At 40.5% G+C, this 57,671-nt stretch carries 37 protein-coding genes, 1 rRNA gene, 2 pseudogenes and 3 riboswitches (1 of these 43 running past the window's edge); of the genes and pseudogenes, 33 read left to right on the top strand and 7 right to left on the bottom strand.

Annotated features, from left to right (window positions below; all coding sequences use genetic code 11):
* Positions 1-84: the 5' end (the start) of a hypothetical protein gene (locus Q8G36_RS19715; RefSeq protein ID WP_305161460.1), read on the bottom strand. It extends 267 nt beyond the left edge of the window; the window shows 84 of its 351 coding nt (coding positions 1-84); the start codon lies at positions 82-84; its stop codon lies off the left edge, out of view.
* A 337-nt stretch (positions 85-421) separates the two neighbouring features.
* Here Q8G36_RS19715 and Q8G36_RS19710 point away from each other — a divergent pair, with 337 nt between their 5' ends.
* The 5 genes and pseudogenes from Q8G36_RS19710 (at position 422) to Q8G36_RS19690 (ending at position 5,844) form a co-directional block, all read left to right on the top strand.
* Positions 422-616: a hypothetical protein gene (locus Q8G36_RS19710; RefSeq protein ID WP_305161461.1), complete on the top strand. Its 195-nt coding sequence runs from the start codon at positions 422-424 to the stop codon at positions 614-616.
* A gap of 607 nt (positions 617-1,223) precedes the next feature.
* Positions 1,224-1,541, top strand: coding sequence for a hypothetical protein (locus tag Q8G36_RS19705; RefSeq protein ID WP_305161462.1), 318 nt, complete (start codon positions 1,224-1,226; stop codon positions 1,539-1,541).
* Positions 1,542-1,615: 74 nt separating this feature from the next.
* Positions 1,616-1,843: pseudogene (locus tag Q8G36_RS19700) on the top strand (IS3 family transposase); the annotation flags it as partial.
* An 84-nt stretch (positions 1,844-1,927) separates the two neighbouring features.
* Positions 1,928-2,620, top strand: coding sequence for a hypothetical protein (locus Q8G36_RS19695; protein WP_305161463.1), 693 nt, complete (start codon positions 1,928-1,930; stop codon positions 2,618-2,620).
* 38 nt (positions 2,621-2,658) lie between these two features.
* Positions 2,659-5,844, top strand: coding sequence for a biotin/lipoyl-containing protein (locus Q8G36_RS19690; RefSeq protein WP_305161464.1), 3,186 nt, complete (start codon positions 2,659-2,661; stop codon positions 5,842-5,844).
* Between the two features lie 390 nt (positions 5,845-6,234).
* Here Q8G36_RS19690 and Q8G36_RS19685 read toward each other — a convergent pair whose 3' ends face one another.
* Genes Q8G36_RS19685 through Q8G36_RS19675 form a run of 3 tightly spaced genes read right to left on the bottom strand, consistent with a single transcriptional unit; the run spans position 6,235 to position 10,137 of the window.
* A complete protein-coding gene (locus tag Q8G36_RS19685) occupies positions 6,235-7,449 on the bottom strand; it encodes a Ger(x)C family spore germination protein (protein ID WP_305161465.1) in 1,215 nt (404 codons plus the stop codon).
* Complete coding sequence (locus Q8G36_RS19680; protein ID WP_305161466.1) at positions 7,433-8,536, bottom strand: spore germination protein; 1,104 nt, start codon at positions 8,534-8,536, stop codon at positions 7,433-7,435. Before Q8G36_RS19680 ends, Q8G36_RS19685 begins: the two co-directional genes overlap by 17 nt.
* Before the next feature lie 26 nt (positions 8,537-8,562).
* Positions 8,563-10,137, bottom strand: a complete 1,575-nt coding sequence (locus tag Q8G36_RS19675) for a spore germination protein (RefSeq protein ID WP_305161467.1) — start codon at positions 10,135-10,137, stop codon at positions 8,563-8,565.
* Positions 10,138-10,907: 770 nt separating this feature from the next.
* On the opposite strand from Q8G36_RS19675, the gene pbp4b reads away from it, so the two are divergent.
* Positions 10,908-12,281, top strand: a complete 1,374-nt coding sequence (gene pbp4b, locus Q8G36_RS19670) for a penicillin binding protein PBP4B (RefSeq protein WP_305161468.1) — start codon at positions 10,908-10,910, stop codon at positions 12,279-12,281.
* 123 nt (positions 12,282-12,404) lie between these two features.
* Here the strand turns inward: pbp4b and Q8G36_RS19665 are convergent.
* Positions 12,405-13,174, bottom strand: a pseudogene (locus Q8G36_RS19665) (ABC transporter ATP-binding protein); the annotation flags it as partial.
* Between the two features lie 320 nt (positions 13,175-13,494).
* Between Q8G36_RS19665 and hutP the strand changes: the two are divergent.
* From hutP to Q8G36_RS19605, 12 genes are all read left to right on the top strand, one after another.
* Complete coding sequence (gene hutP / locus Q8G36_RS19660; protein WP_305161469.1) at positions 13,495-13,944, top strand: hut operon transcriptional regulator HutP; 450 nt, start codon at positions 13,495-13,497, stop codon at positions 13,942-13,944.
* Positions 13,945-14,058: 114 nt separating this feature from the next.
* On the top strand, positions 14,059-15,576 hold the full coding sequence (gene hutH, locus Q8G36_RS19655; protein ID WP_305161470.1) for a histidine ammonia-lyase: 1,518 nt from the start codon (positions 14,059-14,061) through the stop codon (positions 15,574-15,576).
* A 354-nt stretch (positions 15,577-15,930) separates the two neighbouring features.
* A complete protein-coding gene (locus Q8G36_RS19650; protein WP_305161489.1) occupies positions 15,931-17,328 on the top strand; it encodes an amino acid permease in 1,398 nt (465 codons plus the stop codon).
* Positions 17,329-18,355: 1,027 nt separating this feature from the next.
* Entirely contained in the window at positions 18,356-19,561 is a 1,206-nt protein-coding gene (locus tag Q8G36_RS19645) for a quaternary amine ABC transporter ATP-binding protein (protein WP_305161471.1), read from the top strand.
* A 4-nt stretch (positions 19,562-19,565) separates the two neighbouring features.
* Positions 19,566-21,293: a glycine betaine ABC transporter substrate-binding protein gene (locus tag Q8G36_RS19640; RefSeq protein WP_305161472.1), complete on the top strand. Its 1,728-nt coding sequence runs from the start codon at positions 19,566-19,568 to the stop codon at positions 21,291-21,293.
* A gap of 924 nt (positions 21,294-22,217) precedes the next feature.
* Positions 22,218-23,417, top strand: coding sequence for an FAD/NAD(P)-binding oxidoreductase (locus tag Q8G36_RS19635; RefSeq protein WP_305161490.1), 1,200 nt, complete (start codon positions 22,218-22,220; stop codon positions 23,415-23,417).
* Between the two features lie 62 nt (positions 23,418-23,479).
* Positions 23,480-24,913, top strand: coding sequence for an MBL fold metallo-hydrolase (locus tag Q8G36_RS19630; protein ID WP_305161473.1), 1,434 nt, complete (start codon positions 23,480-23,482; stop codon positions 24,911-24,913).
* 220 nt (positions 24,914-25,133) lie between these two features.
* On the top strand, positions 25,134-26,315 hold the full coding sequence (locus Q8G36_RS19625) for a MalY/PatB family protein (RefSeq protein WP_305161474.1): 1,182 nt from the start codon (positions 25,134-25,136) through the stop codon (positions 26,313-26,315).
* A 63-nt stretch (positions 26,316-26,378) separates the two neighbouring features.
* Complete coding sequence (locus tag Q8G36_RS19620) at positions 26,379-27,824, top strand: sigma-54 interaction domain-containing protein (protein WP_305161475.1); 1,446 nt, start codon at positions 26,379-26,381, stop codon at positions 27,822-27,824.
* Positions 27,825-28,057: 233 nt separating this feature from the next.
* Positions 28,058-29,536 (top strand): amino acid permease, encoded by a 1,479-nt coding sequence (locus tag Q8G36_RS19615; protein WP_137020904.1) that lies wholly within the window; start codon positions 28,058-28,060, stop codon positions 29,534-29,536.
* A gap of 99 nt (positions 29,537-29,635) precedes the next feature.
* Entirely contained in the window at positions 29,636-30,016 is a 381-nt protein-coding gene (locus tag Q8G36_RS19610) for a RidA family protein (RefSeq protein WP_137020905.1), read from the top strand.
* A 92-nt stretch (positions 30,017-30,108) separates the two neighbouring features.
* A complete protein-coding gene (locus Q8G36_RS19605; protein ID WP_305161476.1) occupies positions 30,109-31,104 on the top strand; it encodes a D-cysteine desulfhydrase in 996 nt (331 codons plus the stop codon).
* Positions 31,105-32,129: 1,025 nt separating this feature from the next.
* Here Q8G36_RS19605 and Q8G36_RS19600 read toward each other — a convergent pair.
* Entirely contained in the window at positions 32,130-32,312 is a 183-nt protein-coding gene (locus Q8G36_RS19600; RefSeq protein WP_289318811.1) for a hypothetical protein, read from the bottom strand.
* 383 nt (positions 32,313-32,695) lie between these two features.
* On the opposite strand from Q8G36_RS19600, the gene Q8G36_RS19595 reads away from it, so the two are divergent.
* The 7 genes from Q8G36_RS19595 to essA all read left to right on the top strand — a co-directional run bounded on the left by Q8G36_RS19595 (position 32,696) and on the right by essA (position 44,150).
* The gene (locus Q8G36_RS19595) at positions 32,696-33,610 is read left to right on the top strand and encodes a nucleoside hydrolase (protein ID WP_305161477.1); all 915 of its coding nucleotides are present in this window, start codon (positions 32,696-32,698) and stop codon (positions 33,608-33,610) included.
* Between the two features lie 592 nt (positions 33,611-34,202).
* Positions 34,203-34,493, top strand: coding sequence for a WXG100 family type VII secretion target (locus Q8G36_RS19590; RefSeq protein WP_305161478.1), 291 nt, complete (start codon positions 34,203-34,205; stop codon positions 34,491-34,493).
* Positions 34,494-34,589: 96 nt separating this feature from the next.
* Positions 34,590-34,829, top strand: a complete 240-nt coding sequence (locus Q8G36_RS19585) for an EsaB/YukD family protein (protein WP_053537134.1) — start codon at positions 34,590-34,592, stop codon at positions 34,827-34,829.
* A gap of 70 nt (positions 34,830-34,899) precedes the next feature.
* Entirely contained in the window at positions 34,900-36,249 is a 1,350-nt protein-coding gene (gene essB / locus Q8G36_RS19580) for a type VII secretion protein EssB (RefSeq protein WP_305161479.1), read from the top strand.
* Positions 36,250-36,279: 30 nt separating this feature from the next.
* Positions 36,280-40,761 (top strand): type VII secretion protein EssC, encoded by a 4,482-nt coding sequence (gene essC / locus Q8G36_RS19575; RefSeq protein ID WP_305161480.1) that lies wholly within the window; start codon positions 36,280-36,282, stop codon positions 40,759-40,761.
* The gene (gene esaA / locus Q8G36_RS19570) at positions 40,754-43,681 is read left to right on the top strand and encodes a type VII secretion protein EsaA (protein ID WP_305161481.1); all 2,928 of its coding nucleotides are present in this window, start codon (positions 40,754-40,756) and stop codon (positions 43,679-43,681) included. Before essC ends, esaA begins: the two co-directional genes overlap by 8 nt.
* Positions 43,668-44,150, top strand: a complete 483-nt coding sequence (gene essA, locus Q8G36_RS19565; protein ID WP_305161482.1) for a type VII secretion protein EssA — start codon at positions 43,668-43,670, stop codon at positions 44,148-44,150. Before esaA ends, essA begins: the two co-directional genes overlap by 14 nt.
* 295 nt (positions 44,151-44,445) lie before the next feature.
* On the opposite strand, the gene Q8G36_RS19560 is transcribed toward essA, so the two are convergent.
* On the bottom strand, positions 44,446-45,396 hold the full coding sequence (locus Q8G36_RS19560; protein ID WP_305161483.1) for an ABC transporter substrate-binding protein: 951 nt from the start codon (positions 45,394-45,396) through the stop codon (positions 44,446-44,448).
* Positions 45,397-45,553: 157 nt separating this feature from the next.
* Positions 45,554-45,772: riboswitch (cobalamin riboswitch) on the bottom strand.
* 190 nt (positions 45,773-45,962) lie between these two features.
* On the opposite strand from Q8G36_RS19560, the gene Q8G36_RS19555 reads away from it, so the two are divergent.
* The 8 genes from Q8G36_RS19555 to Q8G36_RS19520 all read left to right on the top strand — a co-directional run.
* On the top strand, positions 45,963-46,919 hold the full coding sequence (locus Q8G36_RS19555) for an AAA family ATPase (protein ID WP_305161484.1): 957 nt from the start codon (positions 45,963-45,965) through the stop codon (positions 46,917-46,919).
* Positions 46,919-48,112: a DUF58 domain-containing protein gene (locus tag Q8G36_RS19550; protein ID WP_305275184.1), complete on the top strand. Its 1,194-nt coding sequence runs from the start codon at positions 46,919-46,921 to the stop codon at positions 48,110-48,112. Before Q8G36_RS19555 ends, Q8G36_RS19550 begins: the two co-directional genes overlap by 1 nt.
* Entirely contained in the window at positions 48,109-50,313 is a 2,205-nt protein-coding gene (locus Q8G36_RS19545; protein ID WP_305161486.1) for a DUF4129 domain-containing transglutaminase family protein, read from the top strand. The genes Q8G36_RS19550 and Q8G36_RS19545 overlap by 4 nt, the downstream gene beginning before the upstream one ends.
* A 36-nt stretch (positions 50,314-50,349) precedes the next feature.
* A riboswitch (purine riboswitch) is annotated at positions 50,350-50,451 on the top strand.
* Positions 50,452-50,629: 178 nt separating this feature from the next.
* Complete coding sequence (gene guaA, locus Q8G36_RS19540; protein ID WP_305161491.1) at positions 50,630-52,150, top strand: glutamine-hydrolyzing GMP synthase; 1,521 nt, start codon at positions 50,630-50,632, stop codon at positions 52,148-52,150.
* A gap of 225 nt (positions 52,151-52,375) precedes the next feature.
* A riboswitch (purine riboswitch) is annotated at positions 52,376-52,477 on the top strand.
* 100 nt (positions 52,478-52,577) lie between these two features.
* On the top strand, positions 52,578-53,909 hold the full coding sequence (locus Q8G36_RS19535) for an NCS2 family permease (protein ID WP_063235528.1): 1,332 nt from the start codon (positions 52,578-52,580) through the stop codon (positions 53,907-53,909).
* Between the two features lie 153 nt (positions 53,910-54,062).
* Positions 54,063-54,905, top strand: a complete 843-nt coding sequence (glcT, locus tag Q8G36_RS19530; RefSeq protein ID WP_305161487.1) for a glucose PTS transporter transcription antiterminator GlcT — start codon at positions 54,063-54,065, stop codon at positions 54,903-54,905.
* Positions 54,906-55,119: 214 nt separating this feature from the next.
* A complete protein-coding gene (gene ptsG / locus Q8G36_RS19525; RefSeq protein WP_305161488.1) occupies positions 55,120-57,189 on the top strand; it encodes a glucose-specific PTS transporter subunit IIBC in 2,070 nt (689 codons plus the stop codon).
* Between the two features lie 383 nt (positions 57,190-57,572).
* Positions 57,573-57,671 (top strand): 16S ribosomal RNA (locus tag Q8G36_RS19520); the annotation flags it as partial.

Here is a 57,671-nt window from a genome sequence, read left to right as displayed (position 1 = left end):
AAATAATGTTTCCTTAATATTAGTCTTTACTTTATTCAAAGTAGCTTTTGCTTTATGTTTGATTTTTTTGGAATGTCTTGTCATAAATATCACTCCTACTCTGATTATAGTTAAAAGATTTATTATGTTATTTCCAATCAGCAAACGGAGTAAACACAAATTTGAACCCTGGGGGAACTTCTAAATCTTGTTGAAAAAAATTCACGGGAAACGAATAATGTTTTTTGGGGAGGTTTAATACTCAGGTTAAGTGGTATATAAATGGTATCGGTTTATAGCAGTTTCCCCTGCTTCCTTAATTTTTTTGGTGGTAGAGGTTCTTTACGAAAGAATATCGTTTCATGAATAATGTCGACAGGTGGCACATATTCTTCTTTTGATTATTACTATTTATTTTTGGATAAAAAAGGAGTGATATATCATGAGGCAAATGTGTATTTACTGCTTTAAATGGGCTGACATAGATACGATGACACCACTTTTTGAACAAGGTAGAGAGTTCGTCAATTATTATTGCGAAGATTGTGTTACTGCTGTTACGGATAATTTGTTTAAGCTCCCATACAAACATGGTCGTTCCTATACCGATGTATGCGAACAATCAAAAACCCACTAGCATCAAGCAATGCGTTTTAAAAATTACGCGATTGCTCATAAAATGTATCGCTAAAATCATATTTTTTTCAATTATTACTATCGAAGTGAATTAAGCTGAACAGCATAACAGAGGCCATCTCAAACGAGAAGGGCTTTTTTTGTTCGCGTTTGTCCTCTTCTTAATCATATCGCATTTAAATTAATCCAGTCGAACTCTTGCGGAATATTGATATATAGTCCTTTTTTATCTTATTACTTTCTTTTTTATTTAAAGATGAATGGGCGACATGATGTAATCATCGTTTAAATCCCTTAATATAAGGGGTTAACAGGGATTCATAAATGAGTGCTCACCTGACATGTGAATATCTTTAAAGTTGAAGGCCTCCCACAGTTTACTGATGAGAGGCCTTTTCAGGGGGGGGTAACCCTAGTTATTTCAACCCACTTAAACAATATGATCATACCGAATATTATTAAGTAGTACTTATGAGATGGTATATCGGAGTAAGGAAAAATTAAATAGGATGTACATGATTCAATACTGCTAATTATTGAATTTGGATTAGATATAAACAAATATTTTTGTATACAACAGATGGGTAACTAAATAAAGTTATAGTAATTTGTCTTTAGCTTTAACAATATTGCTCTTTATTTCTTGTGTTCATATTTTTATCAAGATAAAAGCAGTTAAAGAAACTAGAGCATTTAAGGGGAAGATTAACCTGTTAAAGGAATTCTATGTTTGTTATACTCTTGACGCTGATGTTAAGTGGGAGAAAATAAAAAAAGGATTGAGTAGTAAAAAAGAGGATGTTTTACAAGAGGTATTAAAAAAGATGGAACACTGTGAGTATTTTATTGTAAAAAGTGATAGTAAGCATCATATTATCAATACATCTTTAATACGTTATATACGTATTTTTGATGGAAATAAGTAATCTCACTACTGCTTTCTTAGAATATAAGTTATGGTTGTATTCTCCTAACAGTCTATCTGGGAGGGGATTTTTCTATGGCAAAAAAGGGGCAATCCTTTCATACATATACAGAAGAATTAACGCGGAAAGTGCTAAAAGTGAGGCGTAAATAGTGAATTGGGTAAAGAAAGTCCAAAATAATGAGCATTAGAAGACCAGCGTGGTATATGGACCCAAAGGAATTTACTAGTGTTGAAGAAGAAAATGTTTATCTGAAAGCACAGGTGGACTATTTTAAAAAATCTATCATGTGCAGAGAGGGTAGGTATATTTGGTACGCCCAAAAACAGCAGAGCAAGCTTATGTAGCTATTCAGGGTTGGTTCACACTTAGAAGGGAGTGTAAAGATGAATAAAGAATTAGATGATGGTTTTATTGGGGCATTAATGGTTTCCCTTCAAGACGAAAGGGTCATTGAAAAGATAAAGGAAATAGCAGAAGCGGGCTCGTTTAGTCAAATGGGGGAACCTAAGGAGCTGCTGAGAGAAAAAGAAAAAGAAATTGCAGAGCTCCAACAAGAGATTGAGTCGAAAAAAGAGGAAATTAGCGAGTACCAAATAATGATCCACCATCTAAATGAGAAATTGGAATCCCAGTTTAATGAATTGCAAAAGAGAAGAGCAGACTATCGGGAAGCAGAAGAACTTTACGAAGCTGTTCAACAATTATCCGAAACCACCAAAAGTTCCTTAAAAGGAATCTTCAAGGGCGGTTCGGTGCAGGAATTTATCGTCTGTGGTGTGCAATATGAAAACATTTCATCTTTGTGGGATTTTATTAAAAACGAGATTATGGAAGGACGGGAGCAGGAAAGAGAGATTTTGCTCGCCCTTTTTCTGTATTTCTTTCAAGAATACAGTAAAACATACGATACCCCTTTATATAAAATACAGGAAGTGAAAATGAATGAGGTCTTCAGAGAAGACTTGTACATAAGAGCCCTCAATAGCAAAATATCCGGGAACATTACGGACATCCTCCTGCCAGGATATATAAGCATTAATGGTAAAACCATTAAAAAATCCGTTGTGAGAATCTAGCAGGCGAAAAAGAGAATGATAATAAAGGAGAAATAACAATGACATCGATTATTATCCCAGAGATTGAAGAAGGGATTGAAAAAATCCTTCTTGTGCAATGGTATAAACAGCCAGGCGATTATATTACGGTGGGCGAAAGCTTAGCCAAATTCAGCTGTGAGGGCATCGAATTTGACCTCTTTTCAGAAAAAGAAGGTACCCTTAAAGAATTGAATGTAGCGGAGGACACTATAGTCAAGATTGGTGATCTGATATGTTATTTGGATTCTGGTGAAGTTCTTTCAGAAGAATTATTAAAAGTAGTTGAAAAACAAGAAACGGTAGAAGATATAGAGCCCCTTGAGAACGCAATAAGTTTAGCTGAAAAGAATAACATAGACAGTTCCATTTACTTAATGAATAAGAATGAAGAGCAGGTTCCATTTTCACCTGATTCCCAAACTGTTCCAGTCTCTGCCGTTTCAATGACTTATAAAGAAGTGAGATCTTTAATCAGCCATTTATATCAGAGTGCAGAAGAAACCTTTTTTAAGGAAGAAGCGAGCTTTTTTCAAGACATTAAAAAGATGCTCCGTTCCAGATGGGTTTACATGAATGACGGAAATGTTATATATGATCACAACATTGCAGCTTTATTTCCTTATAGAAAATACTATGAATTAGTGGACGAAGATTTTGACTACAAAAAGCATCTGGACGTTTCCGGTTTTGTAGGTGATGCCATGACACGGGAGGAAGCTGCCAAAAGTTTCAATACAACCGATCACCCTGTATATAAGAAAATAATAGCTTTAGATGATTACTCCACGAGTAAAAATCCTTCCATTTCAAGGATATTTGCCAATCAAACGGCTAACCCTTCTAAATCAATTGCTTTTAAATTTAACGGGTACGACATTCAAAGTTTTGATGTGGTAAATCAAAAAAACAATTTGCTGGGAAAAGGATTTTTCGTTCCTGTTTTCCGTTTAAATGGGGAAAATGCCTTTGAAATCAATGATCAAATGGCTCTCCATCTCTGGCTGGAAAACCGATTAGTACCAAGTGGATTAAGCGCAGAACGCCAGAAGGAGTATGATTATTTGCTGGCATTGTATCAATTGAAGGGTTTAGATCATGAAAGTTTTCTAAAAGAATTGCCATCAATCGCTATCGATTCCAAGACGTTTTATGAGAAGCTTTTAAACTCTGAAAAAGTAAGAGCTGATATTGATACATATGATGAAAAGATGTTAATAGATCCAAACCGGGGACATTGGGATTTATGGACTGTCCACTCTGATGAAAAACCTTTAACGATAAAACTGAACGAAGAAATAATGGCCAGAAACCCTAAAATGGATATTAGGGAGGACGGCATAGTTGGCATTGATTTTGGAACGAAAAGTACAGTGGTCGTTCATCAAGAAGAAAGTGATTTTACTCTTCCCATGCGTATTGGGGTTGGCTACCTTAACACGGAAGTACAAGACTGGCATTATGAAAATCCAACCGTGATTGAATTTATTGATTTAGAACATTTCCTGGAGCTTTATCAAGAAAAAGAAGGAAGACCAGATACAAGGTGGCAGGATGTGACAGTTTCCCATAATGCTCTTAATAACTTGATGAATGGAAAAAGTGACCATTATTATTCCATATTGAATAATCTAAAGCAGTGGGCTGGAGAAAAGAAAAACGAACTCAGATTAAAAGACAAGAGGGGATATGCCGTTGTACTGCGTTCCTTTCTGGACTTAACCGATCAGGAAATCAACCCAATCGAGTTATACGCCTACTACCTCGGTTTGTATATCAATAACCAGAACAATGGAATTTACCTGGACTACACCTTATCTTTCCCGGTGACGTATGAAAAAGAGGTAAGAGAAAAAATTCTAAAGTGTTTTGAGCGTGGGTTAAAAAAGACGCTTCCTATGCCGATTCAGCAGGATGAAGAAATAATGAAAAAGTTTCGTGTCACCGCTGGGGCGAGTGAACCTGCTGCCTATGCCGTTTGTGCCTTACAGGAATACGGGTTTGAACCGGAAGAGGACGAAAAAACATACTACGGTGTGTTTGATTTTGGTGGAGGAACGACCGATTTTGATTTTGGCATTTGGCGTGAAGCGGGCTTGAAAGAAAGCAGATATGATTATGTCATTGAGCATTTTGCAGCGGGCGGGGACCGTTATTTAGGCGGAGAGAACATGCTGGAGCTTTTGGCGTTCCAAGTGTTTAAAAACAATCAAAGAACAATGCGTGAGCTAAATATTCCTTTTACTCTCCCAGCAGAATGTGTGAAATTTCCCGGAAGTGAAACGCTGATTAATGAGTCACAAGAATCCTATTTAAATACGAAACAATTGGTAGAAAAATTAAGGCCGCTTTGGGAAAGACATGAACGGTATGAAGAACAGTTTGGAAAAGGCATGATTCGGGCAGACTTGTTTGACAAAGCCGGCCACCCAAAACTCAATGTGGAACTTTTGATCGATCAAGATGAAATGGAACAACTGATTGAGGAAAGGATTGAAAAAGGCATTAAAAATTTCTTTGAGTCATTAAGGCGCGCTTTTGCCCGGTCAGAACCAAGCAAAATTAATAAAGTAAACATACTGCTTGCGGGTAATTCAAGTAAATCCCCGGTCGTTATGGATCTATTTAATAAATGGATTGAAAGGGAAGTACAGAACTCTCAAAATTGGGGAGAAGTGTCTGATAATCTTTTTGAGATTCTCCCACCACTGGGGACAGAAGGCGCTTATTTAAAGCAAGAAGAGAGAAACAGAGTGGTTAACCGAGATATTTTAACAGCTCCTACGGGAAAAACAGGCGTTGCCTTTGGACTTGTGCAAAGCAGAAAAGGCGGAAGTATAAAAGTTATTGACCGTGATATGGTGAATGGCGAATCAAAGTTCAAGTATTTTCTTGGCATCGGGAGAAAAGGGAAATTAAAAACAGTGATTGATCAGGAAGAAGAATATAACATATGGCATCTTTTCATTGATGCGTCAGAAGAAGATTTTGAAATTTATTACACAAGCCTGCCGGAAGCTAGTACCAACCAGCTTGATATTAAGCAGGCACAGAGGAAAAAGCTTCGAATTGAGCATGTAGATGATTCAGCTTTTGTTTATATTCGAACCATAAGCCCGACTGTCATTGAATATGTTGTTGCAGACGAAGACTCGATTTTAAATGGGGTCCATTTAAGTGAAATTACTAAAGTGGAATTAAGTTAATCTTTCCCTTGGGGAATTCAGGTAGATTTGTTAAAAAAACATTTTCGTGAACACGCAATAGATTATTCAATTGTATGAACATTTGTGGGTTTGATTAATTCAATTGAATATATCAAGATTAAAGAAGCTATGTTTTATTTGAGTGGTATATAAATAGAAGATGTCTTCACCTGGTGCATCGGTTGAGGTTTTATGAAAAAAGCGCCTTGAGTGGAAAATAACTCACTTTTAAGTTAAAGGCCTCCCACAGTTTACTGTGGGAGGTCTTTTCATGCTCGTCGATATTGTATTTCCAAGGTCACCGTTTAATCGCTTCCCGTGGTGCTTGCAATGAAGAAGTTTTCTTTTTCAACATTTAATGCTAGATCCTCTAGGTGTTATCCTGAGGGTTTACCTCTTTGATCCTCCTGATGTTCCATAATCATTAATGGTTAATTTTACATCGTAGTTGATCGGGGTTTCACTAAATGTTTGGTCCCAATCCTTTTTGACCTTCTTCCATACTTTGGGGTGCTCAATTCTCAATCGATTTCCGAAGCCAGCAACGTCCACTTGGTATTCCTTTTGCATTTTTTCTAATACATTCCCCACCAGGCGTTTCACTTCTTTTTCAGATGATTTTTCTGCTTTTTTGAGAAATTCATTTTTAAAAGTATCTCCTGAAATCACCCAGTTTTCAGACAGTCTTCCCACTGATTCAATGTTTACATCAAAAGAGATGTTGTTTCCTTTAACTCGAGGTGTGATATTGCTTTTCATGGACTCTATCTCATACACAATCAGCTGACCGGTTTCTTTGTCAAAGCTTTTCACTACACCGCCTTTTCCCTTGCCTGTTATCCATGTTACGCCCTCCAGATCTTCTTCATTCAAAGTACCAGTCATTTTGTGTGTCTTTCCATCAATAACGGCAGCTCCGGCAAATTTGACTTGCCCATTCACTGATAGTACTTTTTGCAACAGAAAACTAGATTCTGATTGGATCTTGCTCTCTACTTTAATATGCGACATGGGAGGAAAGATCCTCGTTGTCCGATATGCATTTTCTACAATGCCAGCCAGACGGAAAGCTGGAATTTCTCCTGCTTTCTTTGATTCCAGTGTCTTGCTTGCTCTTCCTTTACTGATGAGCACAAGACAGCTTGGCCTAATCTCACTTTCTCGAAGATTTTGATCAAGTAATTGTTCCATCTTATACGATCTTGCAAGACTTTCACCGATAACAAGCACTTTCATATGGTGACCCGTTACTGGTTGTTCACTTCTCAATGATAATTCACGAACCATTTGATGGACGGAATCTCCCGTTTCAGAAACATTAACATAAGATTTTTGTTGGGGTCCGGATTGTTTCGTTGTTGAACTCGCTACTTGTGGAGTGATAAATTGATAGGTTGCAGTAATCAGGTCCTTTTTTGAATAACTCCCCCCTTGTTCGTTTACCTCTTTCTCGATGGAGGACTTCTTGCCTTTATCAAATGCCAAACCTATACCTAAACTTTGCTCTTCAATTTCATGACTGCTCCAACATCCTGTAAGGGATAAGAACAAAAGAATGGAGAGGGAAATGAAGAGGGGACGGATATTGCTATGTGTTTGTTTCATATTTTCCTCCCTTTACTCTTGAGATGATAAGCAGGAGAAGCGGAAGTAAACCAAATAAAAACAGTGCGAAATTGCCGATGAAATCTCCAAGTTTAAAGAGGTCATTGATATTCTTCGGAACCATTGCAATGATGTAGAGAATTGGAAGCAACCCAAACATAAATGGGTGAATGCTCTTTTTTGAAAGTTGGGCAAGCCCTAAAGCAGCTGCATAGAATGTTATGGTAAATGTCGCAAATATTTGCATGATCCATACCACCAGCAATAAAGATTCAAACCGTTCAAAGATCAAACCGGCGACTTCAAAACTCCGTATAAGATCAAGTGTCGGCCATGTTCTCGTGACCACTCCATCAACAGATAATGCTCCGATAACCATTACGACCGTTATCACGTAAAAAATCAATGGAATGGAAATTCCAACAAGAACGGCTTTTATTGCTTTTTTGGGCTCATTCATAAACGGAATGAGCAGTAACATGATTTCAGGCCCCGTAAAAGCGAGAGCCGTTGTCTTTACTCCTTTTAGTACAGGGGAGATTCCTTCTCCTAATACTGGACGCAGATTATCGATCTCAAATATTTTAATGCTCATAAAGGTAACGACCAAAAAAAGGATAAGCGTCAAAGGTAATATAATTTCAAAAAGACGGGCGATGGGGTTAATGCCGCCGATGATCAGATAGAGACCCACCCACATGAAAATCATCATAACTGCCCATGTAGGGGTACCTTCCAGAAGCAAAAACCTTAATACTTCCGCCATTGAACGGAGCTGAAACCCGGAAGTTGTAAGAAAATAACAGATTATAACTAAACTAAGTAAACTCCCCACCCATTTTCCTAAAATATCATTGATATATTGATAAAAGGTTTTTTCGGGAAACTGTTGGCTTAACTTTACCATGATCACCCCCGCGATTATCGCGATAACGCCGCCTAAAATAACGCTTATCCATACATCTGGTGTATGCACCTTCTCCGTAGATGATCTGGGTAGGGTGAGTAATCCTGTGCCGAGTATGAAGTTGATGACAATGACAGCTGTTTGAGGAGTTGTAATTTTGTCTTTCGGACTGAGAATCATTCTTTAACCACCCTTTCACCGATAGGTTATCCTTTACGTATGGGGTTTTTTGTATGCATGATCTTTGGACGTCGTTTCATCATCATAAGTGGCATGCGAACCATCAGGTCTTTCCACTCACTTAAGCGATAAGGAACGGCTGGGCTCAAATAAGGCACACCAAAGCTTTTTAATTTCACTAAGTGGCTGGTCATTAAAAGGAAAAAGAGAATGACCCCGTATAATCCAAATGTGGCAGCACAAATCATGGCGGGAAAACGAAGAATACGTAATGTAATCCCAATACTATAGTGCGGAATGGAAAATGATGAAATAGCAGTTAACGCTACTACAATCACCAAAACGGGGCTAACGATCCCTGCCTGTACAGCAGCTTCCCCAATGATTAATCCGCCGACGATACCCATTGCCGGACCAATTGGCTTAGGTAAGCGCAGTCCTGCTTCCCTCAGAATTTCGATGGATATTTCCATGAATAATGCTTCGATAAGTGCCGGAAACGGAACCCCGGACCTGGTTCCGATAATGGAGATGGCCAGTTTGGTCGGAATCAACCCTGAATGAAATGAGATGAAAGCTATATATAAAGACGGTGTAAAAAGAGCCAGAACAACCGTGAGATAACGGAGTAAACGTATGAATGTGCCAGGAATCCACCTTTCATAATAATCTTCTGGTGATTGTAACATCATGCTTAATGTAACTGGAACGATCAAAGCGAATGGCGTCCCATCCAATAAGATGGCCACCCGGCCTTCCATCAAAGCAGCAATCACGCGATCAGGACGCTCAGTATTCTGTACCTGCGGAAAAGGACTAAGGTAATTGTCTTCGATGAGTTGCTCTACATAACCTGATTCCGGAACACTATCAATATCAATTTTCTTAATTCGATTTTCTACCTCTTGAACTAATTCGGGATCAACAATATCTTTAATGTAAGCGACAACTAAGTCTTTTTTTGACTGCTTACCTACTTGGAATTGTACTAACGATAAATTTTCAATTTCACCACTACTCCTTAAAAAAGATGTATTATCAACTAAAGATTCAGTGAAACCGATCCGTGGACCTCTGACTAATGCCTCTGATACCGGCTCTTCAACCGTCCTTGTTTTTATTTTTGTTGTACCAAGGATTAGGGCATCCACTGATCCATCAATTAAAAGCGCGGTAGAACCTGTTAGTACTTTTGATGCTAACTCTTTAATGGAACCAACTTCTTCTACCTCACTAATGGTTAACACTTCATTTTTTATGAAATCTTTTGAAATGCTTCCTTTGATGTAAGGAAGGTCCTGTTTATATTCTGCTGAAAAATCAACCATCAATGATGTCATAATATGTTTATCAATGATGTCTTTATCTGATAATCCATCGGCAAAAATGATAACTGACCGTATACCGGTACGTCCTAGATTAAATTCCCGAAAATGGACATCCCAATTATGTCCAATTTCTTGCCTAACCATTTCCAGATTTAAATTAAAATTATCTGTAAACTGATATTTTGTATCTTGGGGGGTATTTGCTTCTTGTTTGTCTTTATTGGTACCTTTTCCATTTTTACCGATCTTTGATATCCACTTTTTCATTTTCATCACTCATCCTTTGAGTTGCGAAGCCGATTAAACAATTTGGAGATTAAATACGGAATAACAAACACAATAAAAGCTTGTATAAAAACCTGCCATTCTGGAAGGTAGGAAACAATCGTTTTCCACATTTTCATCACCCTATACTTGTCTCTGATAGCCGCTAAAATTCCTTTATTTCTCAAATAGTATTAATATCTTCTACGTTTCTTATGCAATGAAGTTAAAACAATTAGCCATTTTACATACTTTATACTTCGTAATTACTATGTGGAAAAATTGATTTTGAATATAATTGAGGAGAGAAAGAGGCGAAATCGATGTCTGGGACTTATCCTAATAACTCTTTGATTTTAATAAACATAAATCGTGAACAATTGATTGAGATGTAGTGAAGTTTTAGAAAAAGGGTGTTTTGTTTTTAATTAACGATGGAATGATTTTTATTATTAATATTTGGCTTTTCTCTTTGAAATAGAGAAGACTTATGCTAAAGATTCGAAATATAATTTTAAAAATATAAATATCAAATTGAAATGATGTTCGAAATAATATATACTGAAAATTGAGAATAATTGGTAAATATTATCCACTTTTGGGAAATATCTGCATTTATTCAATCGCAACCCGGAACGGAAAAGGATACACCATTAGCGCTTTATAGAATTGTGAATTCTGGTTAAAAAAGAACGGAATGAATGAGAATATTGTCTTTCGGTATGGGTCAAAAGGAAAAGTTGTATTTTCTAAAGTGCAATTTCAAAGGGGTGGAAATGATGAATATATGGACAAGCTGCACACTAAGTTCAATTCTGGCACTTTCCTTACTAGCACCATCCGTGTCTTTTGCTAATGAAAGTCCAAATCGGGGAGCAGCTGTGAGTAAGGAAACTGCCAGCCAATATCCAATATTAAAGAAAGCAAAAAAACCGGAAGAAGCCGGCTTTTCATCTGAAAAGCTGGAAAAGGTGGATCAGCTTATTGAAATGGAAGTGGCTGCCGGTTTTCCTGGTGCTGCCCTGATTGTCATAAAGGACGGAAAGATCGTTAAAAATGAAAGCTACGGGTACAAACAGAAATATCATGAACATACACCTCTTAAGAAGTTCCGGAAAATGGAAAATGACACGTTATTCGACCTTGCTTCAAACACGAAGATGTATGCAACCAATTTTGCCATTCAGAAATTAGTCAGCGAAGGCAAGCTGAATATCCAGGCAAGAGTCCAGCAATACATACCTGAATTCAAAGACAAGGAGGAGGATTTGATCAAAGGAAAGGACAATCTGAGGATTATTGATGTTCTTCATCATACTGCAGGGTTTAGACCTGATCCGCAATACCATAATCCAAAGGTTTCGAAAGAACTTTATTCCCAGGAACGGGATAAGACCATCGAGTTCATTTCCAAAACACCGCTCACATATGTACCTGGAACACAGAATGTATACAGTGATGTCGATTATATGCTGCTTGGCGCCATTGTTGAAGAAATAACGGGTCAGCAGCTTGACACCTATGTTGAAAATGAATTGTACAAGCCGCTTGATTTGAAACATACAAAGTTCAATCCTCTTCGTAAGGGCTTTAAGCCAAAGGATTTTGCCGCAACTGAATTGCTAGGTAACACCCGGGATGGCGTGATAGATTTCCCTAATATTCGCACATACACACTTCAAGGGGAAGTACATGATGAAAAAGCCTTTTATTCGATGGGAGGCGTTTCAGGGCATGCCGGTCTTTTCTCCAATACGAGAGATATGGCTGTCCTTCTGCAGGTGATGCTGAATGGCGGGGGATACGGTAAACATACGTTGTTTGATCAAGGAACAATCGATGAATTCGTCGCACCTTCCGAAATGAATCCTACATATGGACTTGGGTGGAGACGAAATGGCGATGCTAGCATGGAGTGGATGTTCAGTCCTTATGCGAGCGACAGTGCTTACGGTCATACTGGATGGACTGGGACAGTCACGATCATTGATCCTGAAAAGGATTTAGGGATTGTTTTACTTACAAATAAAAAGCACTCTCCGCTCGTTAACCCTGTAGCCAATTCCAATCAGTTTTTTGGCGACCTCTTCAAAACAGGAAGCTATGGAAGTGTTGTAACTGCGATTTATGAAGCATTGGAAACGAATGAATAAATGTATATCTCCATAAAGTTTAAGGCCTCCCATTCATGTCGGGAGGCCTTTTTTGTTATATCAGACTGTCTGGATTTCTTTCAGCCAAGCTTTATTCTATACAGTTTGGGCAAGGATCAGATTTTAATATGATCCGTCTTGATGGAGCAAATTATCATAGGCACCTTGTTCGATGATTTCCCCATTTTGAACAACGATGATGCGATCGGCATGTTTAATTGTCGCTAATCTATGTGCAATGACAAGTGTAGTCCGATTTATCGAGAGTCGTTCCAAAGCTTTCTGAACTGCTTTTTCAGTCGCGGTGTCCAGAGCGGAAGTGGCTTAATCAAGGATTAATATCGGTGGGTTCTTCAGGAATATACGAGCAATCGAGACACGCTGCTTTTGCCCTCCCGATAATTTCACTCCACGTTCCTCCACTCAACGTTTCCAAGCCTTCGGGCAATTGTTCGATCAAGTCATTTAATTGAGCATCTTCGATGACTTGGTTCAATTGGGCGTCGGTTGCCACGGTATTGCCGTACATGATGTTATCCCGAATCGTCCCATCAAATCAAAAAACATCTTGTTTTACGATACCGATATGTTTTCTTAATGAAGTCAATTTGTAGTTCCGGATATCGATGCCATCAATTTGAATACTGCCTGACAGGATATCGTAGAAGCGGGGCAGCAAGCTGCATAATGTTGTTTTAACACCACCTGAAGCACCTACCAATGCGATCGTGTTACCTGCGGTTACAGAAAATGAGATATCTTTTAGTATCGTTCTGTTCGCTTCATAGCCAAAAGAAACATCTTTCAAAAACTACATCACCTTTTACATGATCAACTTCGATTGCATCCCTGACATCATGGATATCCGGAAACATATCAACCAATTTCAGGTGGGGATTATCGTTCGATTTTAGGAGCGCCGTATTTTATCTACTTACTCGTGAAAAACATTTAATATAGTATGGAGAAGTACAGAAAAGTTTCAGAAAAAAAGCCCATTTTCCAGGACGTTAATGAGGATGAGCTTTTTTGCATAATGGCTAATTTTCAAAGGATATTAATGAAAACTGTGCGGTAGATAGCAGCATTGGGGTGTTATAAATCATCCCCAAAAAGAAATATTTTAAAAAATATGTTGACCGAATAGCTTGTATCCGCTTACAATGATATTTAGTTATTAGTGTATTTAGAAAATTGTAAAAGAGGTACCTGCATGACAAAGGAATTCGACAGAAGAATCGGGCGCCATGCAATCATGTACGCGTTTGCGGACGAAGAGGAAGAAGTCATATTGACTAATAATCTAAAGCGGATGGATTGGCTTTATGGAAAAGGTAAAGTCGGTTCAATGGAGCTGCAGAAAATAGTTGCGGCCATTGAGACATCAGCGAAAAGACTTGGGTTAGTCAATCCCGATATGTATCGTGATATGCATGCGCTGTATCATGCGATTCTCGAAGCACTCCAAGGAGTGACACGCGGCCAAGTCGAACTTGGCGGTCTTTTGAGGACTGCGGGCCTTCGGTTTGCAATCGTCCGGGGCAGGCCGTTTAAAAGCGGGGACGAAGGTGAATGGATTGCAGTCGCCGTGTATGGAACGATTGGGGCACCGGTTCGGGGATTTGAACATGAAGCCGTTGGCTTGGGAATTAACCACATTTAAATAATTAAAAGCCTATAGTTATTTAGTGAAATAGGGGGCTGTATTGAAAGACTGGATAAGTCTGTCGATACGGCCTCCTTTTGTTTGTTTAAAAAAAGAATAGGGGTGCAGGAAATGATTATGTTAACGGGTCAAACTTTAACGATTGAAGAAGCGAAAAAAGTATTGTATGGGGAGGCATTTGTCTCTGCTTCAGCCGAGAGTGTTAAGAAAGTGGAAAAGAGCCGGGAAGCGGTTGAAAATATCGTGAAACAAAAGAAAGTCGTCTATGGCATCACAACAGGTTTTGGAAAGTTCAGTGATGTTTTGATTGATGCAGAGGACGCAGAGCAGCTACAGTGGAATTTGATTCATTCCCATGCGTGCGGAGTCGGGGAACCGTTTCCTGAGGTGGTTTCGAGAGCTATGGTCCTTCTCCGTGCCAATGCACTATTAAAAGGGTTTTCCGGCGTCCGTCCTGTCGTCATTGAACGTTTGATCGATCTTTTGAATGCTCATATCCACCCGGTCATCCCTCAGCAAGGTTCTCTTGGCGCAAGTGGGGACTTGGCGCCGCTTTCCCATTTGGCGCTAGTATTGATGGGAGAAGGGGAAGTGTTTTATAAAGGAGAGCGAATGGAGGCCATTGTAGCTTTATCGAAAGAAGGCATTCTTCCAGTGACACTTAAAGCAAAAGAAGGTCTTGCATTAATTAACGGAACACAGGCCATGACTGGGATGGGCCTCGTAAATTACATTGAAGCTGAACAGCTGGCCCATCAAACTGAAGCGATTGCTTCACTGACTTTAGAGGGATTACGCGGCATTGAAGATGCCTTTGATCCGGATGTTCATCTAGCACGCGGTTACCGCCAGCAAACAGAGGTCGCGGAACGGATTAGCCGCATGATCAGCGGCAGCCAGCTCATCACAAAGCAAGGAGAACTACGGGTACAGGATGCTTATTCGCTCCGCTGCATCCCGCAAGTGCATGGGGCATCATGGCAAACTCTTGATTATGTAAAAGAAAAATTGGAAATCGAAATGAATGCTGCGACGGATAATCCGCTTATTTTTGACGATGGGGAAAAGGTTATTTCAGGGGGGAACTTCCATGGCCAGCCGATTGCATTTGCGATGGACTTCATGAAAATCGCTGTTGCCGAACTTGCGAACATTTCAGAGCGCCGCATTGAGCGACTTGTCAATCCTCAGCTGAATGATTTACCGCCATTCTTAAGTCCGTCACCTGGCTTGCAGTCGGGAGCGATGATCATGCAATATTGTGCAGCTTCACTCGTTTCTGAGAATAAAACACTCGCACATCCTGCAAGTGTTGATTCCATCCCATCTTCAGCGAACCAGGAAGATCATGTAAGCATGGGAACGATTGGGTCCCGACACGCCCATCAAATCATTCAAAACGTTCGCCGCGTTTTGGCGATTGAGCTCATTTGTGCCTTACAGGCGGTGGAATACCGCGGAATAGAAAAGATGGCTCCGTTTACAAAAGAGTTTTATACGGAAGCAAGAAAGCTCATTCCAAGCATTACACAAGATCGTATCTTTTCAAAAGATATTGAAGCAACGGCAAGCTGGTTACTTCAAATCGATTGGAATTCTTTTATTCATAGGAGTCTACCTACCGCATAATAGGAAGTGCGGAATATCCGAATCTTAAAAAAACGGTGTTTCTTTTTTCAATAAACGTTAGGCTTATAGCCCTTTGACTTGGGCTTTTAAGCCTAACATCGTTATATAAATGCTACATAGATCCCAGAAATCCAAAAAGGTCTCAGCATTAGAGAAAATGACCTTGAAATAGTAATAAATGCAGGAAATGACTATTGATGGAATGATCGACTTTACCTATTCGTGCTAGATTAAATATGCATTTTTGGAGGGGAATCTAATTTGGAAAATCGGCAATTGCAACCACCTGTCATAAATGAACAAAACCAGCCGTCAAATACTTTACAAAGAAAGCTAAAAGCTCGCCACCTTACGATGATTTCGCTGGGCGGTGCAATTGGAACAGGGCTGTTTCTCGGAAGCGGTCCAGCCATTCACTCTGCAGGGCCTGGCGGTGCTTTGGTCGCTTACACCGTAATTGGTATAATGGTTTATTTTATTATGACAAGCCTTGGAGAACTGGCATCATTTATGCCAGTCAGCGGAGCTTTCAGTACCTATGCTACGCGTTTCATCGATCCGGCATTAGGGTTTGCGCTTGGTTGGAACTATTGGTTCACTTGGGCGATGACTCTTGCCGCGGAACTATCTGCCGCAACGATGGTAATGAAGTTTTGGTTTCCTGACAGCTCGTCTTTTTTATGGAGTTCTTTGTTCTTAGTTTTGATATTCTTATTGAATTACGTATCTGTTAAAGGGTATGGCGAAGGGGAATATTGGTTTTCCCTCATTAAAGTGGCAACCATCATCATTTTTATCGTTGTCGGAATATTGATGATATTCGGAATTATGAACGGAGAGGCGATTGGTTTTAAAAACTTCACAGTTGGTGACGCTCCGTTTGCCGGTGGTTTTTTGGCAACATTGGGTATTTTCATTGCTGCTGGATTTTCTTTTCAAGGTACAGAAATAGTCGGTGTGGCAGCCGGTGAAAGTGAAAACCCGGCAAAAAATGTACCACGTGCAGTGCGCAGCATTTTTTGGAGAATCTTCCTCTTTTACATCCTGGCCATACTTGTTATTGGATTGATCGTTCCTTATACGAATGGCAGTCTGCAGGGGCACACGATCATGGTTAGCCCGTTTACGATGGTGTTTGAAAAAGTGGGACTGGCATTCGCTGCTTCCGTGATGAATGCCATCATTTTGACAGCCGTATTATCCGCTGGTAATTCGAGTCTTTACGTGACAAGCCGAATGTTGTACTCAATGGCAAAAGAAGGGCTGGCACCGCGTATTTTTGGGAAGCTTAACAAGCGCGGCGTTCCCATTTGGGGACTGGTTGTCACTTCACTTGTAGGGATGTTGGCCTTTTTTGCTTCCATTTTTGGTGATGGAGTTATTTATATTTGGCTTATGAATGCGGTTGGGGTCACTGGATTTATATTTTGGCTGGGTATAGCGGCAAGCCATTACCGGTTTAGAAAAGCCTATATTGCACAAGGGTATTCACTGGACGATCTTCCCTATAAGTCCAAATGGTTCCCTTTCGGACCGATATTTTCCTTTGCTCTTTGCTTTTTCGTATTATTGGCGCAAAACTATCAGGCCTTTATGGGCGATGACATTAACTGGGCTAGTGTGTTCGCTGCCTATCTTGGCATCCCATTCTTTCTGGTGATGTGGCTTGGATATAAGTTCATTAAGAAAACAAAAGTAACTCCGCTAGAGGAATGCCAAATTGATTTTGATGAACATAGGAATGCCAATTAGTATGTATCGATAATATGCATTAACCTTGAAATGAATTAGTTGTTTCAAGGTTTTTTTTCTGTATATGTGACACATTTTCATGTATGCCTGCATAAAACATAACCTATAAAAAAAGTAACAAATTCCAATCTTTCCAGATCCGGAACCGCTTAAATTTACCTGTTATTTATGACTGAAAATAGCTTTTCCCTTTTTCTGGATCATTTAGGGTTTAAAAAAAACTGAAAAAAATTTGTGGCGGATGATGGGCGTTTATGATTATAGGAAGCCAAAGTGTTGGTATATCAAGGTTTTTAGAGTCTTCCGGAACCTTTAGAATCGATGGCGTAAATGGGCTTTTTAGGCAAGAATTCCGTCCCACATCATTTGAACTTATATTCATTCTTTGTTAAGGTAATGAAGTACTTTAGGGATACAGGTTCAGTCCGTGTGCTGTGACTGAACAAAACCCTAAAATAAAAAACCATTATATTTCAGTTGGTATATGCTGTGCCTGTTAGTTTCCTCAGTTGTATTGCACCTCTTTTCCCTGCAGAGCTCAAATTAGACATATTGGGAATCCCATAATCATATTTCTATGCGTTTTGGTGTTATACTGCACTGCAAGTATCATTCCACCTGGTTAAGGAAATGAAGTACTTTAGAGGGTAGTCGTAAGTCCATCATCTGGACAAAACTCTAAGTGGAAATCGTTTATATTACAGTTGGTATATGTTGTGCCTGCTAGTTTCCTCAGTTGTGATTGCACCTCTTTTTTCCTACTTGAAATGCTCAATTTATCACACATAATATAATCCAAGTAAAGAATTACTTCTTGGGAATAATAAATATAGATTATTTTTCTATGCACGTTATGCCCTGTGCCACTGAATAAGTGTCACTTCCGCTTTTTTTTGAAGAAAAAGTAATGGGGTAGAATTTCGGTTATTTCAAGATACTTGTGCATTAATAATCATCACTCGCATAAAACGGGGGAATTCAGCAAAACTGAATATCATATGGGCAACTATTAGAATGAGGTGACTTGATGAAGCCGAATGTAGAAGTCAGAAATGTCTCGAAAATTTTTGGCAAATCTCCAAAAGCAGCAACAGACTTATTGAAGCAAGGCAAAACGAAAAAAGAAATCTTGAAAGAAACGGGACAAACGGTCGGTGTGAATAATGTTAATTTCGAGATTTATCCCGGCGAGATTTTTGTCATCATGGGCCTATCAGGAAGCGGGAAATCCACTTTGATCCGCATGTTCAATCGTTTGATCGATCCCACTTTGGGTGAAATCTTAATTGATGATGAAGATATCGTGAAGATGAACGCTGCCAGGTTAAGGGAAGTCAGACAAAAGAAAATAAGCATGGTATTTCAGAACTTTGCTTTATTTCCGCATAAAACGATATTGGAAAACGCTGAATTTGGGCTCGAAATTCAAAAAGTGGATCCAGCAAAACGTCATGAAAATGCGATGAAGGCTCTTGAGGCCGTTGGATTGAAAGGCTACGAAAATCAGCTGCCATCACAGCTTAGCGGCGGAATGCAGCAAAGGGTTGGGTTAGCCCGTGCACTCGCAAGTGATACGGATATCCTATTGATGGATGAAGCCTTCAGTGCCCTTGATCCATTGATTCGTAAGGATATGCAGGATGAACTGATTCAAATCCAAGATCAGTACAAAAAAACGATCATTTTCATTACCCATGATCTTGATGAAGCATTAAGAATCGGGGATAGAATTGCCCTTATGAAAGATGGAAGTGTAATTCAATTAGGAACCCCTGAACAAATCATGATGAATCCAGCCAATGAATTCGTCGAGAAGTTTGTGGAAGATGTTGACCTATCAAAAGTATTGACAGCATCTCATGTGATGATACGCCCAGAGAAGATCGCGGTGGACAGAGGTCCGAGGGTTGCCTTGGAAATCATGCGCAAACAAGGGTATTCCAGCATTTTTGTTGTGGATAGAAAGCAGAAGTTATTGGGGGCCGTGACTGCTGAACAGGCTCGTCAGGCAATGAGCAATAACCAATCGATCTCTGAAGTGATGTCAACCGATATCCCAACTGTAAAAGAGGATGAATTACTTGGAAACCTCATGGATGTGATGGCTACTTCAAGCTTGCCAATCTCAGTCATCGATGATCAGAACAGAATTAAAGGAATTCTGCTTCGCGGTGCCGTTATCGGTGCTTTGGCAGGAAATAAAGATTCCTTGAATGAAATGGAGAGTGAATAATTCAATGAATATGCCGAAAATCCCACTAGGAGCTTGGGTTGATTCTTTAGTGGATTGGATAACTATTGTATTTGCTGGATTATTTACACTTATTACGAATGTAATCGAGGGACTACTGGATATCCTGGTCGATGTAATGAGTGCTGGACCTTCCATCGTGTTAATTATAGTCCTAACCCTTCTGGTTACCTATACAAGCAGGTGGCCCTTGGGGATATTTACATTCATCAGCTTACTATTGATCGATAATCTTGGTTATTGGGAATCAAGCATCCAAACACTGGCTATCGTTATATTGTCAGGAGTCTTAACGATAGTGATCGGGATACCGATCGGAATATGGTGTGCCCAAAATAACACGGTGCGTAAGATCGTTACCCCGATCTTGGACTTCATGCAAACAATGCCTGCATTCGTTTATTTGATTCCTTCGATCTTATTCTTTGGAATAGGGGTAGTGCCGGGGATCATTGCGTCATTCATTTTCGCAATCGCACCGACAATCCGTATGACCAATCTTGGGATTCAAGAAGTGCCTAATGATCTGATCGAAGCATCGGATGCCTTTGGTTCAACCAGCAGCCAAAAGCTATTCAAGGTACAAATACCATTGGCTACTCCAACGATTATGGCAGGAGTCAACCAAAGCATCATGCTGGCACTATCCATGGTTGTTACAGCCTCATTGGTTGGAGCACCCGGACTTGGGGCGGATGTCTACAGGGCTGTCAGCCAAATTAATGTGGGACAAGGATTTGAAGCAGGATTATCCATTGTAATCATTGCAATCATTCTCGATCGTATTACGCAAAACCTTCGTAAACCAGCTTACGAACATATCGTTAGCAGGAAAATCATTTTTACAATACTGGCCTTACTAGTTGTGGGTACTGCACTATTCAGTGCATTTACAAAAGATACGGCTGTGAACGGGGATAAAAATAGTTTTGCTGCCAAAGCCAATTATGAAATCATCGGAATTGAACCTGGAGCAGGATTGATGAAGTTGACTAATACGGCTATAGATGATTATAAGCTGGATGATTGGAAGTTGGTTGAAGGGTCTTCGGCGGCCATGGTTGCTGAATTGAAAAAAGCGATTGATAAAAAAGAACCGATCGTCGTTACAGGATGGTCACCGCATTGGATGTTCTCGAAATATGACTTGAAATATCTCGAAGATCCTAATGAGTCCTTCGGCGGGGCTGAAAATATCAATTCGCTTGCCAGAAAAGGACTTGAACAGGATGCACCAGGTGCATATAAAATTCTAGATCAATTCAACTGGGAAACAAAAGATATGGAAGAGGTAATGGTCGAAATTTCTGAAGGGATGTCTCCAACAGAAGCTTCGGAAAAATGGATAAAGGAAAATCAGGACAAAGTATCCCAATGGACCAAAGGTGCTGAATCAGGAAATGGTGAAAAAATCAAACTGGTTTATGTTGCATGGGACACTGAAATTGCCAGCACGAATGTGATTGGCAAGGTTCTGGAGCAAAATGGTTATGACGTGACATTAAGTCAAGTTGAAGTCGGACCAATGTTTGCCGGCGTTGCAAACGGAAGTGCGGACGCAATGGTGGCTGCATGGCTCCCGGGAACACATCTTGAATACTATAATAAGTATAAAGCTGAAATGGTTGACCTTGGACCAAACTTAAAAGGAACAAAGAATGGTCTGGTCGTACCGGATTACGTCGATATTGATTCGATTGAAGACTTAAAATAAGAAAAACGCGGGAATATGGTATTATCCCCTACAGGTAGACTGAGAAAAAAGAGAGCATGATAAAATGTTCTTAACAGTTTATCTGGTAGGGGATTTTCTATGGCGAAAAATGGGCAAGCCTATTACAGAAGAATTAAAGCGAGAAGTCAATCTTTTGAAGTTAGAGGAAGGTTGTTCATATCGTCAGTAGCGTGAGCGATTTGGTTAAAAAAGTGATGCGCAAATAGCAGGTGCCAAATAAAGGACTTTTGAAGACAGACATTGTGTAAGAATTTTTCAAGTGTTGAAGAATAAAAATGCTTATCCGAAAGCGCACGTGATTCACATGTGTGAAAGTTAACACTGTCGGAAAAAAATAACAAAGGTCGGTAACAATTCTTTCGTCAGAAATTAGCCGAAAATTCTGCTCATGTAAAGACCTATGAAAAACCAACTTTCTTATAGGCTTGGCCTTGGATAAACGTTAAGGACGACAGTATCCGTTCAGTTTAACATTCTATAATACCAGTTACGTTAAATCGCCTTAATAAAATTGAGGCGATTTTTTTTTTTCTTCAGAAGTAACATATTGTTTATTCTATTTCAGTTAAACGATGCCGAAAATAAAATTCTTATTAACCGATATGTTAAAGAATCATTTTATACAAGAAGATTTTATTACAGATGCAAAAATAGTTCCTATTCCTAAGAAGGCTTAAGGCTTGATGAGAAAGTCTTTTTAATAGAATGGTGGCAAAATTGAGAATTTTATAAAGTGTAGGGTGCGTAAACCAAGCCGTTTTACAGGAGAAATAAGTTGGCATGGTTTTTGCTGTATAAAATGGTAGTAAAAGTTGGTAGCCATTTACACTAATCATTAATGCTGAGGTGTTAGATTGGTGAGCTACTTTATAAAATTGAGATGAGGAGATTAGAATGGCAAATATGAAGAATGAAACACATTACAAAATTTTGATTGTAGGAGGGGGCAGTGCCGGAATTACGGTTGCAGCCCGTCTCCTGCGTGAATCTCGCACTCTGAGCGGAAACATTGCCATCATTGACCCTGCGACGAAACATTACTATCAGCCATTATGGACACTTGTGGGAGCTGGCGAAGCTGACAAAACTGTGACACAAAGGGAGGAAGCATCCGTTATTCCGAACGGAGCCGTGTGGGTGCAGGATGCGATAACCACATTTCAGCCGGATGAAAATGCTGTTGTAACAGCATCCGGAAAGAAACTGCACTACGAATATCTAGTTGTCGCTGCCGGGATTCAAATTAACTGGCATGAAATCAAGGGGTTAAAAGAGAGTATTGGAAAGAATGGGGTATGTAGTAATTACTCTTATGATTATGTTGATAGCACTTGGGAGGCGATCAGAAACTTCAAGGGGGGGACTTCCATTTTTACGAATCCGAACACGCCGGTAAAATGCGGTGGAGCTCCTCAAAAGATTATGTATTTGGCAGAAGATTATTTCAGAAAATCAGGAGTTCGCCCGCAATCTTCGGTTATTTTTGTTTCAGGTAGCCCATCCATATTCAATGTGAAAAAATATGAACAGGCACTAAATAAAATAATTGAACGAAAACAAATCGAGACATGTTTTATGCATCATCTCATTGAAATTGATGGTGACAAGAAACGAGCGACATTTGAAAATCTGAACACAAAAGAGCGTGTGGATATGCAATATGACATGATTCATGTGGTACCACCGATGAGCGCCCCTAATTTTATCAAGAATAGTTCCCTCGCAGCTAGTAATGGTTGGCTGAATGTAGATAAATATACGCTGCAGCATGAACACTTTGACAATATATTTGGCATAGGGGATTGCACAAACTTGCCTACGTCAAAAACAGGGGCTGCAATTCGCAAACAAGCGCCCGTGCTTGTGCAAAATTTACTTCATCGGATGCGTGCCAAACAAATGGTTCATAAATATGACGGCTATACATCATGTCCACTTGTTACTGGATACGGGCGGCTTATACTGGCTGAATTCAATTATGATTTAAAGCCGCAAGAGACCTTTCCTATCGATCAATCCCGTGAGAGGTTCAGTATGTATGTATTGAAGAAAAACTTGCTTCCCATTATGTATTGGAACGGGATGCTTAAAGGTATGATGTAATAACATTTCTGATAGGCATAACAAAACAAAAGTAAGTAAGACCCTTAAAAGGAGGATGATTTATGCTACTCAAGTATTTTTATGATGAGAAACTGGCTCAAGCTTCATACCTTGTAGGATGTCAGGCTACTGGCGAAGCGATCATTGTTGATCCGTCACGTAATATAGAACCTTATATTAAAACGGCTAGAGCACATGGTGTGCGAATCGTGGGTGTAACGGAAACACACATCCACGCGGATTTTTTATCTGGTTCACAGGAGCTAGCTTCAAGGCTTGGGGCCACATTGTATTTGTCTGATGAAGGAGGGGCGGACTGGAAATATGAGTACGCAACTGGGTATGAACACTGCTTTCTAAGAAATGGAGATGTATTTTCCATTGGAAATATCAATTTTGAGGTGGTACATACACCAGGACACACACCTGAACATATATCGCTGCTCGTAACAGATGGGGGTGCATCTACCAAGGATCCGCTCGGCATATTTTCCGGAGATTTTGTATTTGTGGGTGATGTGGGGCGTCCCGACTTATTAGAAAAAGCCGCAGGGGTGCACGCTTCCTCGGGAAAAATGGCAAGCATGATGTATCGATCTCTGCAGCAGTTTAAAAACCTTCCTGACTATCTGCAAGTATGGCCAGGGCATGGAGCGGGCAGTGCCTGTGGAAAAGCGCTAGGTGCAATCCCGTCGTCAACCATTGGATATGAAAAACGGACAAATTGGGCATTGCAATATGATAATGAGGATCGCTTTATAGAAGCGCTGTTGGCTGGACAGCCGGAGGCACCCCCTTATTTTTCAATGATGAAGTGGTTGAATAAAGAGGGAGCGCAGCAAATTCGAAGGATGGTAACACCACATCATATGGAGGTTTCAATAGATATTGTGCAGGAATGGACGGAACAGGGAATTGTTATTGATACGCGTCCAGCCAGTGAATTTGCCACCAAGCATATACGAGGGGTAATTAATATCCCCTATAACAAATCATTTGTAACTTGGGCGGGATGGTTGTTGGATTATGACCAGCCTATATATCTTCTAGCATGCAATGCTGATGTGGCAGATATGATAAATGATCTCCAGTCCATTGGATTGGATCGCGTCATTGCAACAATGGAACCATATATCATTGAGCAGGCAGGAGAATCTGATTCGCGTGTTATGAAGTATGAAGAAGTGACAATAGACCAGGTGGATGGCACTATTCAAACAGAACGCATATATGTGCTTGATGTCCGAAGCATGGGCGAATGGGAGAAAGGCCATATTCCGCAGGCGAAGCATGTGATGCTTGGTCATTTGCAGGAACAGGTACACAAAATTCCGCATGATAAACCAATTTTGGTTTATTGCAAAACAGGCGGAAGATCAGCCATCGCTGCAAGCTTACTACAAGTTCATGGTTTTAAAGAAGTACAAAGCCTTGCAGGCGGTTATGAAGAATGGAGTAAACAGAAGAAGTTGCCACCCACTAGAGATGCTAAATGAAATCTTTGAATTTTATCATCCATGCGAAAATTTTACCATGATTGCAAATGTGAAAATACTTATGATGAGAAGGTTTTTAAAAAATGACCGCGGTATTAGGGGATTCAACCAAGGAATTCTATAAAAATAAGGAGATTTTATAAGAGAAATAGGTTGGCATGACAATTGCATATATAAAGAGGCAAGGTACACAAGCAAACATGAGAAGGAGAGATACTCGATGAAATATAATTTTGACCAAGAAATCCGTCGACTGAACACTGACTGCGAAAAGTGGGATGATCTTGAAAATCATTTTGGCGTAAAGGATGTTATACCGATGTGGGTGGCCGATATGGATTTTCAGTCTCCACAACCTATCATCGAAGCATTAAAACAACGTGTGGAGCACGGTGTTTATGGCTACACGCTTAGACCGGACTCGTACATGGAATCCATAGTTGGTTGGCTGAAAAGAAGACATCGATGGTCCATTGAGAAAGAATGGATTACCCACAGCCCAGGAGTGATTCCAGCCCTATCGTTGGCGATTCAGTCCTTCACGCAGACAGGGGACAAAATAATTATCCAACCTCCTGTATACCATCATTTTTCCCGTGTAATCCAAGCGAACGGCCGTGAAATTGTAAACAACCCGCTTAAGCTTGAAAATGGGCGTTATTCCATAGATTTCGAAGATTTAGAGGCAAAGATAGATTCATCGGTAAAAATGTTGATTCTGTGTAGCCCTCATAACCCGATCGGAAGGGTATGGAGCAAAGAAGAATTGACGAGATTGGGACAGATTTGTATGAAGCATAACATTCTCGTTGTGGCAGATGAAATTCATTTTGACTTTGTTTATAAGACACATACTCACATTCCTTTTGCCTCTATATCAGAAGAGTTTGCGAACCATTCTCTTACCTGCATTGCGCCAAGCAAAACTTTTAACCTGATGGGTGTACAGACGTCAAGTATCATCATTCCAAATCAGCAACTGCGCGATAGGTATGATCGAGAACTTAATACATTATCCATTGGTTCGCCGAACATATTTGGCGTTGTTGCGTTAGAGGCTGCTTACCGACACGGAGAAGAATGGCTGGATCAGCTCCTTGAATATTTGCAGGGGAATTTGGAGTTCACTCTGAGTTACTTCAGCAAAAACATCCCGCAAATCAAAGTTATCCAGCCTGAAGGCACATACCTTGTATGGCTGGATTGCCGGGAATTAGGGTTTTCAGTTAAAGAAATGGATCAATTTATGTTGCGCAGAGCAAGGGTTGCAATGAATGAAGGGCACATTTTCGGTATGGAAGGTGAAGGGTTTATGCGACTTAATATCGCTTGCCCGCGTTCGATGTTGAAAAATGCTTTGGGTGGCATAGAAAAAGCTTTCTCCTCATTGTGCAAAGCGTAGAAATTTATTTTATAATAAAGTTATTTTATTATTTCATATAGCGCAATAGCAGAGGAGGATAATATGGCAGGTTTTATCGGCATACAGCAGTTTATTCAAGATTACGCTGAGAACACAGCAGGAATCCTTGGCCTGGATATAACCGTGCTTGATGAAAAGGGCGTCCGAATTAGTGGAACCGGCTACTATAAAGACCTCATTGGCAAAACGGCTCCGGAAGGCTCCTTTTTCAGAATGATATTGGAAACAGGGGAGCCTGGAGTGGTTTACGATGTGAAAAAAGATGAGTCGCAATGTAGGAGTTGTAAATTCGTGAAACAATGCAAAGAACTTGCTACCATCGGGTTTCCTATTGTAAAGCAAGACAAACCAGTTGGCGTCATCGGCATGATTGGTTTTTCCCATGAACAAAAGGAGAAAATGATTATAGAATCAGAGAATTTGATCCAGTTTCTACGCAATGTTAGTACATTGTTAGGCAATAAATTAGCAATGCTGGACCCAGTTAAAGAACCGGGTTGCAAAATACAAGAAGATATCCCGATCCCCCCGAAATCTATTACTTTTGAAAACATTCTTGGTAAAGATTCCGGGCTTCAAGATGTTATTAAAAAAGCTAGACGGATCATAAACAGCCCATCCACTGTGTTGATTAGGGGAGATAGCGGTACGGGGAAGGAATTATTAGCCAAAGCGATTCATTTTGAAAGCAAGCGCCGAATGGATTCATTTGTGGCAGTAAATTGCGCAGCCATACCTGAGAGCTTGTTGGAAAGTGAGTTGTTTGGTTACGAGGGCGGATCATTTACCGGCTCGAGTCGGAATGGGAAAATGGGGAAATTTGAATTAGCGCACAAAGGAACCATTTTTCTTGATGAAATTGGTGATATGCCGCTTTTCTTGCAGCCAAAGTTATTACGGGTTTTACAAGAAAGAGAGATTGAAAGAATCGGTGGAAAAAAAGCAATCGAGATTAATGTACGGGTGATTGCTGCCACTCACCGAAACTTAGAGGAAATGGTGCGAAACGGTACCTTTCGCGAAGATTTATATTATCGTCTCAATGTCCTCCCTCTCCATACCAAACCTTTGAGAGAACGGCGTGAGGATATCGCTTTGTATCTCGAACATTTCATTCATAAACATTGTAAGGTCATGCAAAGGTATCCACTTAGACTTGACCCCATGCTGGAGCAATGGCTTATACGCTATGATTGGCCGGGGAATATACGTCAGTTGGAAAACGCCGTAGAATATATGGTCAATATGGCTGAAGCAGATATCGTCGGATTCCATGATTTACCTGACTATCTGTTTCAACATGATCATCTCTCTGCCGATTGTAGAGGGTTAAGTTTGGAAGAAATGATTTCTGAATATGAAAAAGAAGTAATCCAGAGCTATTTTCTGACTGAAAAATATCGAAATGATAAAGAAGAAATTGCCCGGGAACTTAAGATTAGCCTGTCTACTCTTTATCGTAAGTTGGAAAAATACCAATTATGTTAACTTCGTTTAAAAGATTTCTATTTTACCCATTTAAAGTTACTTGAAATGAAAGAGAGAGTGCTCATATCAATTTCTCGCCTGAGTTTTTTGTGAGGACAAAAGCAGAAGGTAGAGGTATTTTAATAATTTACTGAAAATTCTCTAAATAATCAATAAAGAGATTATTCAAAAGAACAGCCAGATGAGCCTTGCATACAAAGTATTTGAACTATGAGTAAATTGGGGGATACACTATGGGGAAATTAGAAGCAGAGATAAGTAACACCCTAGAAGAGCGAAATTCAAAAGGATCATTACAAAGGAAGCTGCAATCCAGACATTTAACGATGATGGCTATAGGTGGCGCTATTGGAACTGGATTGTTTGTATCCAGCGGATCGACGATTAGCACTGCGGGGCCGGGAGGAGCGCTTGCTGCATATATTCTGGTAGGAATCATGGTCTATTTTGTCATGAATAGTTTAGGAGAGCTATCGGCCTTCTTACCGGTCCCGGGGGCTTTTGACATCTATGCCTCAAGGTATATTGATCCTGCGTTAGGCTTTGCGTTAGGTTGGAACTATTGGTATACAACCGCGATAACTGTTCCTGCAGATTTGGTGGCCTCTACTCTTATTATGAAGTATTGGTTTCCGGACTCACCTTCTATCTTGTGGAGTGCACTTTTTCTGGGTTTGTTGCTAATCTTAAATGTTTTATCAGTCAAGGCATATGGGGAAAGTGAATATTGGTTTGCCGGTATTAAGGTCATCTCGATCATCATATTTCTCGTTATTGGGGTTGCCATGATTTTTGGAATTATGGGAGGACATACGGTCGGGTTCAGTAACTTTACCCAAGGAGATGCTCCTTTCCATGGCGGGCTTGTATCTATCTTTAGTGTTGTGCTCATCGCGGGCTTTGCATTCCAGGGAACTGAGGTGATTGCGACGGCAGCCGGTGAAACCGAAAATCCATCAAAAAACGTACCGAAAGCCATTCGGTCAATCTTCTGGCGAATCCTTATTTTCTACGTGTTGACGATTTTTGTTATCGGTTTGATTATCCCTTATACGGATCCAAACCTGCTTAAATCCGGCGTTCAAAATGTATCTATCAGCCCCTTCACTCTTGTTCTTCAGAGAGCTGGGTTGGCATTTGCAGCTTCCGTCATGAATGCAGTGCTTCTTACATCTGTTTTATCAGCAGCAAATTCAGCAATGTATGCTTCTTCACGTATGCTATGGGCACTGGCGAAAGAAGGAAAGGCACCACGAATTTTTGCACGGCTTAACAGGAAGGGAATTCCCATGTGGGCCCTTTGTACAACTGCTTTTATAGGACTTGCCTCTTTTTTGGCTTCACTTTTTGGAAATGGTTCAGTTTTTATTTGGTTGGTAAATGCTTCAGCCCTTACCGGATTTATCAAATGGTTCGGGATTGCCGTTAGTCATTACCGCTTCCGTAAGGCCTATGTAGCCCAAGGCAGAGATCTAAATGAATTGCCGTTTAAAGCCAAATGGTACCCGCTGGGCCCGGTTATCACGCTGTTATTTTTTGTGGTTTTCATTTTTGGGCAGACTCTTTTTTACGGAGATCAAATTAGCTGGGCAGAAATTATCGCGACGTATATAGGTCTTCCTATTTTCTTGCTTCTCTGGCTTGGTTATAAAATCATTAAGAAAACAAAAATAGTTCCTCTGATGGAGTGTGATTTTGAGCGCAAAGAATAAGAGGGAAGGCTTGTAATGAATGTAAGCGTTTTATTCAAAGGGAAATTAAATTCTATTTCGTATTAATAGGATTACACACAAAAAAAAGAGGTGGTTTATATGACAAAAGAAACAATCATAACCAAAGAAGCCCCTAAGGCTATCGGTCCTTATTCACAAGGTATTAAAGTAGGAAATGTAGTGTATACTTCAGGGCAGCTGCCAATTCATCCTGAAACTGGAGAAATGCCTGATAATATTGAGGAGCAAACAAGAGTGTCATTGGAGAATCTTAAGAAGGTTATAGAAGCGGCGGGAGCAAGCTTACAGCAGGTAATAAAAACAACGGTTTTTTTAAGTGATATGAATCACTTTGCCGCGATGAATCATGTATATGGAGAATTTTTTACAGATAACTATCCAGCTAGAAGTGCGATTGAAGTTGCTCGTTTACCTAAAGATGCTATGATTGAAATCGAAGCGGTTGCTATGATTCAATAAAAGTTATTGAAAAGAGAACGTCAGATTGATATTCTCTTTTCTTTAATTTACATAGGTTAGTCTTATACAGAGAATACAGGAGGAGTTTTAATATGAATTTAGCACAATTCCCCAGACGTCGATATACACCAACAAATACACCCTTTGAGAAATTACATCATTTTACTGAAGTGCTTGGGGGTCCTTCTATTTATATTAAACGAGATGATTTACTTGGGCTGACGGCTGGTGGAAATAAAACAAGAAAACTAGAGTTCCTTGTTGCCGATGCATTGGAAAAAGGCGCGGATACGTTAATTACATGTGGAGGCATTCAATCAAATCATTGCCGTTTAACTCTCGCCGCTGCAGTTAAAGAGAAGATGAAGTGTATTCTTGTATTGGAAGAGGGGCTTTTAACAAATTCTGAGCCGGATTTTAATGGTAACTATTTTCTGTATCATTTACTGGGCACTGAAAAAATCAAGGTTGTACCTAATGGAACGGACTTGATGAAAGAAATGCAGAAAATAGCTAAAGAGGTAACGGAAGAGGGAAATAACCCTTACATTATTCCGGTTGGGGGATCGAATATCATTGGTGCAACGGGATATGTTGCTTGCGCTCAGGAGATTTTGACACAGTCCTTTGATCAAGGAGTCAATGTGAATGCCGTTGTTTGTGTAAGCGGTAGTGGGGGAATGCATGCTGGTTTGGTGTCTGGATTTCATGGAAATCAAAGTGGAATATCGGTAATTGGAATAAACGTAAGCAGAGGAAAAGCTGAACAAGAAGAGAAAGTTTTTCAGCTTGTTAAAGAAACCTCAGCACACATCGGCATTCCAAATTCAATCCCTCGTGTGGCTGTTATGTGTTTTGATGAGTATGTCGGACCTGGTTATGCTATACCTACGCCTGAAATGGTGGAAGCTGTCAAACTCATGGCAAGAACAGAAGGGATTTTATTGGATCCGGTATATACGGGTAAAGCGGCAGCGGGACTCATTGATTTAATACAAAAAGGCACTTTTAAGCCGGAAGATAATATCCTATTTGTACACTCTGGCGGCGCCTCATCACTATACGCCAATACTTCTCTCTTTTATTGAAATTTGATTATAATGTGGCAATATTGTGAATCAAAAAAACAATAAAATAGAAGCCAAGGTAATATCCGGTTCTGGTTCTAAGATGCATTTATTTGAAAGTGGTATTTAGAATCAGCCCCATGCAGCCATACCAAATAGTTGATGAATGAACTTCATCTGATTTGGTATAGACTTGAACAATGCTTTTCTGCTACTGTGGGATAGAATATGATGAAAATTATCCATCCCCGTAAATAGACTATTAAATAAGGTTTGTTATGTTGCATTCGTCAAAAATGAGCTGGATGAAAATATCCGGCTCATTAGAACCATAGTTTTCATATTCAGTTTTCAGTCGCTGGTTCAATCCCATCGTCTTCCTAAAGAAAAGCTCCATTTGGCTAAGCAGCTTTCAGCTTAACCAAATGGAGCTTTTTAAGGGATATGCGAGATATCCTTTTTTTGTAAATTAGTTAAATCTCTTGTTGAAATTTAAATCTAATTTATAAAAATTAAATTTAGCTGTTAAAAATCTATAATCGATATACGTTTTTTCTTTGTTTGGCATTTATCCAAAAAACAGTTGTTTTTTCCTTTTCTTTTTATCAAATTCTAAAGGTCTCATCCAATAATTGATAAATGCACTAGAATGACATCGTTCCCTGTTGCTTTGCGTTTAACTTGCTGTTCAATTCCAAATTAATGGCCATTAACCTTCATCAACATCTGGTTGTAATCATTTACAAGTTCATCCCATAACAGTGGACCGAAAGACCCTACAGCAATAGATTTATTCTTTTGAACCTAAGGATGAAAAATATGAGAAGCGATGATATGGGTTTATCTTATGGCGATTCTTTTGACCATTTTGTCCGTTTGAAGATTTTCCATATTCAACTATTAAAAATAAGTATTCATAGCTTCCTGCCTTAACAGGTGCGTAAGAGCCAATCACTTAAGAGAAGACTCATATTAGTTTATTCAGTCAAAATGAAATTCCCTCTTTTTTTAGTTTTAATAGGCGGCTGGGGTTTTAAAACTGAAGTTCAATGTATAGAAACGAACTTACTCCTCAATTCCTCTTCCGTTACTTCGATCTTTCCTTTCAAATCTTCAGCTAGTAATACATAACTTTTCACACCTATGAATTCTGAATGTGATATTAAAAAGAATTTTGTTCCCTTTTTATACGCAGAAGGATCATCTACAATCAACTTAAACATTTTCATCCTTTTTCCACCTTGGATATCATAAATTCGTAACGCATGCATTCATAACTACCTTTGGAATAGACGTAATAGCATTGAACAAGAAGAAAAAGGAATTAGGGCACTACTAAGATACAACTTCTTCTTTTCACTTTTTATATCATTGATATTTATGAGCGGTCAACTATTTTTACTGGTAGATACAAGAACCAGTGGGCATTGTCATTTGTTTGCGAATTGTGAGTATTCCTAACTTTCTGTGGAACTGCCTATCGTTGAATGTTAAAATTCAGTTGAAAAACAGTGTTTCATGATACATAAGAAAGAGAAAAGAGAGGCAATCAATTTGTTATTTCCCTATTGAAAAAGGCTCTCAAAAAGTGATTTTGGAAGGTGTGGAAATTTTGAAACCAATCATATTTGATGTTGATACTGGGATTGATGATGCCATGGCGATGGCATATGCTTTAAATTCCCCGGAATTGGAGGTGCTCGGATTCACCACTTGCTTTGGTAACGTGCCCGTTGTTGAATCGACCCGCAATACACTTGCCGTTTTGGAGAAATTAAATAGGCGCATTCCGGTTTTTGAAGGTGCTGACCAAACTTTGGTGCGCGGAAGGAAGAAGAAATATCCCAAGCATGTTCATGGGGAAGACGGGTTAGGAAATACCCTTCAGTTTGAACCAACCATCAAAGCATCACAAGGAAATGCAGTAGATTTCATTATCGATCAAGTGAAAAGCCGACCGCATGAAATTACGATTATTGCAGTTGGACCAATGACTAACATCGCAATGGCGATTAAAAAAGCCCCAACGATCATGTCCTTAGTAAAAGAGGTCGTTATTATGGGCGGTGCCGTAAACGTACCAGGAAACGTAACCCCTTATGCTGAAGCGAACATAATATCAGATCCTGAAGCAGCTGATCAGGTATTTGCTTCAGGGCTGCCAATCACCCTAGTGGGGCTTGACGTGACACTGCAAACATATCTTCTGAAATCGAAGCTTGATGATTGGCGTGCCACTGGTAAGGAAAGCGCCAAATTTTTAGCGGAAATGACCGATTATTATATGAAAGCATATGAAAACTCCCATCCAGGTTTGGGCGGTTGCGCACTTCATGATCCGCTTGCTGTCGGGGTAGCGATTGATTCAAGTTTTGTGAGTACAGAATGGATGAACGTCAAGGTGGTGACCGAAGGTGAAGAAACAGGCAGGACAATCGGTCAAAAGGATGGCGAACCAAGAATCCGCGTCTGTACGAATGTGGAAAGTGATCGGTTTGTGAAACATTTTTTGGAACGGGTTATATGACTAAGCAACGTAATTGAATCATGTATTACGCTATCACTTTTCCCAAAACCTTTGGGAAGAGATGGCCTGTTTCTGTTGAATGAAACGATTCTCGCTATATGACGTATTCCTGCTGTAGCTAAGTAAGTAGGAGGCCGACATGATCGGAGATAGGTTGAATAAAGCGGAGTCAGGTTAAATTATCATTGAAAAAATGGCCCTCCGTTCATTCGGATGTCCTGGTTTGGGATTCGATCCATTATTAAGGCAAACAGTATGGAAACAATTGATTTTCAGACTTTAATCAAACGTTTGATTAAAAAGAAAGCCTAAAGTCACTTTTATTATGGTGAAAACCGTATTATTGGATAATGCTACAGAAATATTGGGTATAAAGAACTTTTTTTACCATAAAAAAGTAAATTATTAAAAATTAAATGAAAAATGGGTTTAAAGATTTGGGAAAACAGGTACATAGACTTTCGTAATGCCATATTTAGGTTTTTTTATATAATCATAATTTACCATTTTTCGACTTTGCGCTTATTTATATGGCAGAAAATGTATGGTTCCATTAAAATGTACTATATAAGATAAAAGGAGGATTTTTTCTATGTCACAAATTCGCGTAACACCTTCGGAACTGAAAGATGTAGCAAGACAATATGATAATGAGAGCCAACAAGTAACGGATATGATTGGTCGTTTAGATAGAATGAGAGATCATTTAACTGGTATTTGGGAAGGTTCTTCCAGTGAGGCTTTCGTAGGTCAGTACGAAGAATTAAAGCCTTCATTCATGGATATGGCCCGCTTGTTGAATGAAGTTTCTCAACAACTGAATAGATCAGCTCAAATCCTTGAAGACACAGATAATCAGATTGCTAGTCAAATTCGCGGATAATCATTAGGTCAATGAGATAAAGAAATTTCTAGGAAAAAGCGCCGCGACTCTTTATGAAGATCGTGGTGCTTTTTTGCTTTAAAAGAGGTGGTTTCCATATATATTCAACTAACGATCGATTTAAACAGGTATACAGGGGAAGTATTTGATTTGCAAGTATCGAATTACCGCTCCATCAAGAAGGTTGTGGAAATTATATGGCAGGTAAAGGATATTGCCAGTGCACCTAAAGAAGGCTATTGGGTGCGGGTCCAGAATAAAGAGTTCGTATGTTCAGGTTATGAAACCCTGCTTGATAGCGGAATTACGACGGGGGACCGCCTTGAGATCCTCTAGTGGATTAAGTGTGGACTCTTTATAGGAAAAAAGTCTAAAGCCCTTTAGCAGGGGTAAAGGAGTACATAAAATGGATGAGAAAAAATCCTCATATCTGGAGAAAAAAACAGAAGCTGCAATGATGAAGGATGATAAGGGGCATTTATTCGTTTTCCAACGGGCAAAACTATCGATGCAAGACCCATTGGAATTACAGCTTATTCATGAAGCGGATGATGCTCTTCAGAAATATATAGAAGTGACAGAGGACGAGGTGCAGATCAGAGTAAATCCACCAGCCTCTTTTTTTGTTTTTTCCAAAGCTAAAGATAAAAATACATTGAGTCGATGGTTATCGTCTTATCAAATCTTGAAGAAAATCAGGAATCATGAATTGAGTCGCCTGCAACTAGTCGTCTGTCCAGAAAATATCGTTTTTGATTCAAGCTTGGCCCCATATTTCCTGCATTATGGCGTAAAAGGCAGTTTGCCTACTTATGAGCATAATCAAGATGAGCTATTTAAAGAAACGAAGGCCACGATTTCTGCGCTTGTAGATGGGCAGTATACATTCGAAGAGTATCTGCTTTACCATAAAACACTAAAACTATCGAACGAATCACAAATTATATTGGCATCGGAGACTTGGGATGAACTTTCCACGGTCATTCAAAACCGGATAGATGCTTTAGAGAAGGAAGAAAAAGCATTTGTGCATATCCCTGAAAAGAAATGGAAAATGGGCCGTTATACACTTTGGGGTACGGTGATCGTTCTAGTGCCACTGCTGGTGTATACGATTTACACACTATTCTTCTCCCAACCTAGGCAGGATGCATATGTAGAAAGCGGTGAAAGCTTTTTAAAACAAAAATATAGTGAAGTCATTGACCGGTTGGAAAACTACGATCCGAAAAATATGCCGTATGTCGTTCAATATGAACTGGCGAAGTCCTATGTCACTTATGAGCCGTTAGATGATGTCAGGAAGAAGAATGTAGAAAATGCAATCACTTTGCAAACGGATAGTCAGTATCTCCTATATTGGATTTATATAGGCAGGGGCATGAACGAGGACGCGATCGATTTGGCGAGAATCATGGAGGATCGCGAATTGATTATGTATGGGCTGGTAAACCAGAAAGAACAGATTAAGTTGGACGATAAACTTTCAGGGGAAGAAAAGGAAACGCAAATTAAAGAAGTCGATACTGAGCTATCCCAATATGAAAAGGAAAAAGAGGAATTGGATAAGCAATTGGAGGAACAGCAAGATCAGAACCCTGCTGCAACAGAGTCGAATTTAGAGGATAAAAGCGCAGCGGAAGCAAAACCTGCTGTAAAAGAAGAAGCGGAAAACGAACCTGCTTCTGGGGGAAATGAAGAAAATAAGGATTCCTCCAAAAAATCATCTGAAGAAAAAGAGAAAAGCAAAGAGTGAGCAATGGGCCTTTTGCGGAGGTGAGATTTAATGAGTTCATTATGGATTTATTCTAAAGGGACCTACCAATCCTTTACGATCAAGGATAAAAATAACGGGCCAATTACGATTGGGCCATCAAAACAGGATACGATCACCGTTTATTCCATTCCCTTTGAACAAGGTCCTATCAAGCTGGAAAAACATGAGGAACTTGATGGATATGAGGTGTTTAGAGAGGACAAGAAGCTTGGCGATGTAAAGCCATTCCAAAGCTTCACCTTTCATGAAGGAGAAGAAACGGTCGAGATTTTTTATACGGCAGGGGATTTGGAAGAAAGCCTCTATTATATAGGCAACATGAAAGAAATCACTTTATCGGCCAAGGTGGGAGCGACTATCCGTAAAGAAGGACCAGTTTCCGGCAATGACTTTTCCTTTGTGCTTCATAAAGGGGAGTGGCTTCTCATGCCAAAGGGAAATTGCAGGATATTCCTGAATGGTGAAAGGGTAACGAAGGCTGTTCCCATTCAAAATGGTGATCTGATTAGCTGGCCGAATATGGTGCTGAGGATGGTTGAAGGCGACTTATTGATGGTTCTTAGTGCCGAGAGTTATGAAACTTCTTTATCTAAAATGAAGAAGCCAATCTCTGAAATGAAAAAAAACTATCCACAATATCGCCGGACACCAAGGATGATTTACGAATTGCCGGATGAGAAAGTGACGATATCTTTTCCGAGCCAAGAATCGGAAGATAATAATAGAGGGTTATGGCTAATCCTTATGCCGCCTTTGATGATGCTAATCGTCATGGGGGTCATTACGGTCATTCAGCCTCGGGGCATTTTCATCATCATATCGATTGTGATGTTCACAACGACTTTAGTTACCTCGACGGTACAATACTTTAAAGACAAAAAGAAGCAAAAATTCAGAGAAGAAAAACGTCAACGTGTATATACCAGGTATTTAGAGCAGAAGAGGGAAGAACTGCAAGAGCTGTCTGAAAAACAAAAGAATGTGCTGTTCTATCATTACCCTTCCTTTGAAAGGATGAAGCATCTAACTGATAGTATTAGCGACCGTATATGGGAGCGAACTTTGGAAAGTGAAGATGCTCTGCACTTTAAGATCGGAACGGCGACCATACCCTCAAGTTATCAGGTGTCGGTAAATAGCAGCGATATGTCCAATCGGGATATAGATGATTTACTTGAGCAGTCGCAGGAACTTGTGGATGTATACAAAAACTTGGATGATCTTCCGTTATCCATCGATTTATCAAGCGGATCGATGGGCCTGGTCGGAAAGGAATCGATTGTTAAACGGGAGCTGCAACAACTGATTGGGCAACTGGCCTTTTTTCATAGTTATCATGATGTTCGATTTGTGGCCATTTTTCCGGAAAAGGATTACCAGGAATGGGAATGGATGAAATGGCTCCCCCATTTTCAATTGCCGCATGCCTATGCAAAAGGCTTTATATATAATGAGCAATCACGTGACCAGCTGCTGACCTCGATTTATCAGCTATTGAGAGAAAGAGATTTGGATGAGAACAAAGGGAAAGTGAGATTCACTCCCCACTTGGTCTTTATTGTCACGGATCGTAATTTAATTGCGGAGCATGTCATATTGGAATATTTAGAAGGTAAAACAGACGATTTAGGTATCTCGACGATTTTTGCAGCGGATGCAAAAGAGAGTTTGACGGAAAATGTCCATACGCTTGTGAAGTACATAAATGATTTTGAGGGTGAGATTCTCATTCAGCAAACGAAGGCGGTTCATACTCCTTTTACACTTGATGCACATTCAAAAGAAGGGAATGAGCGTTTTGCACGGACGCTGCGTTCACTAGATCATCAAAAAGGCATGAACAATTCCATTCCAGAAACGGTATCATTTCTGGAATTATTGAAAGCTCGTGAAGTGGAAGATCTGCCTATAAGCCAAAACTGGCGGACCAATCAGTCTTCCAAATCCTTGGCAGTTCCCATTGGATTGAAAGGGAAAACGGATAGGGTTGAATTGAATTTGCATGAAAAGGCGCATGGCCCCCATGGATTGGTTGCTGGAACGACAGGATCGGGGAAAAGTGAATTACTGCAAACCTACATCCTATCTTTAGCCGTTCATTATCATCCACATGAAGTGGCCTTTTTGCTCATTGATTATAAAGGTGGGGGAATGGCACAGCCATTCAGGCAGATTCCGCATCTGCTGGGGGTCATTACGAATATTGAGGGAAGCAAGAACTTCAGTGCCAGGGCACTAGCCTCCATCAATAGCGAATTGAAGAAGCGCCAGCGCATGTTTGATCGATACGAAGTCAATCATATCAACGATTACACGGACTTATACAAAGAAGGCAAAGCGGATGTACCGTTACCGCACTTATTTTTGATATCGGATGAGTTTGCGGAACTTAAAAACGAAGAACCAGATTTCATCCGCGAATTAGTGAGTACGGCTCGAATTGGACGGAGCTTGGGAGTTCATTTAATTCTTGCTACACAAAAGCCGGGCGGTGTAATTGATAACCAGATTTGGAGTAATGCCCGTTTTAAAATTTCCTTGAAAGTGCAGGATGCCAATGATAGTAAGGAAATTCTTAAAAATAGCGATGCGGCAAATATTACTGTCACCGGACGGGGATATTTGCAGGTAGGAAATAACGAGGTTTATGAATTGTTCCAGTCTGCGTGGAGCGGTGCACCATATTTAGAGGATACGGTTGGATCTGAGGATGAAGTGGCACTTGTCACAGACCTCGGTCTTGTTCAAATCTCAAATGTATCGGAACAGATCACTAATAAGAGGAAAGAAAAGGTTAGTGAAATTGAAGCTGTGGCGGATCGAATTGTGGCGACACAGGAAGAAATGGAGATTAAGAAGTTGGCAAGCCCATGGCTGCCGCCTCTTTCAGATCGTTTATCGAGAAACACTGAAAGAAGCCTGACGAGGAATCAATTCCACCTGGGAATGAAGGATGAGCCCGAATTGCAGAGCCAGACAAATTATGTCTATAACTGGATTGAAGATGGGAATGTTGGGGTTTTTGGTTCTTCCGGATACGGCAAGTCAACCACCGTTTTGACACTTCTCTTTAGTTTTGCAGATCAATTCAGTCCTGAAGAACTGCATTATTATATATTCGATTTCGGGAATAGCGCTTTACTGCCGATGCGCCAGCTGCCTCATACTGGGGAATACTTTAGGTTCGATGAGTTAAGGAAAATTGAAAAATTCATGTTATTCATGAAGGCGGAAATGGAAAGGCGTAAGCAGCTTTTTTCAGAAAAAGAGCTTAGTAACATAAAGCTTTATAATGCATTAGTGGAAGATAAATTGCCGATCATTTATATCGTGGTCGACAATTTTGACTTGGTGAAGGATGAGATGCAGGACCAGGAAGCGCAATTCGTTCAGTTTGCACGTGATGGACAATCACTTGGAATATTCATGATTTTAACGGCAACGAGAATCAATGCGATTCGCCAGCCGTTAATGAATAGTCTTAAGACGAAGGTCGTCCATTACTTAATGGACAGTTCGGAACAATATTCAGTTTTGGGGAGAACCCCTTATGAAAATGAACCTGTTCCTGGTAGGGCGTTGGTGAAAAAGGACCAAACCTATCTCACGCAGGTTTATTTACCAGCCGATGGAGCGGATGATATAGCCGTTTTGGAAGAAATGAAACAAGCTGTGGCAGAACATAAGGTTAAATATAAGGAAATGGCCAAACCGCCGGCGATTCCGATGTTACCGGCACGTCTTGATTCAAGCAGCTTCAAGAGTTACTGCTCACAAGCCATTAAGAAAGACTCCATTCCGATCGGGCTTTCAGAGGAAAGCGTTACACCTGTTTTCGTGGAGTTGAGTTCCAATCCATTCCTGCTTGTCGTAGGACAGTCACGTAAAGGGAAAACGAATGTCCTTAAAGTGCTCTTGGAATCGTTGCTTACACAGACAATTGGGGAAATTGGTTTATTTGACGGAGTTGATCGTGGCCTATCTTCTTATGCATTTGAGGAGAAGGTGCGCTATGTGGAAACAAAAGACCAGATAACCGAATGGCTCGATCATATCACTGGAATATTGGAAGAACGTGAACGAAGTTATCTAGCGGCATTGGAAATGAAACCGATGAAGCAACTGGAATTCCCGCCGATCATGTTTATCATAGATAGCATTTCAAGGATCCAACAAACGATAGACGGCAGGATTCAGGATAGGATCAGCGGTTTGATGAAACAGTACAGCCATCTCGGGTTTAGTCTTATGGTCGCTGGAAATGCCAACGACTTCACAAAGGGGTATGATTCGTTGACAACCGAACTGAAACAAGTCAGACAGGCTGTTTTGCTTCTTAAAAAATCGGACCAAAGCTTGTATACCCTCTCCTATTCCAGAAAAGAAGAAGAAATACTGCCGGGTTACGGATACTTTGTGCTGAATGGCCAGGAGAGTAAAATCCAAATTCCACTTAGTGAAGAAAGAAGGAGAGTGCAAGAAAGTGTCTGAAAAAATAAAACCGATGCTATTAATCGGTAAAATACTGGTGATCTTAGCGCTGCCAATCTTGTTTTTTTCATATATTGGCCAAAATCCAATGAAAAAGACAGAAACGGCTTCTCGTGAAATCGCCATTGTAAATGAAGATAATGGCACTGAATTTAACAATAATCCCATTTTCGTGGGCTCAGAGCTTGTTACTACATTGGACAAGGATTCTGAATATGAGTGGTTTGTGGTTAATAGAAGTACGGCGGAAAGTGGACTTGCAAATGAAAAGTATGATGCAGTTATATATTTCCCATCCGATTTTTCAGAAAATATTTATACGTTCGATGATGAACAGCCTGTCAAGGCGGGAATAAAGTACAAGGTACAACCTAGTTTGAATGCAGAGAACATGGAAAAGGTACAAAAGGAATTAGAGAAGACAAAGAGCAAAATGAATAAGCATATTTCCACACAGTATTGGAGCTATGTTTCCCAATCAGTCGAGGACATCCGTAAGAAGTTTGATAATGTCCTCGCTAAAGAAATCGCTTTTCAAAACACGATGTATGAGTTTTATACTCCAAGCTCGGAAAGCCTTGCCGGCGAAATCAAGCAGCATAAGGACATGCTTGAAGGAGTCTTTGCCCAGACGAAGGATGCAGGCAAAACGAGTACTGAAACAATGGATGAAATAGGGAACACTAAGACTCAAATGGCTTCCTTTGTACAAGATGTAGTTTCTTTTGAGGAATATCAAAAAGCTCAAAGTAACCTTTTTGAGAAGGCTTCAGTCCAAAATCAGCAGCTGGTCGAGGAGAGTGTTCAATCATATGACAAGGTGCTGAATGAGGCAAACCAATCTTTACCAGAGATTCAGCAAGGGATGAATACGAAATACAGCCTTAATGATCAAGGCATTAGTGAGAATGTTGGAATCATGCAGCAGAAACTTGATTCCAGTAGTAATGAATTGGAACAATTTTCAACAAGCATGAAAGACAACCAAGTAGAACAAATTACGAAAATCACCCAAGATCAACAGAGCTCGATTGAACAATTGAAACAATCGGAAGAGGCGGGTCTTGATAACCTTCAGTCTACCTTGCTTGTGCAAAGAGGAAATCTTGCAAGCAGCTCTGGTGATGGGGAGGTTATTGGTGAGGGAACGACGCCTATAGAAGATATTGAAACGGAAACGGGAAAAGGTGAATCGGTTGCTGCACCTGAAAAGAAGGACCCGATTGATGAACTGTCGCTACAGGTACTGCTGGATCAAATCAATGGGATCAACACGGCACTTGAAAGTTTGGTGCCGGCAGAAGGAAGTGAAGGAGCTGCTGAACAAATCAACATTCTTACAGCAGAACTCCAAACGGAAATCAATAATCTCAGCGGAACGGTAAGCGGCAGAACGGGAAATTATAATCAAGTGATAACGGAGTTTAATACACTGGTGGATTCATATAATGATCTGCTGGCGCAGTTTACGCAATTACAAGCTGATTATAATGAACTCGGTACGAATTATAAGGATTTAGGTGACCAATGGAAAAAGTCACAGGAAGATATTCAAAAATTACAGGACATCCAGAGTATGACAATCGATGAGGCCATCGCAGAAATCAAGACTCTCGAACAGTCACTTCTTGAAAAAGTGGGGGGAGAAAGGCGAGCGGTGCTGGTGAAGGCCTTTGAGAATCCTATCACCAATCGGGATTCAACTACCCTCCTTGCCTATTACGGTTCACTCTCATCTTATGGTGAATTGGCTGAAAGAGTCACGGAAGCAAATGTAGAAAAGGTATTTGCAGCCAATATAAAAGAATTGGAAAACTTGAAAAATGGGGTTTCTGGAAAGGTAGATGAAGAAGCTAAACTCGTTAAAGCCAGTTTAGCAGGTGTCAACGAGAACTTCGGGATGTTCTCAGATTCCATTATGGGTTATATGAAAGAATATGATGCTAACGTTGAAACGGGGCAGAAAGCTACTTTAGCTGAATTAGCGGCAATTACGGGGAAGGCTCAAGAAGTGTCTGCCAATTTGTCAGATCATATGGAAGTTCCTGAAATGGAGGCCGAGCCGCCAGTTAACCTTGATGGAGAAATGTTTGTATCACTTCAAGACAATACGGCAACAACTGTCGGCTTCATTTCCGAACTTGTCAATTCTGTAGCGGAACGACAGGACACGGTCACGAAGGATACAGCAGACCTGCAAGCGAAAGTGGGGTCAGTACAGGAAAGGGCCGATCAGCTTAATGATAATTGGTCCCAAAATGTAGACTCAACCGAAAAAATCAAGACGGACGTATATAGTGTCTTGAACAACACTCTAGTCGATGATCAGCAGAACGGGTATGTGTACGAATATCTAGCGAATCCCGTACAAATCAGCGGGGAAGTCCTTCATCAGGAAAAAGTTAATATCCCGCCAATCGTCATGTTGGTGATCATACTCATTTCTGGGTTATTGATCGGTTTCTTCCTGCATCATTATGAAACCATACCAATGATGGTCCATGCGGCCTTGTTTACCTTATTGAATCTGATCGTAGGTTTAATCATCAGCATGTATGGTTTGAAGATCTATCCCCTGGGAGATATGCAGGAGATTAAATGGACCGTTTTCACCGTCCTGCTTTTATTCTTCTGTTCAGCGTTTACCCGACTTGCCTTCTCGATTGGGCCGTTTGTCGGTGCTATCCTGGTGATTGGTTTGATCAGTTTCTTTACCATTCCATTAATGGATTTAATCATGCCTAATTTCAATGCAGACCACCCGGTTGCAGACGTATACATGTCCATTCAATTCGGTAATCAGTCGGCATTCATTCCGGCTAGTATCACCTTGATTGTGCTGACGCTTATCGCAACGATCATTCCATATATAGTGAAGCGTCTTACAGAAAGAAGAGCAATGGCCCATGAAGTGGAATAAATACGTAATGGCTGTCTTGCTCATCCTGTTTTTTAGCCATGCACCTCATGGCGGGGCGGAAGAGAAACCCATGGTGGAGCCCAATGAATATCAAGAAAAGGATATTGATATTCAAACGGAGTATTTCCATGAGGAAGGATTGTTGGAACAGAAGCGGAACCTGCCTGAAGAACAAAAGGATCTCACATTTGAAAGAGGGAAATATGATGTCATTGACTCGGTGAAGGACTCACTGTTTCTGTCTCCGATGACGGGGAATCAAAATAATACCATCGCTTTAAAATCAGAACAGCTTGGATTATTCTCTGAGGTCGGCATTCGAACGAGAAGCGAAGAAGAAACAGAGCCTTCCCTTAATTTTGACCTGACGATATTGCTCGGCGTCGTTTTGGCACTTTTGGTCGTTTGTCTGTTTTTTATCCTCATTCCGAAAATGGGGAAGCTGAATGGAGAGGTTAAACGAAAATGAAAACAGCCCGATTCCTGGCATAAGTCAGGACTCGGGCTGTTTTTGCTACATATCCATAACGGTTTTAATAAGCCCTAAAAGAAGGGCGGCTGCGAAGATCAAAATGAAGAATTTTTTATACATGATCAGTACCTCTTATATCTTATGAGTGGATTGCATTCATTTTAGCATAAACAAGACAGAAAGGAAGTTTACTTAAGAAAATACAAATCGGAAGGGTGTGGCTTCATTGCCCTAAAGACCGGAGCGGGAAAAGGAAGAGGATGCGCCATTATTGGCGCATCCTCCTTTCGTGTTATTTGAACAAGTCAGGATAAACAGTCTTTGCTGCGAGTTCAACAGCTTCCCCGATCCTTGGTCCAGGACGTGACATGACATTTTCATCAAGCAAATGGACGTCATCGTTCTTCACCGCATTGATATCTTCCCAGCCTTTACGCGCTTTTATTTCACCAACAGCATCATCTGCATACGTGGCAGTGGTGATGATGGATTTAGGGTTCCTTTTGACGATTTCTTCATCAGATACCTTAACCCAGCCTTTTTGGTCATCAAAGATGTTTTTAATGCCGGCAGTATCCAGGATTTCATGTTGGAATGTTTCCGCTCCTGTTGTATAGATTTCCGGAGCAGGGCTAATTTCAAAGTATGTTTGTTCCTTTTCGTCTAAAGTTTCCACTTTTTCTTCGACACTTGCAATTTGGGATTTGATATCTTTCAATAATTCATCCCCTTTTTCGGCAACACCCATCACTTTAGCAATTTGCCCGATATCACCGTATACATCATCGAAATTTGCCGCAGATTCAATAATGAACACAGGGATGCCAGGATCTTCGAGTGGTTGCAGTGTCGCTTCATCACCAATGGTATAAGCTATGATGGCATCAGGTTTCAAGGCAATGATTTTTTCTGCATTGATAGTAACAGAGTCTGAAACATGCTCGATATTCTTTGCTTCCTCTGGATAATTATCGAAGTCTGTCACGCCGACGACTTTATCACCCTGTTCGAGGGCAAATAAAATTTCCGTATTGCTTGGCTGAAGTGAAATGACTTTTTCTGGAGTTTTCTTGAATTTTATTTTCTCTCCAGTATCATCCGTAACCGTATAATCCTTGATTTCTTCGGCCTTTTCACTATCTTTATTATCCGTTGCGGCTTGATCTTCGTTCACTCCGCATCCGGTAAGGAAAAGGGTAAGCATCAGCATGGAAATCCAACTGAATCGTAGGGTTTTCTTCATTATTTATTCCTCCTTTTACGTATTGGGTGAATGACCTCCGTTGCTTTTCCCAGTAAAACAAATAGCCGACCAAGAGTTTTGGTCGGCTTCGGGCATCTATGTATCTGTAGTAGAAAAAACATGGAAGAGCCGTACAATCTCCTATCTTCCGAAGAGCATCATACGATGAAAGAAGGCAGGTCTTCTGGCTTGTGCGTCATTTTACTCTAAGAACCTTCCCATTTGGGTAAATGGACGGTAATCGGCGTGCGATTACATCCTCAAATAGTGGTATGCATCTTATTTCATTAGCACTTACAGCTGCGGAAACAGCTTCGGTTTTAAACCGAATTCCCTATTAAGCTGACAAGGCAGCACCTTTTTCTGCAAGGTTCATATTCACTTAGCAACAGTTTTACCATACCTTTTTGATTAAGCCGCATTAATATTTTTAGACAAATTCGTTTATGGTTTGCCGAATATCTAGTAAACTTACAATGTAAGGTTTAATTGGAGCTTAATGTAAAATGCGTGATATAGAAAAGGTATGAAATAATAGTGATAATGTGAATCTCGGGAGGTAGAGAATGATTTATAAGCAGGTCAATCAAAAACTGGAAATGGTTCTGGCGAATATCGAAAAGGTGATTATCGGAAAACGGGATATAGCAGAACTAAGCATCGTGGCACTCCTTTCCGGTGGACATGTCTTATTGGAGGATGTTCCGGGTGTGGGAAAGACAGTCATGGTAAGAGCACTGGCAAAATCAATAGGTGCAAGCTTTAAGCGAATTCAATTTACACCTGATTTACTTCCTTCTGATGTTACCGGTGTTTCGATCTTCAATCCTAAGGAACAAGAATTCATTTTTAGGCCAGGTCCGATAATGGGACATATTATTTTAGCCGATGAAATTAACCGGACCTCGCCGAAAACTCAGTCTGCATTGCTTGAAGCCATGGAAGAGGCAAGTGTTACTATTGATGGTGTCACAAGAGGATTGGAGAAGCCCTTCTTCGTAATGGCGACACAAAATCCGATCGAGTACGAGGGAACATATCCGCTTCCGGAGGCTCAATTGGATAGATTCCTATTAAAAATGAAAATGGGCTATCCGGGTGTGGAAGAAGAGATAGAGGTTCTTCATAGGGCACAATATACGGCACCGCTTGAGGAGCTGGAATCCGTCATCACCTTGGATGAATTGATAGAATTACAGGCTGAGGTAAAAGCGGTGATAGTGGATGACACAATAAAACGATATATTGTTGAATTGGCGAATCAAACACGTACGCATGAAGCGGTCTATTTAGGGGTAAGCCCGCGTGGATCGATAGCATTGATGAAGGCAGCCCAAGCTTACGCGCTGATCCAGCGCAGGGACTATGTTCTGCCAGACGATGTTCAATATTTAGTTCCATTCGTATTTTCCCACAGGCTTATTTTGAAACCTGAAGCGAATTATGATGGCTTCGATGCTGGAATGGTGATACATGAAATTGTCGCGACAACACAAGTGCCTGTGAAGCGGGCTGTGACCTAATGCGTAAATTCATCAACATTTTAAAGGGGAATATGAGTGTGATCGGACTTGTATTACTCATGACCGTTTCTTTTTGCTATGCAATGTTTCAAGGCGGTTTTGTCAGTTGGTTCATTTTTTATTCATTTTTGCCGTTTTCTGTGTACGCTTCGATTCTGCTGTTTTATCCGCTGCATGATTTTACCCTTGAGAGAAAGGTCAATAAAAGGGAATGCCAGGCCGGCGAAACTGTTGAAATTGCATGGACGTTTACCCGTAAAAACTGGCTGCCCCTATTATTTATGGTGGTAGAGGAGGAATTGCCTCAGCAGATGGAAGATAGGGGATTCCAAAGGAAAATTATTATCTTTCCGGGATTCAAGCGTACCTTCAGCCTGTCATATACCTTGGAAAACTTGCAGCGCGGAGAGCATTCGTTTCAATCGATCCGCTTTTGGATTGGGGACTTTTTTGGGCTAGTCGAAAAGGAAGCGATATATAGTTCACCTTTGAAGATAACTGTTTTTCCTCGTTATCATGAGCTTGCCTACAGTGATCTTGATCGAGTGTTCAATCAGGGGACAGTGGTTTCAACAAAGAAAACACAACGGGAACAATCAGTAGTCTCCGGGGTAAGGGAATATCAGCCAGGCGATCAGTTGTCATGGATTAACTGGAAGGCGACGGCTAGAACGAGTGAAATCATGACGAAGGAATTCGAAGTGCAGAAAAACCGGGATGTATTCATCATGCTTGATGAAAAGCCGTCGGATTTATTCGAAGAATCCATTGAAATGGCGGCTTCCATTACACACGCCATGTTAAAGAAAGGCATGGAAATTGGGTATGTGAGTATGGGAGCGAGGTTAATCATACCGGCAGCAGCAGGCAACAAACAGAAACGAAAGATTTTTTACCGGCTTGCTAAAGAAGAGCCGGGTGTTGTAAACGCATGGAACGAAAATGTCCGGAAGGGAATTCTTCCGGCAAACGCTGCTGTGATATTCATCGTTTCAGACTTAACCTTAGAAAAGGTGGACATATTGAGTGCTTTCCGGCCTAATCAGGGATTAATGTTATGTGTGAAGAAACAGGCAGATCTTACTGATGAGGAAAGGCTGTCAAGTTCTACAGCTGTTTCGAGGGGGATAAAGGTTAGTTTTTTTGAACATGGCCAACTAAAGTCTGACAGGTCAGGGGTGATGGCGAAATGAATGTCACCACTGAAAAGTTGGAAAGGTCCATGCACGTCCTAATGTATGTATTCGGTCTGTTGTTGATCACTGAATGGTTGAGGCCTGTCGATAAACTCACCGATACAGGTAACATCATCATTTTTATCTTATTTTTAATCTATTCCCTACTGCTGCATTATTTCCGCATACATTGGTCAATCCGATTTATTCTCATTAGTGCTTATATAATGATTTCATTACAGTTCCTCCATTCAAAAGGCGCTTTATTTCAATTATCATGGCTGAAAGAAGGATTCCTAGCGGATTTTACGGCCAATCTTAGTTTTATATATGATGGTAATTGGGAGCTGATCACAAATCCATTTCGAACGTTTCTATTTTTTGTCCTTCTGTGGCTTGTAACGTATTTGATCCATTACTGGGTGATGGTAAGGCAAAGCATCTTTTTCTTTTTTATGTTAACGGTGATTTTTATATCTGTACTTGACACATTCACTCCTTATGTTGGGGATAAGGCAATGATTAGGATCATCATCATCGGGTTCTTGATGCTCGGCCTGCTGTCCCTGCTGCGGCTAACTATACAGGAGAGGATCAAGTTTCCGATGGCTTCCATCAATAAGTGGATCTTGATGCTGACCGGCATGATATTGGTAAGTGTCCTGGTTGGTTTCGTTGCCCCAAAGCTCTCTCCGCAGTGGCCGGACCCGGTGCCTTATATTACTTCTTATTCTGATAAAGCTGTGAAAGAAGACGATGGTTCGAAGCGTAAAAGTGTCGGATATGATGAAGACGATTCGGATCTTGGCGGTTCGATAGAGCCGGATAGTTCCATCGTTTTTTATAATGATGCTCCTGCAGGACATTACTGGAAAGTCGAGAACAAGGATATTTATACCGGTAAAGGGTGGGTTTCCATACTTGAAACCGACTTTCACACTTTTTCCAACGGGCAGGATATGGCATCTTTAGATATTTACGACGTTCCTGAAGAGGTGAGGACAGAAGAAATGACGGCAAAAGTATCCATGACGGAATCATATTCCCATATCCTTCATCCGCAGTCCGCGTATTTAAAAAGGATTGAGGCCAAAAACGGGATGGATTTCAAATATTATGAGGGTATGGACAAAGTTATTTCTGAAAAGGATAATGGCGAACGACTGTCCATGAAAGAGTATGGGCTGGTCTATGATATGCCGAGTTTTGATATAGCTGAATTAAGGAAGGTAATGGAACCTGATGAATCAATGGATTTATTAATGGAAAAGAACACGCAGCTTCCAGAGGGAATGCCAAACCGGATATATGAATTGGCATCCGGGCTTACAAGGAATGAAGCGAATTGGTACGATAAAGCAAAAGCCATTGAGGATTATTTTGACGGACCTGAATTCATTTATTCTAAGGACGATATTCCGTATCCAGAGAGCAATCAAGATTATGTCGATCAATTTTTATTCGAGACACAGATAGGGTATTGCGATAATTTTTCAAGTGCAATGGTTGTTTTGCTAAGAGCCGCCAATATACCTGCAAGGTGGGTAAAGGGCTATACGGAAGGGGAAAAATCAATCCTTGATGGCGAATCAGTTTATAAGGTGACCAATAATAATGCACATTCCTGGGTCGAGGTTTATTTTTCAGGGATAGGCTGGGTTCCCTTCGAGCCGACAAAGGGTTTCAATGGGGAAGTTGAATTTTACGATTCGGAATTGAAACAGGAAGCGATCAAGAAGCCTGAAGAAACTCCAACTAATGAAGAGCAAACAAAGATAGAGACCAGGGAACGCCAGGATACACCCGATAGGGAAACTCAATCATCCGTGAATACGGGTATTGGGAACATGGGTGGGTTCTTAAAATGGACTGCCATCACACTGTCAGGTGTATTGATTCTCGCTTTTATTGGTTATTTCTTCAGAAGGAAGTGGATTCCTCATCTGCAGATTCTTCGTTATAGAAAGAAAACCGGTGCACATTTCTCGACAGCCTATTTAATATTATTGAAACAATTAAAACGAGGTGGTTTAGTTCGTCCGGAGGGGCAAACTTTAAGGGAGTACGCCGCCTATGTGGATGCAGTGTACGATACGGATGAGATGAGTGAATTGACGGGTGGATACGAGTTAATGATATATCGTGGAGACGTGGAAGATGGCGAATGGAAACACTTTCAAAAGGGTTGGGAAAGCTTAATGAGAAAAACTAGCTCTTGACCAGGTTTTTATTATATTGATACAATAACAAAAACTAACTTAAACTAATATATCCTTCATATATCCTCGATAATATGGATCGAAAGTTTCTACCGAATCACCGTAAATGATTTGACTATGAAGGCGGATTTTAACAGGAAAGCTGAAAATCTGCCTTCGTCTGTACTTTTTCTGTATTTTTGAGGGTGGATTTTTAGTTTTTCTTTTTTTATGATAATATTTTTTATAAGAAATTATCACTCGATTTTATGAGTGAATTACATTGATAGAGGTGACGTTTGTGCCGGGGAAAACAGAATTGCAAAAAAACCAGGAAATGATCGTAGTACTTGATTTCGGAAGCCAATATAATCAATTGATCACTCGTCGTATCCGCGAATTTGGTGTGTACAGTGAGCTTCATCCTCATACAATTACTGTAGAAGAAATCGAGAAAATGAACCCAACGGGAATTATTTTCTCAGGGGGTCCGAACAGTGTTTATGATGCAAATGCATTTGGTTGTGATGAACGCATATTCGAAATGGGCCTACCGATTTTCGGAATTTGTTATGGCATGCAGCTAATGACTAAACATTTTGGCGGTAAAGTGGAACCAGCGAAAAACCGTGAATACGGAAAAGCGACACTTGCCATCCAAAATGAGTCTAAGTTATTCAGTGACCTGCCGAAAGAACAAATCGTCTGGATGAGCCATGGTGATTTAGTGGTGGAAACGCCTGAAGGTTTCGAAGTTGATGGGACGAACCCGTCTTGCCCAATTTCGGCTATGAGTGACGAGGCACGTAAATTGTATGCCGTGCAATTCCATCCTGAAGTTCGTCATTCCGTATACGGTAATGACATTTTGAAAAATTTCGTATTCGGCGTTTGTGGATGCAAAGGTGACTGGTCAATGGAGAACTTCATTGAAATCGAGATGGAGAAAATCCGCCAAACGGTCGGAGATAAAAAAGTGTTATGCGCTTTGAGCGGCGGAGTTGATTCATCCGTTGTTGCTGTATTGATCCATAAAGCGATTGGCGATCAGCTGACATGTATTTTCGTTGATCATGGATTACTTCGTAAAGGGGAAGCTGAAGGTGTAATGAAAACATTCAGTGAAGGCTTCAATATGAACGTAATCAAGGTCGATGCAAAAGAACGTTTCTTATCGAAACTTGCTGGCGTTTCAGATCCGGAACAAAAACGGAAAATCATCGGTAACGAGTTCATCTACGTATTCGATGACGAAGCAACGAAGCTCGAAGGAATTGATTTCCTTGCGCAGGGTACACTTTACACAGACATTATTGAAAGTGGTACGGCCACTGCACAAACAATTAAATCGCATCACAACGTTGGCGGTCTGCCGGAAGATATGCAATTTAAATTGATTGAGCCTTTGAACACTCTATTCAAGGATGAAGTACGTGCACTTGGAAGTGAAATGGGCATTCCAGATGAAATCGTTTGGCGTCAACCATTCCCGGGTCCAGGTTTAGGTATTCGTGTATTAGGCGAAATTTCAGATGAAAAACTTGAAATCGTTCGTGAATCTGACCATATCTTACGTGAAGAAATTAGTAAGAATGGTTTGGAACGCGAAATTTGGCAGTACTTTACGGTGCTTCCTAACATTCGAAGCGTAGGGGTAATGGGCGATGCGCGAACGTATGACTATACAATCGGGATCCGTGCGGTTACATCCATTGACGGAATGACGTCCGATTGGGCAAGAATCCCATGGGATGTACTTGAAATCATCTCTACGAGAATCGTTAATGAGGTAAACCATGTAAACCGCGTCGTGTATGACATTACGTCTAAGCCGCCTGCAACGATCGAGTGGGAATAGAAGATTAGAATCATCCAATCAGTGAAGGAACTAACCTTCACTGATTTTTTTTTGTTAATAAAGTATTTGATGTATAGATTGCTTACATTTCACGTATGTTGGCGAAGATATAGTCATAATAAGTAAGGAATATATAGCGAAACGCGAACGTTGCCTAAAATTACATAATAAATATTCGTTTGGTATATTGACGATTTTTTTGGTGACTGGTACACTAAACCTATAATAATAAAAAAACATAATTGTCGTATAATATTGGGGATATGGCCCAAAAGTTTCTACCAAGCTGCCGTGAACGGCTTGACTACGATGTGGATGGATTGGTGAGGATAAATCGCCACTTCTGTACATGACCGCAGTCAAGCCCCGTTCGGAACCGAATGGGGCATTTTCTGTTGGCACGATTTTATGATAGGGGAGACTCATAATGAAAAATTATTTTCGGTTTAACGAGCTGGGAACTAATTATCGCCGTGAAATACTTGGCGGACTGACTACGTTCCTTTCAATGGCATATATCCTGGTCGTTAACCCTGTAATGCTGACTTTACAAAGCATCGAGGACTATCCGGATGAATTGAGAATGGACTACGGAGCGGTTTTTGCAGCGACCGCCTTAGCAGCTGCGATCGGCTCGATATTGATGGGACTCATAGCCAGGTATCCAATCTCGCTTGCGCCGGGTATGGGATTGAATGCTTTCTTCGCTTTTACCGTTGTACTTGGTTTTGGAATTCCTTGGCAGACGGCTTTATCAGGAGTATTGATTTCAGGTATTATCTTCGTTTTGCTTTCCCTATCTGGAATACGTGAGAAAATCATTAATGCAATTCCAGTTGAATTGAAATACGCAGTTGGAGCCGGTATCGGTTTATTCATTACTTTTGTAGGATTTCAGAATGCTGGAATCATCACGAATGATGACAGCGTTCTTGTCGGACTGGGCGACTTAACATCAGGGAATACTTTATTGGCTGTGTTTGGAATTGTCGTAACCGTCATTTTGATGACGAGAGGCGTCAAAAGCGGCGTGTTCATAGGGATGGTCATTACAGCCATTGCAGGGATGATCTTTGGACAAGTGCCTGTGCCGGAGAAAATAATCGGTGCAGTTCCTAGCATAGCGCCTACATTCGGGGTAGCTTTCGATGCCTTTGGAAATCCCGGTGATCTCTTCACTGGTCAAATGTTAATCGTGATATTGACCTTCTTGTTCGTAGCTTTCTTTGATACAGCGGGTACGTTGGTGGCTGTCGCACAACAAGCTGGATTGATGAAGGATAATGTTCTTCCTAGAGTGGGAAAAGGGTTACTTGCTGATTCATTATCCATCGTTTCAGGTGCAATTCTTGGTACATCCACCACAACATCTTATGTAGAGTCTACATCAGGTGTAGCTGCTGGTGCTAGAAGCGGTTTTGCGGCTGTAGTGACAGGATTACTGTTTGTCCTATCCCTTTTCTTCTTCCCGCTTCTTTCAGTTGTGACATCTGCGGTGACTGCGCCGGCATTGGTTATAGTCGGAGTATTAATGGCATCATCACTTAAGAATATTGACTGGCAGAAGTTCGAAATTGCGGTTCCGGCCTTCTTTACGGTTATCATGATGCCTATGACATATTCGATTGCGACAGGTATCGCTTGCGGATTCATCTTCTATCCGATCACTATGTCGATGAAAGGAAGAGCTAAAGAGGTTCATCCAATCATGTGGGGTCTTGGAGTCGTCTTCCTACTCTATTTCATTTTCTTGAAGTAATAATTTAAGTAAAGTAAGGAGAGTCCTGATTTCGGGGCTCTTCTTTCATGTTGTAAGAGAAAGCTCATATCGTGTATAGTAAAAGGACTAGTACTAAGTATTTTATCCTGTATGGGGCATAGGGATGACTTTGAGAAAAAAAGAGGGAGAAAAATGAATGGTTTTATCGTTGAAAAGGTTTTGAACAATAATGTGGTGATTGCCACGCATCCGTCGTATGGAGAAGTCGTTTCAATTGGAAAGGGCTTAGGCTTCAACCGAAAGAAAGGTGAAGAGTTGAGTCCGGAACTTGCGGAGAAAACGTTTGTCCTGAAAAATGTTAAGGAACAGGAAAGTTACAAAAAACTTTTGCCGCAAATCGATCAAAATCTTCAAGCTGCCATTATAGAATCCATTCATCTCATTAATGACCGAGTAACTGGAAAGCTAAATGAACATATACATGTCGGTTTAACAGATCATTTATTGTTCGCCCTTCAGCGTGTTTCACAGGGAATGACTATCAAAAACCCATTCTTGAAAGAAACGATAACCCTTTATCCTTTTGAACATGATATTGCTGTTGATGTAATCGACTTAATTCAAGATAAGACAGGCATAGGCCTACCCCAAGGGGAAATCGGCTTTATTACGCTTCATATTCATAGTGCAATATCAAATAAAGACTTATCGGAAGTCAATCATCATTCGCAGTTAATCTATCATCTTATCCAAGTCGTTGAAGAACAGCTCAGCGTGCAAATTAATAAGGATAGCATAGATTATACACGTTTGGTCCGTCATTTAAGATTCATGATAGACAGGGTGTTGGCTGAGGAAAAAGTAGAGGAACCCGAAAAGATAGCATTGCTATTGAAAGAAGAATATCCTTTGTGTTACAATATCTCTTGGAAGCTAATAAAAATTATGCAGCAGAAATTAGGCAAACCGGTTTGTGATGCGGAAGCTGTCTATCTAACGATGCATATCCAACGATTACAAAAGAAAATAAAATAAACATACATTAACTTACGTGTTACTGATTCGATCAGGCATAAGTGAGGAGAATGATTGTTATGAAAGAGGGTATTATATACCTGAATTTTCATTTCAATCCTATCTTTGCTTATGCCTTTTTTGTATTTGAATTCTGATGCGTGGGAAGATGAATACCATCGTTAAATGTAACCGTTTTATTAGCATGGAAAAACAGTAAAGAGGAGGAAAACCTATGTTTAAGAAGTTGTTTGGTGTTTTGCAAAAAATCGGAAAAGCTTTGATGCTTCCTGTAGCCATTTTGCCAGCGGCTGGAATTTTGCTTGCGTTTGGTAATGCATTGCAAAACGAAACTTTGTTGGATATCGCCCCGTTTCTTGCGAGTGGCGGAGTGGAAATGGTCGCATCGGTAATGGAGAATGCCGGAAATATTATTTTTGGGAATCTTCCCTTGTTGTTTGCTGTGGGGGTCGCGATTGGGTTAGCTGGTGGAGATGGTGTTGCCGGCCTGGCCGCGATTATCGGGTTCTTGATTATGAATGTAACGATGGGAACTGTTCTTGGGATTGACGCTGCCGACATTGAGAACAATGGTGCGGTGTATAGCAATGTTCTGGGAATCCCGACGTTGGGAACGGGCGTGTTCGGCGGTATTATTGTCGGTGTCATGGCTGCTGTTATGTATAATAAATTTTATGAAATTGAACTGCCTTCTTATTTAGGATTCTTTGCAGGTAAACGTTTTGTACCTATTGTAACAGCTGCAAGCGCAGTTATTCTTGGGTTGCTGATGATTTTGATTTGGCCGACGATTCAATCGGGGTTAAATTCATTTTCCGAAAATATGTTGGGTGCCAACCTGACTCTGGGAGCTTTCGTATTCGGGGTCGTAGAACGTGCGCTGATTCCTTTTGGATTGCATCATATCTTCTATTCGCCGTTCTGGTTCGAATTTGGCAGCTATATCCCTCAAGGCGGGGGAACGCCAGTCAGAGGAGACCAAGCCATCTTCATGGCACAAATTAAAGATGGTGTACAGAATTTAACGGCAGGTACTTTCATGACTGGTAAATATCCATTCATGATGTTCGGGTTACCAGCTGCGGCTTTGGCCATTTATCATGAAGCAAGACCTGAAAGAAAGAAAATAGTCGGGGGCTTGATGGCTTCTGCGGCACTTACATCTTTCTTGACTGGGATTACTGAGCCACTTGAATTTGCATTCTTATTTGTTGCACCGGTACTTTTCGGGATTCACTGTCTGTTTGCGGGTCTATCATTCATGACTATGCATTTACTGGACGTGAAAATCGGGATGACGTTCTCGGGTGGGTTGATTGATTACGTACTGTTTGGTTTAATTAATCCTCAAACCAATGCTTGGATTGTTATTCCGGTTGGTTTGGTCTTTGCGCTTATCTATTACTTTGGATTCCGATTTGCGATAAGGACGTTTAACCTAAAAACTCCTGGTCGTGAAGTGGAGGAGGACGAGGAAGCGGAAGGATCTGCAAGTACAGCTGGAAGTCTCCCGGGGGATATCTTGGATGCTATGGGCGGAAAAGAAAATATTTCTCACTTGGATGCTTGTATTACCCGTCTTCGTGTATCAGTCAATGACATCGGTAACGTTGATAAAAATAGGCTGAAGAAACTTGGTGCCGCTGGGGTTCTGGAAGTGGGCAATAACATCCAGGCAATCTTCGGACCGCGTTCAGAAACGATCAAGGGGCAAATGAAAGATATCATCGATGGAAAAAGGCCTCGTAAAGTAGAAGCCTCTCCTGAAGAGGGCGTGGAAAAACAAATCGAGGATGTCGTCCCGGAACCTTTGCGGACGGATGAAGTTTCCGAGCGCTTTGTTTCTCCTATCAAAGGGGAATTAAAACCGATCACGGAAGTGCCTGATGCAGTTTTTGCTGAAAAAATGATGGGTGATGGATTTGCAATTGTACCCGAGGAAGGGTTGGTTGTTTCTCCTGTAGACGGAACGATCGTTAACCTATTCCCGACTAAACATGCAATAGGTATCGTTTCCGAAGCTGGACGTGAAATCTTGATACATGTCGGGATCGATACAGTTAAGTTAGAAGGCAAAGGTTTCGAAGCACTTGTCGCTCAAGGAGATAAAGTGACAAGCGGACAGCCATTGCTTAAAGTTGATATAGAGTATGTCAGAAAAAATGCCAGCTCTATCATTACGCCAATCGTCTTTACTAACCTTTCCGAAGGCGAAAGTGTGAAGATTGAAAAGGCCGGAAATGTGGATAGGGAAGAAGCGGACGTAATTTCCATCGATAAATAATCATTAATAACAGGAGGGTGGCTATAATCAGCTGCCCTTTTGTATTTGATAATTCATTAGCAGGGTCCGGCTTCTATAGAAAGAAAGTAGTGTATATATAGAAGAAGGTGGTTCGTGAAAAAAATGAAGGGAATTTTAAAAGATTAAATTGACTTATCTATATGCAAGTGCTAATATATTAAATACACCGCTTGAGACAAAAAAGACAAACAAGTAAAGACAACTTGTTGTTGACTTTATGTTTGAAAGGTGTTAAACTAATGAAGTCGCTAAAGAAGCGATGGAAAATATTGCTCTTTGAAAACTGAACAAAACAAAGCGCCAACGTTAAATTTTAAGTGAGCACACACTATCAAAAAAAGCAAATGAGCAAGTCAAACATTTCTTCGGAGAGTTTGATCCTGGCTCAGGACGAACGCTGGCGGCGTGCCTAATACATGCAAGTCGAGCGAATCGATGGGAGCTTGCTCCCTGAGATTAGC

Source organism: Peribacillus frigoritolerans (genome assembly GCF_030676415.1).
Taxonomy (GTDB): Bacteria; Bacillota; Bacilli; order Bacillales; family DSM-1321; genus Peribacillus; species Peribacillus frigoritolerans_A.
Note: the sequence above shows the minus strand (reverse complement) of the source record. Positions and strands in the feature narration are given on the sequence as shown.

What these genes read in the sequence shown, in the direction of transcription:
- Q8G36_RS19605 (WP_305161476.1), top strand. Translation starts at nt 30,109, where the DNA reads ATGAATTTAGCACAATTCCCCAGACGTCGATATACACCAACAAATACA.
- pbp4b (WP_305161468.1), top strand. Translation starts at nt 10,908, where the DNA reads ATGAATATATGGACAAGCTGCACACTAAGTTCAATTCTGGCACTTTCC.
- hutH (WP_305161470.1), top strand. Translation starts at nt 14,059, where the DNA reads ATGATTATGTTAACGGGTCAAACTTTAACGATTGAAGAAGCGAAAAAA.
- Q8G36_RS19635 (WP_305161490.1), top strand. Translation starts at nt 22,218, where the DNA reads ATGAAGAATGAAACACATTACAAAATTTTGATTGTAGGAGGGGGCAGT.
- Q8G36_RS19695 (WP_305161463.1), top strand. Translation starts at nt 1,928, where the DNA reads ATGAATAAAGAATTAGATGATGGTTTTATTGGGGCATTAATGGTTTCC.
- Q8G36_RS19645 (WP_305161471.1), top strand. Translation starts at nt 18,356, where the DNA reads ATGAAGCCGAATGTAGAAGTCAGAAATGTCTCGAAAATTTTTGGCAAA.
- essB (WP_305161479.1), top strand. Translation starts at nt 34,900, where the DNA reads ATGGATGAGAAAAAATCCTCATATCTGGAGAAAAAAACAGAAGCTGCA.
- essA (WP_305161482.1), top strand. Translation starts at nt 43,668, where the DNA reads ATGAAGTGGAATAAATACGTAATGGCTGTCTTGCTCATCCTGTTTTTT.
- hutP (WP_305161469.1), top strand. Translation starts at nt 13,495, where the DNA reads ATGACAAAGGAATTCGACAGAAGAATCGGGCGCCATGCAATCATGTAC.
- Q8G36_RS19640 (WP_305161472.1), top strand. Translation starts at nt 19,566, where the DNA reads ATGAATATGCCGAAAATCCCACTAGGAGCTTGGGTTGATTCTTTAGTG.
- Q8G36_RS19590 (WP_305161478.1), top strand. Translation starts at nt 34,203, where the DNA reads ATGTCACAAATTCGCGTAACACCTTCGGAACTGAAAGATGTAGCAAGA.
- Q8G36_RS19625 (WP_305161474.1), top strand. Translation starts at nt 25,134, where the DNA reads ATGAAATATAATTTTGACCAAGAAATCCGTCGACTGAACACTGACTGC.
- Q8G36_RS19675 (WP_305161467.1), bottom strand. Translation starts at nt 10,137, where the DNA reads ATGAAAATGAAAAAGTGGATATCAAAGATCGGTAAAAATGGAAAAGGT.
- Q8G36_RS19680 (WP_305161466.1), bottom strand. Translation starts at nt 8,536, where the DNA reads ATGATTCTCAGTCCGAAAGACAAAATTACAACTCCTCAAACAGCTGTC.
- Q8G36_RS19545 (WP_305161486.1), top strand. Translation starts at nt 48,109, where the DNA reads ATGAATGTCACCACTGAAAAGTTGGAAAGGTCCATGCACGTCCTAATG.
- Q8G36_RS19535 (WP_063235528.1), top strand. Translation starts at nt 52,578, where the DNA reads ATGAAAAATTATTTTCGGTTTAACGAGCTGGGAACTAATTATCGCCGT.
- Q8G36_RS19615 (WP_137020904.1), top strand. Translation starts at nt 28,058, where the DNA reads ATGGGGAAATTAGAAGCAGAGATAAGTAACACCCTAGAAGAGCGAAAT.
- Q8G36_RS19685 (WP_305161465.1), bottom strand. Translation starts at nt 7,449, where the DNA reads ATGAAACAAACACATAGCAATATCCGTCCCCTCTTCATTTCCCTCTCC.
- ptsG (WP_305161488.1), top strand. Translation starts at nt 55,120, where the DNA reads ATGTTTAAGAAGTTGTTTGGTGTTTTGCAAAAAATCGGAAAAGCTTTG.
- Q8G36_RS19600 (WP_289318811.1), bottom strand. Translation starts at nt 32,312, where the DNA reads ATGAAAATGTTTAAGTTGATTGTAGATGATCCTTCTGCGTATAAAAAG.
- Q8G36_RS19620 (WP_305161475.1), top strand. Translation starts at nt 26,379, where the DNA reads ATGGCAGGTTTTATCGGCATACAGCAGTTTATTCAAGATTACGCTGAG.
- Q8G36_RS19550 (WP_305275184.1), top strand. Translation starts at nt 46,919, where the DNA reads ATGCGTAAATTCATCAACATTTTAAAGGGGAATATGAGTGTGATCGGA.
- essC (WP_305161480.1), top strand. Translation starts at nt 36,280, where the DNA reads ATGAGTTCATTATGGATTTATTCTAAAGGGACCTACCAATCCTTTACG.
- Q8G36_RS19650 (WP_305161489.1), top strand. Translation starts at nt 15,931, where the DNA reads ATGATTTCGCTGGGCGGTGCAATTGGAACAGGGCTGTTTCTCGGAAGC.
- guaA (WP_305161491.1), top strand. Translation starts at nt 50,630, where the DNA reads ATGATCGTAGTACTTGATTTCGGAAGCCAATATAATCAATTGATCACT.
- glcT (WP_305161487.1), top strand. Translation starts at nt 54,063, where the DNA reads ATGAATGGTTTTATCGTTGAAAAGGTTTTGAACAATAATGTGGTGATT.
- Q8G36_RS19690 (WP_305161464.1), top strand. Translation starts at nt 2,659, where the DNA reads ATGACATCGATTATTATCCCAGAGATTGAAGAAGGGATTGAAAAAATC.
- Q8G36_RS19710 (WP_305161461.1), top strand. Translation starts at nt 422, where the DNA reads ATGAGGCAAATGTGTATTTACTGCTTTAAATGGGCTGACATAGATACG.
- Q8G36_RS19610 (WP_137020905.1), top strand. Translation starts at nt 29,636, where the DNA reads ATGACAAAAGAAACAATCATAACCAAAGAAGCCCCTAAGGCTATCGGT.
- Q8G36_RS19555 (WP_305161484.1), top strand. Translation starts at nt 45,963, where the DNA reads ATGATTTATAAGCAGGTCAATCAAAAACTGGAAATGGTTCTGGCGAAT.
- Q8G36_RS19630 (WP_305161473.1), top strand. Translation starts at nt 23,480, where the DNA reads ATGCTACTCAAGTATTTTTATGATGAGAAACTGGCTCAAGCTTCATAC.
- Q8G36_RS19560 (WP_305161483.1), bottom strand. Translation starts at nt 45,396, where the DNA reads ATGAAGAAAACCCTACGATTCAGTTGGATTTCCATGCTGATGCTTACC.